We start from the raw sequence: 57,671 nt of genomic DNA on the forward strand, positions 1-57,671 counted from the left end.
GAAGCTTGGAACAGGCTCGTCGATCAGCCGTGGCGCATCATGACAATCGGACGCCGCAAATGGGCATGTGGGTCGTGATCAATGCAGGTTGGTATGACTGGTAACAATCAGGGGAGCACGTCAGCCTTCATACTCGCGCTGAAGGAACGGGTGCGTCGCGCAGGGCGCGGGTCACGCCTGGTTGTGCTATCGGGAGCGCGCTAAGGCCTTTATCGAGCCAGCTTCCGCGCAGCGAAGGCATTTTCGAGCGGCTTGCCGGTCCCGGCGGTGTGACGAGAGGGCGAGGGATCAAGCGGAGCTTTGTTCCACCCTCAGCGGTTCCCAGCTTCCCGATGCGCCGTGGGGAAGTCAGATTGCAGCGGGATCGTCCGACGGGGCAAGATTTGCGACCGCCTCCACCACCGGCGACGAACCGATGAATGCCCATTCCTTGTCGCGCAGCCATTCCCATTCCGGCTCGCCACCCGTAACCAGGGATCGTCGGTCAGCGCATCGATCTCGGTTGCGGTCGCCACCCATGGCGGCTGGGACGACCGCATAAAAGGGCGGACGGAGCGGCCACGCCAGTCCGTCCGAATATAGTGGAAAACTTCAGGAAGATCGCGGTTCAGCCCGCTGCGGGCAGCGAATGGCGATCCGTCCAACAGGAGCTTGTCTCGTTAGACAGCTTCCTTCTTGCGGGAGAAGGCGAGCTGCTCACGGACATCCTTCATGCGAACAGGACCGAGATCGACACTCGGGGGCTCGCCGCCCTTGCCCGCCATATAGCTGACGTCCACGCCCTTCGCCTTGGCGCGGGCGCGCAGCGCGCCAACGGTCGCGTCCTCACGCTTGATTTTGTCGAACGGATTCCAGCTATATTGCCGCATTGCGTTGAGGTGGGTGATCTTGTTGATTTCCTCCTCGGGGATCATGCCCAGTTCCTTCCACAGCTGCTCGGGCGCGTGAGGCCACAGGCAGTCGGCATGCGGATAATCGCTCTCGTAAGTGATGTTGTCGATGCCGATGTCGTGACGCAGCTTGATGCCGGTGCGGTCGGAAATGAAGCAGGTGTAGACATGCTCCTTGAACACCTCGCTCGGCAGCTTGCCGCCGAAATCCTGGCGGGTCCAGGCGCCGTGCTGCTGGCGCACCATGTCCATCCGCTCCATGCAGTGCGGCACCCAGCCAATGCTGCCTTCCGACAGCGCGAAGCGGATGTCAGGGAACTGCCGCAGAATGTGCGAATAGGTGAGATCCGATGCCGTCACATAGAGGCTGACCTGCATGTTGGTGATATAGGCGTCGATCGGTGTGTCCTCCGACGGCGCGGCAGCGCTGGCGTCGGAAATGTGCAGGCAGATGACCACGTTGTTCTCGGCGCAGGCCTTCCAGAGCGGATGCCAATATTCCGAATGCAGGCTTGGCAGGCCGGTCAGCGTCGGATTAGGCGGGAAGCTCACCGCATGACAGCCCTTGGCGACGCAGCGGCGGATTTCCTCTGCCGCCTCAAACGGATTCCAGGTCGGAACAATGCAGCAGGGGATGAAGCGCTCTGGATAGGCTCCACACCATTCGTCGATATGCCAGTCGTTCCAGGCACGAACAATCGCCGTCGCCAATTCCTTGTCAGCCATCTGCTCCAGATTCTGGCCGGCCATACCCACGAAGGAAGGAAAGTTGAGCGAGCCCAAAATGCCGTTGACGTCCATGTCATCGACGCGGGCGTGCACATCGTAGCAGCCCTTGCGCAGTTGATCGAGCGCGGTCGGTTCCATCCCCAACTCTTCGGGCCGGCGTCCCACCACGGCGTTGAGACCGAAACTGCGGATGATACGGTCTTCGATCTTCCAGGCGTCCGCCCCTTCCTCCGTCTTGATCATCTGAGGGAAGCGGCCCTTGAACTTCGCAGGCGTGTGGTTGTCAAAAATCGTCGGCGGCTCGACGAAATGATCGTCGACGCTAACGAGGATCATATCTTCCATTTTCATGTGATGGCCTTTCCTCATCTCACCTCTGTCACGATCCCTATTCTTATAATTCCTGTATATCAATAGAGGAAGCGATTGCATTGGCACTTTTGCCACGCAAATCTTAGAAGCACGTTGCCGCGGCAAAAAAGGCGGACATCGCGCATGCCCGGCCTGTTCCTGACTGACGTCGCAGATCAGCATGAGGAAATGGCCGGCGGGGCGTCCGCTATCCGTCGGCCCGGGCAGGATGTCGAGCGACACCATCTTCGCGCCGGGCACCGGATAGGCGTCGACCGTCGCTTAGCCCGCACTGCTCGCGCCCCGGGGCAACGATGGTGCGCCGCCCTTCCAGATCCGCCCCTCACGGCACGAACGGCGCCGCGCTTGTCTTGTCGAATTTGGGGCGCTTGAAACTCTTCATTGTCGGGAAAATTCTGGTTCGGCCGTGGACGGCGCGATAGAAGTGCCTGGGTTTATGATCAAGCATTGATATAGATATTTAGCGAGAGTCGGATGCGCCGATGACGGGGCAGCCATTTCATGCAATTTACAGCAGGAGAGAGCGCTTGATCGATTTTTACACGGCATCGACGGTTAACGGGTACAAGGTCGCCATCGCTTTGGAGGAACTGGGCCTGCCTTACATGGTCCATGATCTGAACTTAGGCGAGCTGGAGCAAAAGCGCCCCGACTATCTCAAGATCAACCCCAACGGCCGTATCCCTGCCATCGTCGATCGGGAAAGCGGCACAGCGATCTTCGAATCGGGCGCGTGCCTCGTCTACCTCGCCGAAAAGACCGGCAAGCTGACTGGCGCCACCGCGGAGGCGCGCGGCCGGGTCAACAGCTGGGTCTTCCTCCAGACCAGCGGCGTCGGTCCGATGCAGGGACAGGCCAATGTCTTCCTGCATTATTTTGGTGAGGATCTGCCCCGCGTCGCTGCCCGCTACGTCAACGAAACGAAGCGGCTCTACAGCATCGTCAACGACCGGCTGGGGGTGAGCGAATGGCTGGCGGACGATTACAGCATCGCCGACATCGCGATGTTCCCGTGGATGATCATCTCCGACTATGCCGATGTCTCGCTGAGCGACTATCCGAACATCAAGGCGTGGACTGAGCGGATGCATGCGCGCCCAGCGGTGCAGCGCGGCCTCGGCGTGCCACCCAAGCGCGAGATCGCGGATCGCGCGGCGGCCGTGCAGGCGATCCTGCAACGCTGATCCGGGGGGAGGCGCGCCGGCAACTTCGCTTCACCGGCGCCCAGCCTTGTTCAGTCGCCAGCGAAGGCCAGCATGATCGCGTCCTGCGCCTCGCGCACGAGCGGTCCATCACCCGGGTGGGTGGTGATATAGGGCTGTTCCTGCTCCACGCCGCGCACGATCCGCTCACCCGCTTCCTCCGGCGGCATGGGACCGGCGCCGAACACCGCCTTGGGCACTTCCAACTCGATCGAGCCCGGCCGGATCTGCTCTGACTTCTGCTTGATTTGGCTTGCGACCGGGCCGGGGAAGACGACGGACAGGCCTACCGGTCCATCGGCCAGTTCGGTGCGCAGCGCGTTGCAGAAGCCGAGTTGCGCCGCCTTGCTTGCCATATACATGGTCTGGCCGACCATATCCGGCGTGCGCAACGCCGCGAGGGAGCTGGTGACGACGATTCGAGAGGGCGTATCCTGAGCCCGCAGGCCCGGCAGGAAGATTCGCACGCTGCTGACGCAGCCGATCAGGTTGACGCCCATGATCCACTGCCAGTCCTGCACGGTCGTAGCCTCGACAGGCTTCAGGCTGATGACGCCCGCATTGGCGAGGACCAGATCGATACGGCCGCGCTGCGCGCGAATGTCCAATTCCGCGCGCCGGATGGAAGCCTCGTCGGTCACGTCCACCTCATGCGCCGTGGCGTCCGCGCCGGCGGCTTGCAATCCCGCCGCCAACGCCTGAACGCCGCCCAAATCCCGATCGCACAGATGCACCGCAGCCCCCCTTCCGGCTAGCGCGCGGCAGACGCCCGCGCCGATACCCGTTGCCGATCCTATCACGACAGCAACTCTTCCCTTCAGTTCCATGGCCTCTCCACCTTTCGAACATGGTTGTAATTGCGGTATATCAATTCTAGTCTCCTGTCCGCGAACGGGGCGCCACGTCAAGAGTGCGACCGCTACAGAGTCGCCGGAAAAGGAGGAGCAGGCATGCAGGCAAGCGGTTATTGGAGCGAGGCGCGCTTGAGCGCGTGCGGTCTGCTGCCTGCTGCCTCGCCGCTGCTTCCTAACCCGCACGGTCCCCGCGATGTCGCGAGCGTGCTCGACCGGGCACTGGCCGAACGGCCCGACGCAACCGCTCTGATCGGGCGTTTCGGGCGGCTGACCTATGCCGAGCTGGATGAGGCGACCAATGCTGCCGCGGCGGCCTTCAACGCGATCGGCATCAGTGAGGGCGACAGGATCGCTGGCTGCGCGAGCAACCATAACGAATTGGTTATCGCTTTCCTCGCCAGCCAGCGCATCGGCGCGGTGTGGGTCGGCATCAACCGCGCGCTGGCGCTTCCTGAAAAGAAGTATCTGATAGACGATTGCGGCGCTGCCCTGTTCCTGTGTGACACGGACACCGCGGAAACCGCTCGGGCGTGGATCGGCGACGGCTTGCGCCATGTGATGACGCTGGACCCAGGCGATCCCGACAGCGACCTCGCGCGCGCGATCGAAGCGCATCGCGGCGCGCCCCGTCCGGCCGTAACGATCGATCCCTGGGCACCGGCCGGCATCGCCTATACCAGCGGCACCACAGGCTTTCCCAAGGGCGTCGTTCACAGCCAGCACAATATGATGGTCACTGCCACCATCTCTGTCGAATATAGCGGCGACGGCGTCCCGGAAACGGTGCGCGGCACCGCCCTGCCCCTCACCATCCTCAACTGCATGATCCTGGGGCCGCTGGCCGCGCTGTCCACGGGTGCCCCGCACGTGAACCTGGACCGGATCGACGCACAGGGCGTCGCCGAATGGATCGCACAGGAAAAAATCGCCAATATCTCGATAGTCCCGACGCTGATCCAGGACCTGCTGACCCGGCCCGACATCGACCAGGATCAGATCGCCTCGCTCCGCTGGCTGGTCGTCGGCGGATCCACCGTGCCGCAGGCACTGCCGCAACTGTATCGCGAACGGTTCGGCCGGCGCATGACGATCGGCTACGGCCTGACCGAGGGCCCCAACGGCGTCGCCAAGACGCATGAGGCCAGCCCCGAGGGGGCCGGTGTCATCGGCCGCCCCCTGCCGCACCTGCATCTCGCAATCCTCGACGAAACCGGCGCGGAAGTGCCGCGTGGCGAAATCGGGGAGATCGCGATCCGTGCCACCGACAAGGGACCATGGGCAAACGTGTACAAACCAACGCTCGGTTACTGGGGCCGGGCTGAGGCGACGGCCAAGCTGTTGCGCGGCGGCTGGGTACATACCGGCGACGTCGGCCTTCAGGACGAAAGCGGCGAATTCCATATCCGCGACCGGGGTTCCGATCTCATCCTGCGCGGCGGCGCTAACGTCTATCCGGCCGAGGTCGAGCGTGTGCTGCGGATGGACGCGCAGGTGCGCGATTGCGCCGTGCTGGGCAGGCCGCACGAGCGGCTGGGCCAGACCGTCGCCGCCTTCATCGAGACGGATGGCCTGTCCGACGACGAAGAGCAACGACTGCTGGAGCGCCTGCGTGATCTGTGCAAGGCCAACCTCGCCGCATACAAGGCCCCTGCGGACTGGATCGTCGTCCCAGCCATGCCGCGCAACGCCATGGGCAAGATAGTCAAAACCCAACTCGCCGACCAGTTTATGGTCCGCGAAGGGCAGCAGGCGTGAGCATCCAAGCCATGAAGGTGCGCGGGGCCGTGGCTTTCGCCGCCGACCGGGCGCTGGAGATCGTAACCCTAGACCTGCGCGCCCCGCGCGAGGGCGAGGTGATGGTGCGGATGCTCGCGGCTGGCCTGTGCCACAGCGATCTTTCGATGCTGGAAGGCAAGATCGCAAGCTATGGCTTCCCCATCCTGCTCGGTCATGAGGGCGCTGGCGTGGTCGTCGCCTGCGGCCCCGGCGTCACCAGCGTGAAGCCGGGCGACTATGTCGTCCCGACGCCAATCCCTGAATGCCGCGCTTGCACCAACTGCCTGTCCGGGCGGACCAACCTGTGCGAGCGCATGTTCAGCCGGCCGGAGTCCCCGTTCAGCTTCGAAGGACAACCGGTTGCGGCCTTTTCCTCGCTGGGGACCTTCGCAGACCATTCCGTGATCGAGGAGATACGGCTCGCCAGAGTGACGCCTGCTGTGCCGCCGGAAATAGCCTGTTACATCGGCTGCGGCGTTCTGACCGGCGTGGGATCGGCTCTGACGGCGGCCGATCTGTGGCCGGGCTGTTCGGTCGCGATTTTCGGGCTGGGCGGCATTGGCCTGTGTGTGCTGCAAGGTGCCCGGATAGCGGGCGCGGCGCGGATCATCGGGGTCGATATCAATCCAGCGCGTGAGGCGACCGCGCGTGACTATGGTGCGACCGATTTCATCAATCCGCGCGAGACGCCGGACGTTCCAGCCGCGATCCGCGCGCTCACCGGCGCGGGCGTCGATTGCGCCTTCGAATGCGTGGGCCACACCGCCCTGATGGCAGAGGCGTTCGCCTGCACCACGCCCGCGGATGGACAGGCAGTCAGCGTCGGCATCGCGCCATCGGGATCGGAACTGCGCTTCGATCCCGCCGCGTTCATGACCGGGCGGTCCTGGAAAGGCGCGCTACTCGGTGGGGAAAAGCCGCGCAGCGCGATCCCTCGTCTCGCCGACTGGTATGAACGCGGATTTCTGCGCCTCGATGACCTGATAAGCCACCGGCTCACGCTGGACGAGGTCAATCAGGGCTTCGCTCTGATGAAGAGCGGCGACACCCTGCGATCCGTAATTCTTTACTGAGAACAAACTTTACCGCGAAACAACTGAACACAAAGGAGTGGCGGCATGTCCACCTTGTTGGAACGTCCTGATGCGCCCGCATTTCTCGCGGGCACCAAGTTGCTGCTGATTGACGGCAAGCATGTGCCCGCCCGGTCGGGCAAGACATTCGAGGTCGTAAACCCCGCCACCGAGGAAGTGATCGCCACTGTGGCCGAGGGCGATGCGGCGGACATCGACCTGGCTGTCTCCGCCGCGCGCAAGAGCTTCGAGAGCGGCGTATGGCGCAGCCTGCCAGCGTCTGAGCGGGCGCGCATCATGCTGCGCTTCGCCGACTTGGTGGAGGAGAATGGCGATGAACTGTCGCTGCTGGAGACAATGAACAATGGCATGCCGCGTGCCTTTGCGCGGAGCAGCGTCGCGGGCGGCGCCAACTGGCTGCGCTGGTTCGCGGGGTCGGTTACGCGCATCTACGGTCAGACCGCCTCCAGCGCCGTGTCGGCGCCCGGCGAATTCCATGTCTATACGCGCAAGGAGCCGATCGGCGTCGTCGGCCTCATCACGCCCTGGAACGGCCCGATCGGCACCTTCTTCATCAAGGTCTCGCCCGCGCTCGCCGCCGGCTGCTCGATCGTGCAGAAGCCATCGGAGGTGACGCCGCTCACCGCCTTGCGATTGGGCGAGCTGGCGCTGGAGGCGGGCGTGCCCGCCGGCGTGCTGAACGTCGTGCCAGGCTTCGGCGGCGGCGCGGGCGCGGCCATCGCCAATCATCCGGGCATTAACAAGATCAGCTTCACCGGCTCCACCGCGGTCGGCAAGCAATTGGTGCAGGCGTCGGCCGGAAACCTGAAGCGGGTGACGCTGGAACTGGGCGGCAAGTCCCCCTGCGTGGTTTTCGACGACGCCGACATGGACATCGCCATCCCCGGCGCGGCGATGGCGATCGCCGCCAATACCGGCCAGGTCTGCTTTGCGGGATCGCGCCTGTTCGTGCAGCGCAAGTCGTTCGACAAAGTCGTGGCGGGCATCGGCCAAGTGCTCCAAGGCTTGAAGGTCGGCAACGGCCTCGACGAGGACACCATACTCGGCCCCGTCGTCTCCGCTAAGCAGCGCGACCGGGTGCAGGGCTATATCCAGACGGGTCTGTCGGAAGGCGCGGAGATCGTTTCGGGGGGCGCGCCGGTCGATGGCAAGGGCTTCTTCGTCAACCCGACCGTGTTCGCCAACGTCAACGCGAACATGACCATCGTGAAGGAGGAGATTTTTGGCCCCGTGCTGGTCGCCACCCCTTTCGACACGCTGGACGAGATCCCCGCGCTCGCCAATGCATCCAATTATGGCCTGGGCGGCGGCATCTATACCACCAACATCAACACCGCGCATAAGCTGGCGGCGCGGATCGAGACGGGTAATGTCTGGGTCAACTGCTATTCGATGCTGGACGCGTCGATGCCCTTTGGCGGCTACAAGGAATCGGGCTGGGGTAAGGAGCTGAGCGCCGACGGCCTGGACGCGTATCTGGAAACCAAGTCGGTCTGGATGAAACTGTCTTGACATGAGCCGGGCCGGCGAGTGGGCGGACAACAGCCGTTCGTCGCTTCGCCTTCAATGCCCGACTTCGCCCTCGATCCGGACCGGTCGCCGATCTTCGGCAGCGGCATCATCGGGACGATGAATGCGCTGCCTCTGGTCTAGGAGACTTGGCCATAGCCGCCAGCCCGCCGTTGCAATCCTGGCAGATAGAGATAAAAGAATAGAAAATCTGATATTGATGGGATGGACTGATGGGCTTTACTCTTCCGCTTTCGCGTGACGCCTTCTTCATTGACGGGGAATGGGTCACCCCCTCCTCGTCTGAGACGATCGGCATCATCTCGCCCCGGACGGAGGAAGTGGTCGGCACCGTGCCTGCCGGCCAGCCCGCAGACATCGACCGCGCCGTGGCGGCGGCCCGCAAGGCGTTCGACCACGGCCCCTGGCCGCGCATGTCGGTGGAGGAGCGTGGCGCGATCATGCGCAAGGTCGCGGCCTATATGCGCGAGCGGGGGCCGGAGGTCGCCAAACTGGTCTCAACCGAGATGGGCGGCCCTATGAGCATGCTCGGCCGCTTCCCCGACGGCGCAGGCAACCTTATCGACTATTATGCCGATCTTGCGAAGGAAGTCGGCTTTGCCCATCCCCGCATGGGGCAGGTCGGCCCGGCGGTGGTGCGCAACGAGCCGGTGGGTGTCATCGGCGCTATCACGCCGTGGAACGGGCCGCTCACCCTGCTGCTCATGAAGTTCGCGCCTGCGCTGATGGCAGGTTGCACGATGGTGTCCAAGCCCTCGCCCGAAGCGCCGCTCGACGCCTATGTGCTGGCCGACGCCTGCGCAGCCGCCGGCCTGCCCGCCGGCGTGTTCAACCTGGTGCCCGCCGGGCGCGAGGCGGGAGAGCATCTGGTCAGCCACAAGGATGTCGACAAGATCGCTTTCACAGGCAGCACCGCCGCCGGCCGCCGCATTGCCGAGATCTGCGGCCGCGACCTGCGCCGTGTCGCTTTGGAACTGGGGGGCAAGTCGGCGCTGATCGCACTGGACGATGCCGACGCGGCAGCCGTGGCAAAGACCGCCATCCCCTTCGGCCTGGGTTTCAACAGCGGCCAGGCCTGCGCCGCGCTGACCCGCATCCTCGTCCCCGCCCGGCGGCAGGCCGAGTTCGTCGAGGCGCTGTCGGCGCAGATGGAAACGCTGGTCACCGGCGACCCGTTCGACCTTGCCACCACGGTCGGCCCGATGGTCGCCGAGCGGCAGCGCACCCGGATCGAAGGGTTGATCGCCACCGGCAAGCCCGAAGGCGCCACGCTGGTGCGCGGCGGCAGTCGACCCACCGACCTGCCGCGCGGGTGGTACGTTGCCCCGACCCTCTTCTGCGACGTCAAGAACGAGATGACGATCGCGCGGGAGGAGATTTTCGGCCCCGTGGGCGTCGTCATCCCCTATGAGGGCGATGATGAGGAAGCGATCCGCATCGCGAACGACACGCCCTATGGCCTGGCCGGCGCCGTGTTCAGCCCAGACATCGACCGCGCGTACAGCGTGTGCCAGCGTGTGCGCGCGGGAACCTATGGCGTCAACACCTTCTACATCGACCCGCGCCTGCCCTTCGGCGGTTTCAAGGCATCGGGCATTGGGCGGGAGAACGGCAAGGAAGGGCTGCTCGCCTTCACCGAGACGAAGACGGTGCTGGGCCTGCCCGAAGGCATAGTCTGACCGCCTCGCTCGTATTACAGCCGGAGAGGATCATGACGGACGAGCAAGCGATCCGCGAACTGCAACTTGATTATGCGCGCCATTTCGACGCGCGCGATGCGCAGGCTTTCGCGGACCTCTACACCGACGACGCCGTTCTGGTGCAGATCGGCGGCAAGGAAATCCGCACCAGGGAAAAATTCGTCAAGTCGGTGGTCAACATGCCGCCCCCCAATGGCGGCTATCACAAGGTGCTGGAGACCGACACGAAGATCTACGGCGACGAGGCCAGCGCCAGCGTTCGATTCCAGGCGCGCACCACCAGCGGTCAGGACGTCACCGGCCAGTATGAGGACAGTTATCGGCGCACACCCGAAGGCTGGCGGATCACCCGCCGCGCGGTGTTTCTGGACTGAAGCGAACAGGGGAGGATATGGACAGTTTCGATTATGTGATCGTCGGCGCGGGCCCTGGTGGCTGCGTGCTGGCCAATCGCCTGAGCGCAGACCCGGCGATCCGCGTGGCGCTGGTGGAGGCCGGGCCGCCAAACAAGAACTATCTGATCGACATGCCCAAGGGCTTCGGCAAGCTGTTGACCGGATCGCCCTTCGTCACCCATTATCCGACCGAGCCGGACGCCACTGGACAGGCTTATGTCTGGGCGCGGGGCAAGACGCTGGGCGGCTCTACCTCCGTCAACGGCATGGCCTATTCACGCGGTCAGCCGGAGGATTATGACGGATGGGAAGCGATGGGCGCGACCGGCTGGGGCTGGAAGACCATGCTCAAGGCCTTTCGCGAGATCGAGGATCATGAGCTGGGTGCGGACGAGATGCGCGGTGCTGGCGGCCCGCTGCATGTCGGCGTCAACAAGGTCAGGCATCCGGTGAACGACGCCGTGCTGGAGGCGGCGCGCGCCAATGGCCTGCCCGTGCGCCCAGACAATAATCGCGAAGATCAGGCCGGCATCGGCCCGATGGCGCACATGATAAAGAATGCCAAGCGCATGAGCGCGGCCGACGCCTTCCTGACGCCGGTGCGCAGCCGCCGGAACCTGATCGTCATTACCAACGCGCGGGCGAACCGCATCCTCTTCGAAGGGCGGCGCGCGACCGGAGTGGAGCTGGCGATAGCCGGCGGTACGCGGACGCTTTCCGCCACGCGTGAGGTGCTGGTCTGCGCCGGCGCGTTCGAAACGCCCAAGCTGCTGATGCTGTCCGGGATAGGCCCGGCCGAGCATCTGACGGCCCATGGCATCGCCGTGCTTCAGGACAGCCCGTCGGTCGGCACGAACATGGCCGAGCATCGCGGCATCGCGTTGCAATATCAGCTGAAGGACAAGCTCAGCCACAATCCGCAATTTTCCGGCTGGCGGCTGATCCTGAACGGCATCCGCTATTATCTGACCAAGACGGGCGTACTCTCCTACGGCTCGCATGAGTTGATGGGGTTCGCCAAGGTTGTGCCGCAGTCGCGCACCGCCGACACGCAGCTTTTCATCTCGCCCTTCTCCCGCGTGCCGGGCGCGCCCCGCCCGATGTTCGAGAAGGAGCCGGGCGCGCAATGCCTGATCTACCCCACCCGGCCGACCAGCCGCGGCACGGTGACGCTGCGCTCCGCCGACCCCGCCGACCTGCCGGTGATCGCGCCCAATGCGCTCGACACCGACTATGACCGCCATGTCAGCGTGGAGATGGTCCGCTATGTCCGCAAGCTGTTCGACACAGCTCCCCTGTCGGACCTGGTTACGGACGAAACGCTACCAGGCGCGGAGGTCGAGAGCGACGAGGAGATTTTGCAGGCGATCCGCACCAAGGGGACCTGGGGCTTCCATACCTGCGGCACGGCCCGCATGGGCAGCGACCCGGCAAGCGTCATAGACCCGCAACTGCGCGTGCGCGGGGTCGAGGGGCTGCGTGTGGTGGACGCATCGGTCTTCCCGACGATACCATCCTGCAACACCACGGCGCCTGTCGCGGCGCTGGCATGGCGCGCGGCGGAAATCATCCGCGCCGCCTGACTAAAGGCGCTGCGGCTTAGGCCGGGAGGGCAGAACACTGCCGCCCGGCCTGTACAGGGGCCTGAAGACAAAGCGAAGATCGTCCAGAACTGACCGTATGTTCCGCCAGGCAATGAACTGTGAATGTCACAACGTCGATCCGCTGCTGCCCCGCCTCGGCAGCTGGGAGGTGCAGGCGATGACCGGCGCGCTCCCGGGCCCAATCTGGATTGGCCTATGTGCTGCGCGGCGACCCGGCCACGCTGAAGATCCCGCGGGCAAGCGACCTGCCTTCGATCCCGCATCTCGACACGCCCGTTTTTTTTCCGCTGAGCAATGCGACGAGGTATATGCGATCCGTCGCCGCACGCTGGCGCACCATTTCTTCTGGTAAGGACTATGCCGGCGTGGCACGGTTGCCCAAAATGGTCCGCTCGGGGATGTCGGATTTACGTTGTCACGGGGCAACAGCGCGTTACCCATTGAATCCTGTATCTTGTGCTTCATAAGGAATGTCCGCTGGCATACGAAAGAACCATCAGGGAGCGCGAGTTGGATTGCGCAGGACAGAAGGAGAGAAGCAGGCGGATGCAGGCACCCGGCGCTTCAGCGGTCAATCAAGTGGCGGATCGCATCCGGGAAGATGTGTTTCAGCTACCCGACGGTGCCCTCCTGGGGTCTGAGGAAGACCTTATTCTGCGCTACAATGTCAGCCGCCCGACATTGCGGCAGGCCGCGGGCCTCATCATTCAGGAGCAGTTGCTGCTGGCGCGGCGCGGCGTAGGTGGCGGCTTCTTCGTCCGACGACCCGATGCGGATGTCGTGACTCATATTGTCTCGCAATATTTGCGCTCACGCAGCGTCGGCATCAGGCAACTGGCCGATGCAGTCCGGCCGATCCGCGTGGAGATTGCCCGCCTGGCAGCCTTGTCGAAGGATGATGCGCTACGCACCGCAATGGCCGATTTCCTGGCAGAGGATGAACCGCCAGGACAAGATTTGGAGTTTCAAACCTTTCTCCAGCGAGAACGCGCGTTCAACCATCTGCTCGGCGACCTTTCCGGCAGCGCCACCTTGTCGTTGTTTCTCGAAATCCTCCTCGACCTGTCCTCGATGGTGCACCGGGAAAGCGACATGTACCGTGGCCACCCAGAGCGGCTTTCCGCCTACCGGCGTGAACGGCTGCGCTTGGCGCAAGCGGTGATAGATTGTGACGACGAATTGGCGGTGGTGGCAGCGCGGCGCTGCGCGAAGATGAGTCATGACTGGCTGATGGATGGCCTTGCTGAGGTAGAAAAACCTAATAAGTCTCGGCGGAAGACCAAGGAGTAGAAACAATGCGTGCACTGTGACGGTTGTACCTCGGGAACCGGGCGCACCATTGTCGCGCATCTGAGGGAGCGTGGGGCATGCGGTCGCAGCGGGCCGCGACGTCGACACGCTGAACAGCGTGGAACCGATCGCTCATTAAGAAATCGTGGAAGACAAGAACTTGGAGCGGCGCCTGATCCAATCAGATCGCCGCTCTAGGCCATTGGAACGGCACCCTGCCTGCGGCGCTGCAACAGGCCGGTGTAGACGTAAATCCCGGCGATCAGCACGCCCAGCACCGCCGAAACGGCAACCAGCGACCAGCGCAGCGACTGGACGCCTGTATCGCCCTTCATCTCTTCGCTGAGTACTCCCATCACCAGCGGACCGAGCCCATAGCCAACGACATTGTTGAAGATGTTCATGATCGCCAGCGATGTGCCGCGGACATTCGGCCGCACAAGCGATTGGCTGAGCGCGAAACCCGCCGGCGCCCAGCATGTGGAGGCTACGCCCCAGATGGCGGCACAGATAAAGGACAGCACAAGATTGTCCGCCGCCAGCATCAGCGTGCCGGACAAGGCCTGCGCCAGCGATGTCAGCGCCAGCACGAAGAAGGTCCGGTGCATGCGCCCCTCGCCGCCGACCCGGTCCACCAGCCAGCCGCCCAGATACATGCCCGTAAGGCTGGCCACCCCTACAACAGGCCCGAGAATAGCGCCCAGCTGCGCAAGGTCCATGCCATGCGAGCGCTGGTAGAAGCTTGGCAGCCAGTGCGCGATCGCCGTTACCATCGACCCAAGTCCGCCAGCCAGGAACAGCAGCATAATGACCGGCTGGCCGACAACGGCGGCGATCGACGCGAGCAAGGACGTGTCGACCTCTTCCGTCTGCGGCGTGTCATGCGCGCCGCGACGCGGTTCGCGAAAGGTGAAGTAGATGACGAGCGCCAGCAGCAACCCCGGTATGCTGAGGATGTAGAAGGCGGAGCGCCATCCGTGATTCGCCACGAGATAGCCGCCGACCGGCAAGGCAGCGCTCATCCCCAGCGCGCCGGCTATGGGATAGAAGGCCACTGCTCGCGCCCGCTTTTGCGGCTCGTAAAGATCGACGATCATAGATACGGCGGCAGGGCTGACGCCGGCCTCTCCCGCGCCGACGCCGAGCCTTGCGATCATCAATTGCACCGCTGACGCCGCTGCGCCACAGGCGAAGGTCATTGCGCTCCACAAACCGACACAGCCGCACAGGATCAACTTGCGATTTGCGCGATCCACCAACCGGCCCATGGGAATGGAAAACAGACTGTAGGTCAGTCCAAAGCCAAGCCCCGACAGCAGTCCGAGCATGGTGTCGGAGAGCTGGAATTCGCCTTTGAGCGCAGGCATGACCGTGGCAAACACCTGCCGGTCGACACCCGCCACGAAGAAGCTGAAACAGCACAGGAAGAGCAGATATATCCGGTAGCCGCCACTTGCGGGCGCAAGGTGTGCGCCTGACGACGATGGCGCGGATGCCGTGTCGATCGAAGCCATATCAGTCCTCTCCTCAGGCCCGACAGCCCGGACCGTAACCGATCCGGTGCATGTATGGCGCCTCGCTTTTCAGCTTTTCAAAGCGATAAAAGAACTATATCAATATATCAACAGCTTCGAAAACAGGGAGCGAAGGGGAGAGCTAGATCAAGGCTGTGGTTCACGCAGCCGCGTGCATGAAATGCGTGCTCGCGGCAGGTCAACCTATTTGGCCCGAAGCTCAAATTCCAAATTAATCGATGAAAAGGTCGCTCATGTCGCGTTGCCGTATGAGCGCAGCTTTTTTGTGTAGGGGGAGGATGAGAGTAAAAAAAGATATCTGTTTATTGCTACGGCCGCTGTCGCGCTTGGAGTGGCTTACGGAACAGGGGTGGCCGCCGCCGAGGTCGAGCAGTCCCAGACCGGCGTGGCCGACATCATCGTGACTGCGCAGCGGCGGGCTGAGAACATGCTGGACGTGCCCATCGCCATTACTGCCTATTCGGGCGAAGCGCTGGTACAAAAAGGACTGCGAGATTCCCGTGATATCGAGCTGTCGACGCCTAGTCTGAGCATCGGCAACCAGTTTGGCGCGGCAAACTCGGCGGTCGTCAACCTGCGCGGTCAGGTGCAAGCCGACAACGTCATCACCGTCGATCCGTCGGTCGGCGTCTATTTCGACGACGTCTATCTGGGCCGCGCCAACGGACAGATCACAGAATTGTTCGATGTCGAGCGGGTGGAGGTGCTCAAAGGTCCACAGGGCACGCTCTACGGCCGCAACACGACCGGCGGCGCGTGAAGATCATCGCCAAGAAGGCAGATCCTTCCGCCCCCGCAGGCGGCTATGTTTCGCTGAGCTACGGCAATTGCAACTATATCGCCGCTGAAGCGGGCATCAACCTGCCAATCGTGCCAGACCTCCTGGCGATCCGGGTGGCGGGCACGATGCGGTTGCAGGATGGCTGGACCAAGACGATCGTAACCGACGGCGGATCCATCGGCGTCGGCGCCGTCCCCACCTGCACGGTCGTCGACACCAACGACAAGAACTTCAAGTCGGTTCGCGGTAGCCTGGTCGCGAAAGCATCAGAGGCACTGACGATCACCCTGGCGGCCGATTATACGAAGAACAACGCCAACGGCATCCTGACTCGCAACAATCTGGGCGACGTGTTCTCCGGCAACGTCTTCGATCCCACGAACCGGGGCTTCTCCTTCTCCCCAGAGGGCAGGGATTTCCGGGTGGGCCGGTCTCACCTGATTCCGTTCTCCAACCTCTCGCAATGGGGCGCATCGGGCACGGTCGAATGGAACCTAGGGCCGGCGACAGCCAAGCTGATCCTGGCCCATCGCGAGGTCGACGTGAAGGTTCGCTCGGATGTCGACGGCTCAGACGCCTTCCTGCTCGACGCCAGCTACACGATGGACATGAAGCAGGATTCGGCTGAGCTGCAGCTGACCGGCGATGCCATTGATGATCGGCTGCACTGGCTGGTGGGCGGCTTCTGGTTTGACGAGAAAGGCAGCGAGAGCACCGACTCCTTCGCCTTCTACGGTCTCGACTACCGCGTTTCGGCGAGCGACGCGTTCAACAAAAGTAAGTCGGTCTTCAGCCATCTGGTGTTCGACATCTCCGACCGGCTCAGCGCGACGATCGGCGGTCGTTATACCTGGGATGGCAAAAAGATTGAGAATAACAGCCGTTTGAACACCTTCTGCCCGTTTCTGGCCCCACAGGAAGGCCTGGTGGTGCGCAGCGCCACCGATTGCACGCTGACCCGCGACGCCAAAACATCCTTCGAATCCTGGACGCTCGGCCTCGACTACAAAGTCGCGCCCGACGTGCTGCTCTATGCGAAGTCAGGCCGCGCTTCGCGTTCGGGTGGTCAGCAGGCGCGCGGCTATGGACTTGATCCCACGGCGCTCAACCCGTTTACCGGGGAGATTGGCTTCGACTCATCCGCACCGTTCAGCCCGGAAACGCTGACGGACGTGGAGGTGGGCTTGAAATGCCTGCTCTTCGATCGCAAGCTGAAATTCAACATCGACTATTATCACAGCTGGGTGAAAGATCAGCAGCAGGCGACGATCGTTCCATTGACGCTGAGCCCGGGCCTAACCACCACCTTCGTCGCCAACCTGCCGGGCACGACCAAGGTGCAGGGGGTAGAGGTGGAGTCCACTTTGAGACTGGGTAGTCTCACGCTGGATGCTTCGGGCAGCTATACGGACGTGACGGTCTCGGACCCGGCTGTGTTCGTCCCCGTCCTTTCACCGAAATGGAAGGCGTCTTTTACCGCAACCTATGATATCCCGGTATCCTACGGCACCTACGCGCTGAGCGCGACCTATGGTTACACCAGCGAGCAGTTCGCCAACGCGACTACCGCCTTCAGTGCCCTGACACGGCTCGCCCCACGCGAGGTCGTGAATGCGCGGGCAGCGCTTAACCTCAAAAACGGACTGAGCATCGCGCTATGGGGCAAGAACATCTTCGATGAGGAGTATTACAACTCCAATGCGGGGTTCGCTCCGCTTGGACTGAACATCAACCCGTCGTTCGAAGGCGCACCTCGTGAATATGGGCTGACGTTAACCGCCAACTTCTGATGAACTGCAAAGGTGACAGCGCGCTCCGGCTCGCCGTCCCTTTTTTTGACAGTGTTGAGCCCAGAAGACTGCTCAGAGCACCAAGGGGCGAACCAGCCTCACACTGCGGCCATGGCAAGCCTTCCTCAAGCTTGATCTTCCCGGATCATGTCGGCGGCCTTTTCCGCGATCATGATCGTAGGGGCATTGGTGTTGGCGGATGGTAGCGACGGCATGATCGAGGCGTCGACAACCCGCAGACCGGCCAAGCCGTGAACGCGCAAACGGGGATCGACCACAGCCATCGAATCGGTGCCCATGCGGCAACTGCCCGCCACATGATAGGCGCTGAACGCCGAGCGGCGGACATAGGCCTCCAGCGCAGCATCGTCGGTCAGGTCCGGCCCCGGCACAGTCTCGCCCGCCACCACGTCAGCGATGGCGGGCTGTTCCATGATCTTGCGGGTCAGTTTCACCCCTTCCAGGATGACGTGCATGTCTTCTGGGTCGGTCAGGAAGTTGACTAGAAATTCGGGATTAGCCGCCGGATCGGAACTGACGGCATGCGTCCAGCCCCGGCTGCGCGGGCGGCAGGGGCACAGCGCCACGCTCATGCCCGGCTGATCCTCCGGCTTGAAAGTCCGGCTTTTCGGATCGCTGCTGAACGGTCGCGCCATAAATTGCAGGTCGGGCGAGGCGGCGTCACGTCGCACATAGGCGAAGCCCGACACCATGCCCGGCGTCATCGTCAGCACGCCGGAGCGGAACAGGTAGAATTTCGCGATCTCGCGCAGTAGACGCCTGCCCTGCGCATCCTGATTTCCCGATGCGATGTCTCGCAGCCGATACGCCACGGATAGCGCGACATGGTCCTGCAGATTCTCGCCCACACCCGGCAGGTCGTGGACCACGGGGATGGCGAGTTGCCGAATCCGCTCCCCCTGCCCCACGCCCGACAGCTCGAGCAGCTGCGGCGACTTGAGAGCGCCCGCCGCCAGGATCACCTCGCCCGCGCGGCTTTCATGGCGCTTGTCCCCCTGCCGCCAGACGACGCCCACGGCACGCTTGCCCTCGAACAGGACGCGCTCGACAAAGGCATGGGTTTCGAGCCGCAGGTTGGCGCGGCCGAGCGCGGGACGCAGGAACGCCGTCGCCGTGCTGCACCGCTCGCCCCGTCGCATCGTCGAATAGGCGGTCGACAGGCCTTCCGGGTCGGGCAGGGTATAATCGTCGGTCGCGGGTAGCCCCGCCTCGACCGATGCCGCGACAAACCGGTCCAGCGCAGGCGCGCGATAGGGCGATCGCTCGACGCCGAGCGGCCCGCCCTTGGCATGATTGGGACCGGCTGCGCCGCCGAAATCTTCAGACCGCAGATAATAAGGGAAGACCGAGTCCCAGTCCCATCCGGTGCAGCCCGCCTGGGCCCAGCCGTCGAAATCGGCGCGATGCCCGCGCACATAGATGAGGCCGTTGATCGAGCTGGAACCGCCCAGCACCTTGCCCTTGAAGTGCGGCAAGGTCCGACCGCCCAGCCCCGGCTCGGGCTGCGAGACGTGGCCCCAGTCGCTGTCGGGCCGGCCCAACATCTTCACAAAACCGGCGGGGATGTGGAAGAAGCGGTTGCGGTCTTGCCCGCCCGCCTCCAGCAGCAGCACGCGCGATCCGTCCGCCGACAGCCGGTTGGCGAGCACGCAGCCTGCCGACCCCGCACCGACGATGATAAAATCCCAGCCGATCCCGTCAGCCATCCTCGCCCTTCCCTTATTCCTATGCAGGAATTCGCTATCCTTACTCGACCTGGTAGGTCAACTCCTCTTATGATCACAGCCAAGAGGAGAGCGAGGAGAACGCTCGGGCGAGGAGTGTCATGATATACACGCTCGATGACAAGCATGACATGGCAAAGCAGTTCAACGGGTCAGCAATGCCGCCAACTATGCACGGAAACGAACTTCACCGCCTGTGGTTCGCGAAGAACTGCGTCGCCTTTTTTGAAATTTCCCTTTCCTCCCCCGAGCAGCCGAAGGCGTAGACTCTGATCGGGTCAGCGGTTCTTCCAGACCGGCGGGCGCTTCTGGGCGAAGGCGCTCAGCCCCTCCGCCATGTCCTCGCTGATCGACAGGCTGTCGATCGCAGTAGAATGGAGCGTTGCTGCCGTCGCCTTCACGTCGTCGGGCTCCTGATCGCCCTCATGGATGATCTGCATCGTGAGGCGAACCGAGGTGGGGGAAACCGATGCGATCTCGGCGGCGAGCCTGCGTGCCTCTGCAAGCGCCTCGCCCGGTGCGGAGATGCGGTTGACGAGACCCCAGCGTGCGGCTTCATCCGCGGCCATGTGGCGGCCGGTCAGTAGCATTTCCACTGCGATCTTGCGCGGGATCTGGCGCGGGAGACGGATTGCGCCGCCCGCAGCGGCAATGACCCCGACCTTAACCTCGGTGAGGCCGAACTTGGCCGAAGGATCGGCGACGATCATGTCGCAGGAAAGACTGATCTCCAGCCCACCGCCCAAGGCGGCGCCGTTCACCGCCGCGATCAGCGGCTTGGTCCGGCGGCGGCTGGTAAGGCCGGCAAAGCCGCTGAGCGGGATCGCCGCCCCGCCCTTGGCCGCCCCTTTAAGGTCCGCGCCTGCGCAGAAGGCCTTGTCGCCCGCACCGGTCAGGATCGCCACCCACAGGTCCGGATCGGCCTCATAAGCGTTGAAGATTTCGTCCAGATCAAGGTGGCCCTGGGCAGAAATGCTGTTGCGCTGGTCCGGCCGGTTGATCGTGACTTCCAGCACATGGCCGCGCCGTTCAACCAGCGCAGTCTCGTAGGCATCGCGGAAGGCAGGCTTCACGCGTGGATAGACCATCTCCAGCCGCGCCTTGTCGAAGAGGAAGCGGTTCCCCTCCGCGCGGTGCGTGACGTAGATGGAGCGCCCCAGCGGGTCCTTCTCCACCATTTCCTGCAACGTCTCAGCGTCGGCCTCGTTCGCCAGGAAGCGGGTGCCGTCGGCCAGTTCACCGACGACCACGGCCTGCACAGGAACGCCCTTCACATAGTTGATCGTGTAAGAGAGGATTTTAGCCGTGCCTTCCGCCGTCCGCGTGACCTGGGGCTTGGGCTCGGCGTCCAACTCGCGCTGGATATTTTCCTTCTCGCACGCGGTCCATTCCGCCGGGGTCGTCGACAACACGGCCGCGCCATATTTGGAGACAAAACCGCCATTGACCGCGACCAGACCCAGCTTACCCGGACTGGCACGCAGCTTTTCGGCCATGGTGGCGAAGCCGTGCATCGAATAATTATTTCCTGGACCGCCGAAATAGCAGAGCCCGCCGGTCACCGTCAGACCGCGCGGATCATTTGGCGACAGGCCTAGCGCATCGACCGCGCCCGCGAACACGGCGATGGGGAAACAGCTGTAGAAATCGAAAAAGGCGATATCGTCCCTGCCCACGCCGGCGGTGCGCAGTGCACTTTTCAGCGATGCCTTGGCCGCAGGCGACGCGCCCATGTCGGTCCGTTCGATGATATCCCGCTCATTGGCGAGCGCCGAACCGTGAAAATAGACCCACTTCTCTTCCGGGATACCGAGCTCCCGCGCCTTGGCCACGGACATGAGCAGCGCCGCGGCTCCCTGATTCACCTGATCGCGCGAGACCATCTTGAGCGGGTAAGGGTCGGCAATCATGCGGTTGCGCTCGCTGATGGTGGCGAGGTCATTGACGCTCATCGGCTCGGTCGCGGCGCTGGAATAGGGGTTTGCGGCGGCGATCTGCGTGAAGGGCGCGAACAGCTTCGCCATTTCCCGGCGATAGGAGTCCCGGTCCAGCCCCAATCGTGCACGGCGGGCATTTTCGAGGATGCCATAGGCCGGTGCCGCCGCTGCAATGCCATGGCTGACATTATAGCGGTTGACGAGCCCCTCGATACCGAGGCCGTGATCCTCGATCTCAGCCTGATAAGTTTCCGTCCATTCGCGCTTCTCCCCGGCAGACTTGAGGTGACGCACGGTCGAGATGGCTTCCGAGCCGAAGGCGATTGCGGCCTGCGCTTCTCCCTTGGCGATGCGATCCGCCATGTCGGTTATCAGCGCCAGCGGCGATTGGCCGCCCGCCTTCTCGAGAATCGCCACCTTGGGATGAAGCGCCAGACGCGCGGCGATGGCGAGAGGATATTTGTCGGGCTTGCCGAATGCCGCCGGCATCGGCGTCGAATCCTCAAAGGTACGGATGCCGCCGACAATGTCGATCGCGGCCTTGACGGCCTCGCCCACACCGGTGTCATCGATTGCCGCCTGAGCGGCAGCCGCAGCCATATCGGCCGGTGACAGGCCTTGATAATCCGGGCTACCAAGCCGATCGACAGCCTGTCCTACCCCGACGATGACAGGCGTATTTTCCGAGGCGTTCATTCTACCTCTCCCAATCCGATACCGGCTTTACGAATGGCGGGCGGTTATGTCAGATCAAATGTTGGCCTGAACGGCTGTCAAGGGAATTACTCGGTCGGCGCCTCGACCGCGCCCCGGTGACGACCGCGCAGTTTGAAATAGACCGCTCCAAAATGCCCCGCGGCCCAGAGCATGGTCATCATCATGATGAGCAGAGCGTAGCGCAGCGACTCTTCGCCGGCAAAGCCACGCAGCGCGTCGCTCAATATGCCGGTTAGCTGCGAGCCCAGTCCATACCCAATGGCGGTTGCGCCCATCGACATGAGCGCGGCGGTCCGCCCCCGGATACGCGGCCCGGCCAGACCCATGGCCAGACTGTATGCCGGCGTGAACACCAGGAAATAGGCGCACATCTGGAGAAAAAGGCAGATCACGACCACGACGAGGTTGCCAATCGTCAGCGTGAGCAGGCTGAGCGGGAAATAGATGAGCGCGCCGGTGATGGCGATCAGCGCCAGCCGATCCTGTCGGCCATGCGCCACACGTTCCGACAAGGTACCGGCAATGAAATTGCCCAGGATACCGCCAAACCCGGCCGTCCCCGCCATGATCATGCCAACAGTCGTGATCGATACGCCGTGGCTCCGCATCAGGAAGGACGCCCACCAGGCCGAGGAGCTGGACGTGCAGAGCCACAGGATGATCGCACCCAGGACGACATGAAGCAGCGCTTTGTCCTGCCAAATGGTCCGGAAGAAGTCGCCGATCGATATAGCGTCTTCGGTCGCGGTCGGGACATGTTCGCGCGGCGGCTCCCGCAGGGTGAAGAAAACGACCAAGGCCAACAGCAAGCCAGGCGCGCCGACCAGCAGCAGCGCCGGGCGCCAGCCCATATGGCCGGCGATCCACCCGCCGGCAACGAAACCGATCAGTGTGCCGACGGGGCTTCCGATGTGGACGATGGCGACCGCCTTGGCCCGCTTGCGCGCAGGCACCTCATCGGCGACCATCGACAGGGCGGTGGGTTGCAGGCCGGCTTCAGCAGCGCCCACGCCAAAGCGCAGCAGCAGCAGGCTGCCATAGCTCCAGGCAACGCCGCAGAGCAGGGTCATCGCGCTCCAGATCGCAATGCACACGCCCAAGATAGTCTTGCGCGGCCGTCGGTCAGCCAAGGTGCCAAGCGGCAGTGCCGCCATCACCGTGCCCAACGCGAAGATCAAACCGGAAAACAGGCCGAGCTGCGTGTCGCTCAGGCCATATTCATGCTTGATCGGGTCGAGCAGCACCAGAACGATCGTCCGGTCAATCAAATGACAGGCATAGACGAGCATCAGGATGAACAGCATGTAGCGCTGCTTCCCGGTAAAGCGGCTCACATCCTGCATCATTGCCTCTCCTCTCACAATGTCATCCCGCTTAGCCGCGGGTCGCGCGATCATTGGGCGCTACGTTAAGTCAGGTCAATTCCGTAAACTGAATTGACCTTTCACCCTCTTACCGGGGGAACGGTCCAACTGGGTGGGCGCTTTTCACGGAATGCCCGAATTCCCTCCCGCCGCTCCGGGCCTTCCAGCATCGCACGCACTGCGGGCAGTTGCGTCTGGGCTGCAAGTGCGTCCGACAAGGATGCAACGCGCAACCCCGCCTGCACGGCCTGTTTGGATGCCCTGATGGCAGCAGGGCTGAGTGCAGCGATGCGTGTCGCCACGGCCTGCGCCTCGCGCAACGCCTCGCCCGGCCCGACGAGCCGGTAGACGAGGCCAAGGCGATGCGCCTCAGCCGCGTCGATCAGGTCCGCGGTCAGGATGAGGCCCAGAGCCGCCTTTTCCCCAATCAGGCGAGGCAGGCGTTGCAATCCGCCGGCCAACGCTGCCATCCCGACCCGCGGTTCGGGCAGCCCGAACCGCGCCCCTTCGTCGGCGATGATGATGTCGCAGGCTAACGCCAGTTCGAAGCCGCCACCCAGCGTAAGGCCGTTGACGGCCGCGATAATAGGCTTGGTCATGTCGAACCGGCTGGTCATGCCGCCGAAACCAGTGGGAGGCAACACCGCCTCCCGATCTGTGTCGGACAGATCGCCACCCGCGCAGAAAGCCTGATCTCCCGCCCCGGTCACGATCGCAACGCGGGCGGCATCGTCCCGTTCAAAAGCGTCGATCAGCTCCGAAAGCTCGTGGCTTTCGCGGCGGCTGAGCGCATTGCGCCGTTCGGGCTTGTCAAGCGTGATGATGCGGACGGCGCCTATGTCCTCGACCGAAATCATGATGACGCCATCAGCAACGGGCGCGGGCCGGCGACGAAGCACCGGTCCTTGTCCGTCTTGCGCTATATGTGCTCACGCCGGGGGCACGTAGTTTACGGGCGTGTAGACCAGCGGCAGGTTGACGGGGATCGTCTTGCCCTGCCCGCCCACGAAGGTCACCGGATCGGCGCTTTCGTCGATGCGATAGTCAGTGATGACCTTGTGCATTTCGTCCAGCGTCACGCGCAGCTGGAGCGTCGCGAGGTGCGAGCCGATGCAGCGGTGGATGCCCGCACCGAAGGTCAGGTGGCTGTGCGCATCGGGCCGGTGGAAGTCCACCTTGGTCGGATCGGGAAACTTCGCCGCGTCGCGGTTGGCCGCGCCGGTCGACATGACCACGCGATCGCCCGCCTTGATCCTGACGCCCGCGATCTCGAAGTCCTTGGCTGCCTGGCGCGAACTCATGTGGAAACCATGGACCCGCAGCAGCTCTTCCGAGGCCTTCTTGATGTCCGCCTCGCCACGCACCAGCTGGTCGCGCAGCTCGGGATGCTGGGCAAGGTGCAGGAAGGCGTAGGTAATGGCCGCACGGGTCGAGTCCGTGCCCGCGAAGAAGAGCAGCGTGGTCATCGTGATGATGTCTTCGTCCGTCAGCGGCTGGCCGTCGACCCGGCCCTCCAGCAGGAAGGAGACGATATCCTCGCCCGGCTGCTTGCGGCGCTCGGGGATCAGCTTGGCGATGAAGTCGTCGATCTCCGCATTCACCTTCACGCGAAAGGCGCGGGCGTCGTCGGGCGTTCCGCCTTCGCGCAGCACCTTGGCCGGGCCGAAGATGAGGTCATGGGCTAGGCCGGAGAAGCGGGGATAATCCTTTTCCGGCAGGCCCAGCTGGAAGCAGAACATGCGGCCCGGGATGACGTCCGCGAATTCGCTCACCAGTTCGCAGCGGCCCTGCGGCGCAATTTTGGCGAGCTGGGTGCGGGTTAGGTCACGCACGAACTCCTCATAGCGCATCATCTGTCGCGGCGAGAAGATCGGCGTCAGCACGCGGCGCCACGCGATATGCTCGGGCGGGTTCAGATAGAGCGGCTTGTACAGCTTCGAAAAGGGGTTGGCCGGGAAGCCCTGCGACCACTGGATGAAGACATCGGGATTCTGATAGATCGCACGGATGTCCTCATAGCGGGTGAAGACCCAGAAGCCGCCGTAGAAGCTGGAATAGAATACCGGTTTTTCCGCGCCGATGCCGACCGCCGCCGTCGGCGGAAAGCTCATGACCTCCGGACCGTTCAGCTGGTCGAAGGGCACCACCAATTCGGGCGGCACATGTTCGGGCGCATCAATCGTCAAGGTAACCATCATCAACTCCTCTAAATTCTGGTCACATCCGGTCGCAGACAAGCGCCGGACGCCTGTTGAGTAGGGAAGGCCCCGGCCGGCCGGTATCCGCGCTCAGGCTTGCGACGGGTCCATGAGGAGGAAGCCGATGCATAACGCCGCCGATTCCTGTCGCGTCATTGACTGACGCTCCCATGCCGATTGCGTTGAACAGGCTCATTCATCCTCACCTTCGCCGGCCATGATGCTAGCGGAGCGCACTTTGGTCAATAGAGAGCCCTCAATTGCCGCAGCGAATTGTGGCCCAGATGCAAATAAAGTGTGTGGGAGGCCCCGACTCGGGATAGCTGGGCCGATGCTGGGCATGGCCACGGCGGGATCACGCTGGAAACAGCACGATTTGCTGTTAGGGTTCCCGCTATGTCGTTAGCAGAGCAAAAGGTCGGGGAGGGCGCGAAAAAGAGGGCTCCCTATGGTTCATCATCCAATCGGCGCTCCCTCCGCAAGGCGGATACGATGCGACGGCTAATGAACGCAGGCTGCACGCTGTTCACCGAATTCGGCTATGAAGCCACGACGATCGACCAGATCGCCTCGCACGCAGGGGTCAGCCGCGCCGCCTTTTACCTGCATTTCGAGACCAAGGCCGATATCATCCACGCATTGATTGCAAATGTCGGCGAAAGCCTGCGCGGATGTTATGCCGCGCTGGCCCAACTCGGGCCCGCGCCGACCCTGCGCGCCGTCAGGGACTGGGTCGAAGATTTCTTCAAGACCTGTTACAGGAACGGCGCGACCGTGCTGATGCTGCAACGCACGCTTCAGCCCAACGGCAAGCTGTTCGATGAGATCGCCTTTTACGACGATATCATGGCGCTGCTGGGAACCGGCTTTCCCCGCTTCGCCGCCGCCGCGTCGGACCCGGAAATCCACGCCGAAGCCCTGTTGTTCTTCCTCGAACTGCAAGCGTTGATCCGGCTGATGTGCACAAGCGACGCACGGCTCGACTGGGAGTCGATCTTCCGAGCCTCGGCGAAAAGCTTCCTGACCTTTGTGAAGGGAGGGCAGCCCAAATAGGGCCGCCCCGGTCCCAGCAATCAGGACGACTGTAGCAGCACCCCGCCTTCAGGGTGCGGGTCGGCCGGATCGACGAAGATATCGACCGTCAGCTGCTGCGCCGGATCGTAGCGATAGGCGCTGAAATCGGTGACGCCTTCTTCCGCCAAGACCTCGTCGTCAATCGTGAACTGGCCGGTGAAATCGCGCGAGGAGCGGTTGAAGATCGCGTAGGCTGCATCCGCCATGATTTCTGGCCGACGCGAGCTTCGCATCATTGCCTCGCCGCCCAGCGCGAATTCCACCGCAGCGGTCGCCACCGTGGTGCGGGGCCAGAGGCAGTTGCAGGCGATGCCCTCGCTGCGGAACTCCTCCGCCATCCCCAGCATGACCATCGACATGCCATATTTGCTGAGCGTGTAGGGGATATGCTGCGCGAACCAGTCGGCGCGCATGTCGAGCGGCGGTGAGAGCGCCAAAATATGCGGGTTGGCGCTCTTGCGCAGATAGGGGATCGCCACGCGGCTGGTCAGGAAAGTGCCGCGCATGTTGATCGACTGGATGAGGTCGAAGCGCTTCATCTCGATTTCGGTAGACCGCGACAGGTTAATCGCTGAAGCATTGTTGACGACGATGTCGATGCCGCCAAACTTGTCCGCCGTCTGAGCGATCGCCTCCTCCACCCGCTGCTCGTCGCGCACATCGACCAGCAACGGCAGCGCCTTGCCGCCCGCCCTCTCGATCTCCTCGGCGGCAGTGTAGATTGTGCCGGGCAGCTTGGGGTGCGCTTCGGCCGTCTTCGCCGCGATGGCGACATTCGCCCCGTCGCGCGCCGCGCGAACCGCGATGGCAAGGCCGATCCCCCTGCTCCCGCCAGTGATGAAGAGTGTCTTGCCTGCCAGGCTCATGTTGGTCCCCAAAAAATTGCTGCCGCCCTAAACGGCAAATCGTCGCTCAAAATATTGCTCCGCCCGCGTAAGGGCGGCTTCCGTCATTATAGGCCCGTCAGGTCGAGCAAGGAAACGCTGCTTTCACCCGGCCCGCTCGCCACGGCAACGTCCGGTACCAGCAGCGCCGGTTCCCCGCCCAGTGCCTTGGGATAGCAGACATTGATGTCCGCCGGCGAGCGCCACGGCTTCTCACCCTCGATCCGAATCAGCTTATGCACGCCATCCGTCGTGAACATGTGGATCTCGCCAGTACGCGGATTGGTGACGAACAATGTGCCGCGCTTCGTGAAAGTGATGCCGTCGAGCACACCCAGGCCAGTGACGGCCGGGTCGGGCAGCGCGCCGCGCTCGAACTCCGCATCAGTCAAGCGATAGACGGCACCGCCGGCCTCGTCATGCGAGGAGCAACTGACCATCCAGCATTCGCCATCCACCGGCGAAACAGTGAGGCCGTTGACGAAGCCCGGGGTGAAGACGCGGCGCACCTTTGCGACCGCTTCCGGATCGCCGCTGACCACCCCATCAATCGCATCGTGCGGAATGCGGTACACCGCCGAGGGAACCGGTGGCGGCAGCACGCTGACGCTGTTGCCATGCGGGATGTCGCCGAAGAACAGGTCACCTCGCGCATTGATGGCAAGGCCGTTGGGCTGGTTCACCGCGTTGAACTGCCGCGCAAATTCGGTACCCGCCCAGAGCGGGACTGACCCGGCCTGGCGGCGGCCATCGACATCATAGACCAGTATTTGCGAACGGAGTTCCGCCGGGTCCTCAATCAGCGTATCGGCATCTTCCGACGCCATCAGCGGGCAACCGCCGCGCGCCTGAAAAACGAAGCCCGCGGCGAATTTCCCCGTCGCAACCGTCAGCACATCGCAACCGAGCGTGCCGGTAAGGCCCGCGACCATCCTTTCCTCGACCAGGCTGACCTTGCCTTCCGGGTCGATGCGGCCCAGGCTGACATAGGCCTGCCCGTCCAGATAGACCGGGCCGCCACCGTTGCGATAGGGCGCCACGCCCAGCTTCATCGCGCAGTTGCCGAACAGAAAATGTTCGCCATCGGGCAGCATTTCCGCACTTTCGGGATGGGTGCATCCGTCGATCCGACCGATCAGGCGCAGATCGTGAGTGGTGGGATCGGCGCTCGCTGTCCATCGCGGCATGGGTTTTCCCTCTCCCGTTATCATCACCAGCTCGCCAGCGCCGCCGCGCGCTCCCGATGCACGTTGACGCTGCCCAGCAGGCTGCGGTCCGCCATGGCCCGCTTGAGAAACAGATGCGCGGGATGTTCCCAAGTGTAGCCGATGCCGCCATGCGCCTCGATCGCGCCCCGCGCAACCTTCACGGAGATATCGGTAAGGTGCGCCTTGGCCAGCGCCGCCATGCGCGCGGCGTCATCCTGCCCCATGTCCCAGGCATGGGCGGCATACCAGGCGAGCGGACGTGCGGGCTCCAGCTCAACCGACATGTCGGCGAGCTGATGCTTCAGCGCTTGGAAGGAGCCGATGAGCTGACCATATTGCTTGCGCTCCTTGGCATAGTCGATCGCGCGCGCCTGGATGGCGCACGCAGCACCGAGCGCGTCGGCCGCGGCTGTGATGCAAAGCGCATCGAAGAGGCGACCGGCGACTGTGCCATCGGTCGTCAGCATATTGGCTTCAGCTGCCTCGAACGTCACGGTGAAAAGCGGGCGCGTGCGATCCAGCGTGTCGACCGGGGTCACCGTCGCGCTGCCTGCCTCGACAATCGCGAGCGATCCGTCCTTGCCGCCGACGATGAACAGGTCCGCGCTGTCCGCGCGCTCGACGCAGAGCTTCGTCCCCGACAGCGACGCCCCCGTCAGCGTCCAGTCGGCAGGCGCCCAACCGCCATCTTCCGCCAGCGCGAACGCCGCCTGCGCGCCCTCACCCAGCAATTTCGGCAGCCACTTGCCCTTCTGCGCGTCATTGCCCGCTGTCGCGATCAGCCAGGCAGCGAGAATCGAAGGCACTACCGGCGCCGGCACCGCATAATGACCTGTCACCTCGGCGATCACCGTGGCAGTCAAGAGGTCGAGGCCAAGGCCGCCATCCTCTTCAGGCACCATCGCCCCGGCGAGGCCCAGCTCCCCCACGGAGGACCAGAGGCCCGCGTCCAGGGTCGTATGCGCGATCGCCTCCACACCCTGCGCACCTCCGAAGCGCTCACCGAAAAATTCGGTCAGCATGTCGCGCAGCGACTTCTGCTCGTCAGTCAGGTCGAAACGCATGGCTCAGTTCTCCGAACCCGAGCGCGGCAGCCCAAGGCCGCGTTCGGAAATAATGTTACGCTGAATGTTGGACGTGCCCCCGGAAATGGCCTGACCGAGCGACCCCAGCATCTGGTTCACCCAGCGCTCGTCGCCGCCGCGATCACGGCCCTGCTTGGGCGCGAGCAGCGCATCGTCCCCGATGATCTCGGCCGACAGCTGGGCGACGCGGTGGAAGAAATTGGTGGTGGTGAGCTTATTGACGAGGCCGAGCACACCAGGACTTTCATTGTTGGCGGCCAGCGTCTGCTGATAATAGCCGGCCCACAGCTGGCTTTGCAGATAACCCTCGATCTCGATCAATGCGCTGCGGATGCGCGGGTCCTCGATCGCCGGGCGGCCATTGATCTGGCGGCGCTGCGCCAGCTTCACCAGGCTGCGGAACATCGGCATAGTGCGGGTCGAAGAACCGATATGGTTGCGCTCATGCTTCAGAGTCGAGCGCGACACGTTCCAGCCGTCACCGCGGGGCCCGACCAACATCGATGCGGGCGTGCGGACATCGTCCAGGAACACTTCGCAAAATTCGGTGTCGCCGTTGATCTGCGTGATGGGGCGGACGGTGACGCCCGGTGCCTTCATGTCGAGCAGGATGTAGGAAATGCCCTTGTGCTTGGGCGCGTCCGGTTCCGTGCGGAGCAGGGCAAACATGTGCGTGGCGTACTGAGCCAAAGTGGTCCAGATCTTGTGCCCGTTGATGACCCACTCGTCGCCGACCAGTTCCGCGCGCGAGGTGACCGAGGCAAGATCGCTGCCCGACCCCGGCTCCGAATAGCCCTGCGCCCAACGATATTCGCCGGTCAGCGTCTTCTTGATGAACATGTCCTTCTGTTCATCGGTACCCCATTCGATGAGGGTCGGGACAACAAGCGCCACGCCGTTGCCGGGCACTTCCATCGGCGCCCGCACAGCGGCAAATTCTTCACGGATGATCTGCGCGCGGATGACGTCGGGCGCTTGCTCAGATCCGCCATATCGGCGCGGCACGCCACGATAGAGATAACCCTCATCGGTCGCGAGCTGGCGGAAGCGGGTGATGAAGGCGGAGTCCCTCTTGTTCTCCGCAGATGCCCATTGCTCCGCGAGAAACGATCGCACGCGCTGCTGAAACGCGGATTGCTCGTTGGTATATCGTAGGTCCATCGGTCGTTCGCCATTCCCAGCAATGTGGATCGTGCAATTCCTTAAGTGCGCTAAACAGATATCTCAATAGAAAAATCGGTCAGACGCTTGCTGCTTCAGGCGCGCTGCGAGCATGGCATAGAGGAAAAAAGACTGCTCCCCCTCCCTGTAGCCACCGAAATCCTGGCCCCGCTTGGGTGGCCCATGGTCTATTTATTCAGCGCCACCATCAAGCCGCAGATCCGGTCGTCATCAGTTCACGCAATGCACGCTGGTCCACCTTCATCGACGGCGTGCGCGGCAGCGCATCGAAGCGGCGGATCGAAACCGGCACCTGATAGGCGGTCAGCTTTTCCTTGAGGAAAGCCTTGAGTTGCGCCTCCGACGGCACCTCTTGCCCCGATGCCGCGAGGAAGGCGGCAACCGGCACCTGGCCCAACCGGTCGTCGGGCATTGCGATAACCGACGCCTCGCTGACCGCCGGATGGCTTTCGAGAGCGCGCACGACATCGTCGGGCTGGATCTTGAAGCCGCCGCGGATGATGACGTTGTCGGCCCGACCCGTGATCCAGAGAAACCCGTCCTCCGACATTTTCGCCAGGTCCGTGGTCCGCAGCCATTGCGTACCGTCTCCAATCTGGCGCGACTTGAGTTCCAGAATGCCGATCTCGTTTGCCGGCACTTCCGCTCCCGTCTCCGCATCGACGACGCGACCCTGCACATTGGGGTTGAGCCGACCGACTGCGCCGCGCCGATCGACCCGGTGCGCCTCGAAATCGGCGATGGTCCAGCCCGCCACGCCACCAAATTCGGTCGCACCGTAATTCTGGAGCACGGGAATACCGTAGCGCTCGTAGAAAGCGTCGGCGAGATCGGGATCGAGCGGGGCTGTGCCCGTGCGGAAGGCCTTGAGCGATGCAAGATGCTCCCTGGGCACATCGGCGTCATAGACCATCTTGAGCGCGGCCGGCGGAGCGCTAGCCGCCTTGATGCCATGCCGCTTCACCGCGTCGCGGAAGCCCTCCACAGTGAACTTGGGCAACAGCGCGCCGCTGCGCCCCGCCATGACCGCATTCATCAGCGCCAGCAGCCCGCCAATGTGCGAGAAAGGTGCCATCAGCAGTTGCACCCCCTTGCGCAGCACCGGCGCGTCGTCGGCCGAACGCCCCTTCTCGAAACGCGCGGCAGCGAACACCGATTCCTCGAAACCGATGCGCTTCATCGCAATGCGCTTGGGCGCGCCGGTGGTGCCGCTGGTCAGCATCTCCACCGCGACGCCGGGCGCCGTATCGGTCGACGCCGACGCACTGGCGCGTTCCTGCCGCACCTTTACGGGTGTTTCGGCGTCACCGGTCAGTTCCAGTACGAGACAACCGCCCTCGGCCAGCGCCGCCGCCACTTCGGGCGCGTCCAGATCGGCGGAGATGCCGACCACGACAGGCACCTGGGTCGAACGAATGTCATCGGCCAGCTTGCTCGCCTGGAACATGGGATTGAGCGTCACGACGCAACGGTCGCCGATCACAGCCAGCACCGCCGGCACCACGGCGGCATGATTGCGCAACATCAGGCCGATGCGGCTGTCGTTGCCCAGACCATTCGCGTCGAGTATCGTATCAACGGCGCGATAGGCCCGCTCGATTTCTCCCCATGTCGACCATTTTCCGTCGAATTCGATCGCCGGCGCTGCCGCATCAAGCGTGAGGATCGCTTTGATCCGCTCCTTCAACTGGCTCACATCTGCTCTCCAAAAGCCCCTGCGGACGGCCTAGTATCGGCGGGCAAACCTGTCCAGAGATATCTCTATTGGGATCGTCATCACGCCGCCGTTGGAACTTTGATCTTCAGGAGCTGCAAGTTGCGAGATGTAGCAGCTGTCACAAACCCTCTTGTCATGACGATCCAAAGCGCCAATAGGGGTAGTTCTATCATTTATTGGAGAGAGCCATGACCGCTCAGGCGGACGGACTCGTGATCGGCAAGATTACAGACGAAGATATCGAAAAGATGCGCGCCCGGATCGGCTCGACCAATCCCACCCTGCGGAAGGGATGGCTGACGTCGCCGCACAATGCGATTGCCTCGGCGGATTCGATTCGCCGCTGGGCGATCGCCATGGGCGACGACAACCCCCTCTATCTCGACCCGCGCCATGCCGACGCCAGCCGCTGGCGGGGGTCGGTCGCGCCTCCGGGCTTCGAGTGGTCGATGGGCTGGGACCGATCGCCCTTTCCCGACACGGCATTGCAGGAAAAGAGCAAGGGCGCACTGCGCGGCGTGCAGCTATTCCACTCGGGTGCGGAATATCGCTTTTACCGCCCGATCCGGGAAGGGGACGAGGTCTTCAAATCCGAATGGCTGGCCAGCGTCACGCCCAAGGAATCAAGCTTCGGCAAGCGCAGCGTGCTGGTCGACAATGCCAACAGCTTCTGGAACCAGCATGACGAAGTTCTGGTGACCAGCAACCGCTGGTTCGTCCATGTCGAACGTGGCAGCTCCGGCAAGCCGAAGGAGAAGAAGGAGCAGGACGCCGCACCCAACTGGAGCGACGAGGACCTCGCGAAGATCGAGGCGGCCTACGATAACGAATATCGGCGCGGCACCGACACTCTTTATCTCGAGGATGTGAAAGTGGGCGACGAACTGCCCCCGATGGTCAAGGGGCCGCTGACGATCACCGACATCATCAACATGCATATGGGCGGTGGCTGGTTCACCTATGGCAATCCGCCGCTCAAGCTCGCCTATGAGAATCGCAAGCGGCTGCGCGGCTTCTATTCGCGCGACGACTATCGCAATTGGGATACGGTGCAGCGCGTCCACTGGGACAATGATCTGGCCCAGAAGGTCGGGGTGCAGCGCACCTACGACATCGGCCCGATGCGCTATGTCTTCGTCTGCCATTATCTGACGAACTGGATCGGCGACGATGCCTTCGTGCATCGCCTCCGCTACGAGCTGCGCAACTTCAAATATATCGGCGACGTCACATGGATGAGCGGCCGTATCACCGAAGTGCGCGACGACCCGGAACTGGGCCCGTTGATTGAGGTGGAGATCGCCGGCACCAACCAGCGGGGCCAGCAGAATATCTCCGCCACCGCGACCATCCTGGTTGCGAGCCGGACCAAGGGCCTTGCGAAATTGCCCAAGAGCCCCAGCCTGCCCGAATATCGTTCCGAAGGGAATCCCGATGAGCCTCGCCGCCGCTGAACCGCACATTCTGGTTGAAGTCCTGGATAACGGGATCGGCCGTATCAGCTTGAATCGCCCGGAATCGGCCAACGCCGTCTATCCCGAGCTGATGAAGGCACTGTGCGAGGCGCTCGACCAGTGCATCGGCGACGATGCCGTCAAGGCGATTGTCATCACCGGCAAGGGCCGTAATTTCGCGGCCGGCGCCGACTTCTCATTCCTGCGTGATCTGCTGGATTCGCGGACGGAGGGCGTCAACCAGAGCCTCTACACCTGGTTCAAGGGTTCGGTAGAGCGTCTCTGGAAATGCCCAAAGCCGACCGTTGCCGCGGTCAACGGCGCGGCCATCACGGTGGGCTGCGAAGTCGCCCTCGCCTGCGACGCGCGGGTTGCTTCGACCCGCTCGCGTTTTGGCGAGAACTGGCTCCAGCTCGGCCTGATTCCTCCGCTGGGCGGCGCGGTGCTGCTACCGCGCCTCATCGGCCTTACCCATGCCAAGCGCATGATTCTGGAAGCGCAGATGATCGGAGGCGAGGAAGCGCTGCGCATCGGCCTGGTCGATGAACTGGTGGAAGATGACGCAATTCTGGTCCGCGCCGAGGAACGCGCGCTCGCCATGGCCGCCCTGCCGCCGCGCGCCTTCGCCGCGGCCAAGGCAGCGCTCCATCGCGGCTTTGAATCCACGATGGAGACCGAATGGGTCGCCAATGTCCTGAATCAGGCGGTGCTGATCGGCTCCGACGATTTCAAGGCGCAGGTGGCAGCGCGCGATCCCAGGAAGCGCTGATCACGAAGCCAGCTATGTTCAGCGGATCACCTTCTGATCTGCGGCTCAAAGGGCCAGGCGATCCCGTCCGCCGTGAGCGCTGGTCGAAGAAGAGGAAACCGCGCATCTTGCGCCCCGTGGCCGTCCTTCCCGCCCGATGGGCCGACCGGCGTGCCCTCGATATCCGGTATCCCGATCTTGCGCGGCAGGAGGTGGGCGATCGGGGCAGGCAAAGTCGCGCGCGGCGGCCCCGATCATCCCATGCCGTACTCACGGGCGGCTTTCAGCTTTCGATTGAGGCGATCAGCCCTTCGAGCGCGACGGCGAACTCCTCCTTGAACTGCTGCACCACTGATGCATGACCGATGCGCGATTTTCTGTCCGCAGCGCTTATTTCTGCCGGGCTTGCTTCGCCGCCTGTGCCTGATACCGAATATAGTGGCGCAGCGCCTCGATATCCTGCGGCGTAAAGTCGCGGAATTTGGGCATGCCCTGCGGCACGAGCATGCCTTCGGCCACGATCTGGCGGAACGTCCCCTCGTCCAGCGGTACGGCAGAACGGCGCAGATCGGGTGCCGATCCGCCTGCGGTGGCACCCGCGCCGTGGCAGACGGTGCAATGGCTGGAAAAGGCCTCGGCGCCTCGATCCACCAATTGGGGATCGGCCCTGAAGGACGGATCGTCGGTAAAGGGCGGCAACGGCGCGCGCTTCCATGCAGGCAAGGCTGCTTTCCCGCCCAGGGCGAAAGTCAGTACCCGCCGCCGCTGGTCGCGATAGTTCCAGGCCTTGTCGCCCATCAGCGCGCCCATGACACCTGTGGTGGTCCCCAGCCCGGCGATCACCGTGACATATTGGACGCCTTTGACCGTATAGGTGATCGGTTGCCCTGCAAAGCCGTTCTGCGCGTCGAAGCTCCACAGCGTCTTGCCCGTCTTCGCATCATAGGCGACAAACTGGCCATCCAGATTGCCTTCAAACACGAGATTGCCCGCCGTGCTCGCGACGCCGGCATTCAGCGCGCCGGACAGTGGTACCGACCAGACCTTCTTCTGCGCCACCGGGTCCCAGGCAATGAGCGCGGCAACCTTCGCACCGGGGATGGGGGGTGCGCCCTTGGTCGTCAGCGGGCGATAGCCGGCCTCAAGACCCCCGCCCTTGCGCTGCCACCGCGCGGTATCAATGCCGCGCGGATCGTGCACGCCCGGCATGTCCTGGACCGGCATATAGACAAGTCCGGTTTTGGGGTTGAACGACTGCGCATGCCAGTTATGGCCACCCGCCGCGCTCGGCCAGACCAAGATCGGCTTATCGGTGGCGCGCGCCTCCGGATTTTCGATCGGACGGCCGGTCTTGATGTCGACGCCGCTCGCCCATGTCACCTTAACAAAAGGCTTGGCGGAGATCAGTTTGCCGGTGTCGCGATCGACCACGTAGAAGAAGCCGTTTTTGGGCGCATGCAGGATGACGCGCCGCTTCTTGCCGCCGATGTCGAGCGTCGCGAGCGACATGTCCTGAGAGCTGTTATAGTCCCAGCTCTCACCTGGCGTCGTTTGGTAATGCCAGACATATTTGCCCGTCTTGGCATCCAGCGCCACGATCGAGCAGAGGAACAAATTGTCGCCGCCGCCGGGGCTGCGGACATTGCGGTTCCAAGGTGCGCCATTGCCTGTGCCGATGTAGATGCGGTCGAGTTCCGGGTCATAGGTCATGGCGTTCCAGGCGGTGCCGCCGCCGCCATATTTCCACCATTCGCCGGTCCATGTCTTGGTCGCCTGCGCCATCGCATCGTCCGATGCCGCACCGTCCGGTCCCTTTTTGGGATCGCCCGGCACGGTGTAGAAGCGCCAACGCTGCGCGCCAGTCCGCGCATCATAGGCAGTCACATAGCCGCGCACATTGGCGGTGTCGGCCCCGCCATGGCCGATGATGACCATGTCGCGAAATACGCGCGGCGCGCCGGTGATGAAGCGGCCGTCTTCCGGGCCTTCCGTCGTCTGGACCGACCATTTTTCGCTGCCGGACTTGGCATCCACCGCGATCAGCCGGCCGTCCTGCGTGCCGGTATAGATATTGCCGTTGCCATAGGCGATGCCACGAATGCCCCAGGCGGGTTGCAGCTTGTCGCCCGCGACCTCCGTAACCTTGGGGTCGTAGGTCCACAGCGTCTTTCCGGTCGCCGCATCGATGGCGTAGATCTGGCTGTAGCCGATACCGAGATAGAGCACGCCGTCCACCGCCAGCGGCGCGCCAGCGACGCTGGGTACCGTTGGCAGGTCCATCGACCATTTCAGGCCCAGCTTGGCGACATTGCCGTCGTTGATCTGATCGAGCGGGCTGTAATGGGTCTCGTCGAAGGTGCGGCCATAGCCTGCCCAGTTGGTGCCATCGGCCGTGTCGCTCAGCATCTTGATCGTCGGCGCATCAGGCTCGCCGCCCTGCGTGGCTCCGCCCTGGCCGGACGTTCCACTGCATGCTGCCAGCAAGGCAATCCCACCGGTCAACAGCGCCAGGGGAAGGATGCAGCGGACCCGGCGGTCGTTCTGTGTGCGCATACGGCGGATCTCTCCTTTTTTGATTGACGGCCTGTCTATACAGATAGTTCAATCAAGGCAATCGCTGCCTTCTGCCCTGCGCGCGCTCAGGAGGCCGAAACGCGTGAAGGATCGTCCGTCTGCGCCGATGAGGCAGCCGGAGACGAGAGCGTCTCACCGACAATCCGGGTCGAAATTTCCTGAAATATTCTTTTCCCGTCGATTTATACGCAGATCGCCTTAATATTACAGCTATCGGTATTGTTGGTCGCGAGGTCGGCCACGATACGGGTCCGCGGCAGGCGCGATCTAACGGCGCCACATGGGACGAGGATATATGGATAGATGACAACTTCGACCATGGAAGGAGGGACGACCGCTTTTCGCAAGCTGGACTTCGACCTGAGCGGACGCACCGCAGTAGTAACGGGCGGCGGCGGCGCACCGGGACGCGGCATGGGCCGGGAAATTTCACAGATCTTCGCAGCGGCAGGCGCCAATGTCGTGGTGGTGGACATCAATCCCGAAGCGGCGGCGCTGACCGTCAACACCATCCGGGACCATGGCGGCGAGGCGATATCGGTTAGCGCCGATGTCGCTTCGTCGGAAGATATCGAGCGCGTCGCCGCCGTCACGAACGATGCTTTCGGCAGCGTCGATGTTCTGGTCAACCATGTCGGCATCGGCAACAATGCCAGCCTGCTCGACACCAGCGAGGAATGGTGGGACCGGTGCCAGGCGGTCAATCTGAAGGCGCCGTTCCTGACAGCGCGCCAATTCCTTCCCGGCATGCTGATGAAGGGCAAGGGCGTCATCATCAACACGGTTTCGATCTGCGGCCTGACCGGCGGCCGGGCGGGCCCAGCCTATACGGCGGCCAAGCATGGCCTCATCGGCCTGACAAAGAATATCGCCGCATGCTATGGCGACCGGGGCATCCGATGCGTGGGTATCGCGCCAGGGGGCGTTCGTGGCGAGGGTCCCGAATGGAACAGCGCAGAAGGGCGGGTGATGGGCACCGATGAGCAACCCAATCTGTGGCCCTCTCTGCGCCGGGCACTCGACCTCAATCCGCGACGCGGCACACCGGACGAGGTCGCACCAGCGGTGCTCTTCCTCGCGAGCGATCATGCCAGCTTCATCAACGGCGCCATATTGCCTATCGATGCCGGCTGGACCGCCGTCTGAACCGGCCAACACAAGTTTGAGAGGAGAAATCATCGAGATGAACGACAGCCAATTTTGTCCCAACCGGCTCGGCAATGACGTCATATTGATTACCGGTTCGACCGCCGGACTGGGCGCGGCAATGGCAGAACGTTTCGCGCGGGAAGGCGCGAAGGTCGTCATCACCGGCCGTTCGGAAGATCGCGGCAAGGCAATGCGGGAGCGGCTCGAAGCGGTCGGGACGGAGGCTCTGTTCGTCGCTATGGACGTGTCGCAGGAGTCTCAGGTCAAGGCAGCCGTCGGCGCCGCCGTGGAGCGATTTGGCAAGCTGACCGGGCTCGTCAATAATGCCGCCTGGATCCAGAACCGCAATGACGGCCCACTGACGGAAATCTCGGCGGAAACCTGGCGGAAACTTGTGAGTGTCGATCTCGACGGCGTCTTCTATGCCTCGAAATATGGCCTCAAGGCGATTGCGCAGGCCGGGGGAGGCGCGGTTCTCAACATGTCATCGACCGGCGGTATCCGCGGGCAGGTATCCAGTCACTGCTATGGCGCGTGCAAGGGTGCGATCCAGTCGCTCACGCTCCAGATGGCGACCTATTATTCGCGCTACCGCATCCGCACCAATTGTCTGGTCGTCGGCCCCTTCGACACGGGCGAGGGCAGGCTGCGCGCAATCGTCGAGGATCCGGTGAAGGGCCGCAAGCTGCGGCATCAATATATGGGGCGCGTGGGACAGCCGCACGAGGTCGCATCCTCGGCCGCCTTTCTCATGTCGGCTGATGCCTCTTTCATCAACGGCGTCATGCTGCCGGTGGACAATGGCGGAACGATCCGCAGCCACACCGCGCATGGCGCGATCAACATGGCCGACGTCGATCCGCCGTCGAACGACTGGGTTTCATTGATCGACTGACCCGCCCATGGGCGGCAGCGCCATGATCGGCCCATTGATGTTGCTCGAGACCATGACAGGCATAACGGATCCGTCTACGTCGCGCCGGTCTATGCACAACGCAGCGCGACATGAGCACCCGTTCGCGGGAGACAGGGACGGGAAGTCAGCCTATCTCGCCGATCTTCGCGCCTACCTCATAAGTTTCTCCCACCACCCCGATCTGGCGCAGCACGCCGCCGACGGGGGCCTCTATCTCCTGCGTCGACTTGTCGGCCTCGACTGAATAGATGGCCTGCCCTTCCGTGACGGTCGCACCGTCTTCCACCAGCCATTCGGTCAGTTCGCCTTCGGTCATCGACATGGCGAGTTTGGGCATGTTTAGGTCGGTGCTCATCGGGTCCCCTTCATTCAATAGGTCATAAGCGCTTTGACGCGCGCGGTGATGCTGTCGGCACTGGGTATCTGTGCCGTTTCGATATCCTGCGAATAGGCGATGGGCAGATATTCGGCGCCCAGGCGCGAAGCCGGCGCTTTCAGGTCGCGGAACAGTTCCTCGTTGATCGTCGCTGCTATCTCCGATCCCAGCCCGCAAAATTCGGTGGCGAGATGGACGACCAGCGCCCGCCCGGTCTTGCGCACGGAAGTCAGCACGCGGTGATAGTCGATCGGCATCAGCGTGCGCAGGTCGATCACCTCGGCGCTAATGCCCTCCTCGGCCAGCTTCTCCGCGACGGCCAGGCAACGCGAGACGAACATGCCGTAGGTGATCAGAGTGATGTCGGTCCCTTCCCGCTTCACCTTCGCCACGCCCAGCGGGATGCGATAGTCGCCTGCCGGCACCTGCTCCTTGATGCTGTGCATGATCGCCATGGATTCGATCTGCACGCACGGATCATCGTCGAAAATGCAGGACAACAGCAGTCCCTTCGCCTCGACCGGGGTCGACGGATAGACGACCTTCACGCCCGGCGAATGCAGCAGCCAGCTTTCAAGCGACTGCGAATGCTGCGCGCCAAGTCCACCCACGCCGCCTGCACAGATGGTGCGGATGGTGAGCGGCACCGATGTGGCGCTCCCCGACATGAAGCGTTGCTTGCCGGCATGGTTGGTGATCTGGTCCAGGCACACACCGATGAAGTCGTTGAACATGATCTCGGCCACCGGCCGCATGCCCACCAGCGCAGCGCCTGTTCCCGCCCCGATGATCGCCTGTTCCGCGATCGGCGTGTTGCGCACGCGCTCGCTGCCCCAGCGGTCCTCCAGCGTCAGCGTCGTCTTGAACACGCCGCCCACCGGATCGCCGATATCCTCGCCCAGCGCGAACACGCCCTCATCCAGTTCCATCGCGACATGATGGGCGTCGCGAATGGCCTCGGCCATGTTCATCTTTTTCGTCTCGCCCTCGGGTAGCAAAACGTCGGCGCGTTCGGGATAATGACCCCGGCGCGGGACGAAGTCAGCCTCGCCGAACACATCGACATACATGTCGGCTGCGGGCGTCACCCGACTCTCGAGCGCAAAGGCGACCGCCTCCTCCACCTCGGCCTTCGCCGCCGCGTCGATGGCCGCTACCTCCTCCTCGCTCGCGACGCCGCTGTCGATCAGGAGCGCGCGGGTGCGCGGCACCGGCCATTCCACCTTTGCTTTTGCCAGCGCTGGCGCGTCGAGATGGTTAGTCTCGGCGATCCCGGCATGGCTGCCCAGCCGCATCGTCACCGCCTCCACGAAGACAGGACCTTCGCCCGCTCGCACGTCCGCGACGATCCGTTCCATCTCACGGTGGAAGGACACCACGTCATTGCCGTCCAGCTTCACCCCCTTGAAGCCGAGCGCGGCGGCACGACTGAAGAAATCGGGCGCGGCGGTATAATCGGGTATAGCCGTATATTCCCCGATCTGGTTGTTCTGGCACAGGAAGATGACCGGCAGCTTCCACAGGGCGGCCAGGTTCAACGCCTCGTGCACCGCGCCGATGCTGGTCGCGCCGTCGCCGAAATTGACCACCGTCACTCGCCCCTCGCCCCGCATCTTGGCCGCGAGCGCCAGCCCGTTGGCAATCGGCGCACCCGCACCGACAATGCCGGTGGTCAGCATGGCGCCGGACTCCGGATCGGATACGTGCGGCGACCCACCCTTGCCTTTGTTCACACCATCCTCGCGCCCCAGCATCTCGGCGAACAGGCTCTTCAGGGGCACGCCCTTGGCTACCAGATCGTGGATGCCGCGGTAAATGGTCACCATATAGTCGTGGGCATCGACCAGCGTCGACAGCGTCGCCGGGATTGCCTCCTGTCCGGTCATCGGCCAATAGGTGAAGCGGAATTTGCCCGAGGAGAGCCCGGCCTTCACCGCCTTGTCCACCTCATGGATGCGCGAAATCTGCGTATAGATCGCCTTCAGCGTCTCTGGCGCTATGCCCAGATTACCGGACTTCTCCTGCGTCGCGGTGCCCGTTTCCATCCTCGACTCCCGTCTTGTGCCCTACGGCGGCTTATTGAGGAAGCTCTATAATCGACAAAAGGGCGGGTCAAGGAAACTGTGGCTGAAAACGGGCCCGTTCGACAAATAAATATATATGAATTGGCGGATGGGACTCTTCGCAAGGCCAGTGTGTCATCGATACGGGCACCCTGCCCGCGCTCGTGCATTATCTGCCCGAACCGCCCGCCGCCATCGAATGACGGAAAGGGATATTGCGGTCGGTCTCCACCTCGCGCGGCAGGCCCAGCACACGTTCTCCGATGATGTTGCGCTGAATCTGGTCCGTGCCGCCGCCGATCGAATTGATGTAGCTGAAGAGCGCATGATAGTTCAGTTCCTGCGCATCGGGGAAGGCCGGACCGTCGAGCAGCGAGCGAGCCCCTGGTCGGGATCGACCACTCGCATCCTCTTCTCCTAATTGCAGTCGTATGCCGTCTGCAATTCCTCAAGCCATGGGCAACAATAGGAGGCCGAAAGATTCTACCATAGGGATAGGCTTCGATCAGCCGTGGGGCCCCATTGCGCCGTGCAGCACGATGCGCACGATCTCCTCCAGGATGCGGTCACGCTGCGCGATCATTGTCGGTCGCAAGTGGTGCTGAAGCGGCGGATGATGCCCCCGACGATGACATCGATGATGACAGCGGGACTGCCTCCGGCGGGCAGCTCCCCGCGCGCGACCGCGCGGCGGACGATCGCTCGAGTCTGGCGTATGATCGCTTCCGTGTAGGGGCGCGTTGCGGCCTTGACCTCGGGGAAGTTCAGACTGTCGTACCGCATGTGGAGCATTACCTTGCCTCGGTGTTTAGGCCCGAGGTGAGGCGATACGGGTTGATTTTGAATCGGTGTGGGTCTTCTATCCAGATGCGAGCGACATGTTCGTAGGGTGTGAGGCCGCGGAGCATCTTGAGACGTCGGCCATGGCTGTAGGCGTCGATGAACAGCTTGAGGTGCTGCCGCAGCTCGTCATGGCTGGCGTAATGGTAGCGCTTGACGGTGACGTCCTTGATGGTCCGGTTCCCGTTCGACCTAGCCGTTGGTCCAGGGATGGTTCGGCTTGGTGAGGCGGTGTTCGGGGAAATGCGTTCGCGCCGTCCAGATCGACCGTGATCATGCAGTGGCTCCTCTAAAAGCGCACGCGGCGCTCCGGCACTTATGGTGACACGTAGGCAGCCAGGCAAGAAACGACAATCGGCCTGGAGATTGGCGGCGCGATCATGGCAACGCATGGCGGCCGCAGGTCCGGAAGCGAATCAAATCTTGCGCGGGCTGCCACTTGAGGCAATGGTGCGAATGTGGACATGCAGTCTACCCAATTTTTCTCCTTAGCGGCTGGGGTCTGCCCGGATGCCAGTCCCCGGACCGTGACAAACCGGCAGGGAACGTCGCTGTCGGTCTGCGCAGGGATGCGGGCCATGAACCGACGGCAGGAGATCAACCGGAATCACGGACTACACACATGGCTGTTCCCAGCCCCGAATTTGCGGCAAATTTGGCGCAGCGGGCGGATATCCGACCCCATAACGAGAACGACATGCCCGCAGGAGCATGGCGGCCCTTTTCATAATCCTGCGAGGCAGAGGCTCAAGATAGGCGACATGACTCAATCAACTAATGCCGTGAACGTGGAACCCGCTCTGGCCAACTTGCGGGTGCTGGAAATCGCTCCGCTGTCCGCCGGTGCAGTTACCCGTTACCTGGCCGAACTGGGGGCCGACGTCATCCTGGTGCCGCAGGCGGAGATCGTCGATGACGCCGTCGCCGCGCTGGTGAGGAACACAGGCAAGCGGGTCATGCGGCTCGATCTGACGACGACGGCGGGACTGGAGCGCCTGGCCGAACTCGCCGCCGACGCGGATATTCTGCTCAGCACCCGTCTTGATGGCAGGCTGGCCGATCCGATGAATGATGAATGGTTGGCCGCCGTCCGGGCGCGCAATCCCCGACTGGTCGCAGCGCGGCTCTCGCCCTTCGGCACCGGCAGCTCGCTGGAGAACTGGCAGCTCACCACGTCGGTCATGGACGCCTTGTCGGGAGTGTTGTCGCGCTCTGGTATGCCCGGGCGCGAGCCGCTGCTGCCGCCCACCGAGGTTTCCCTCCAATGCGGCTATGTGCAGGCCGCCTGGGCACTGCTTCTCGCCTATTTCAACAGGCTGCGCACCGGGCAAGGCGACGCGCTCGACCTGTCGTTGATGGAGGTGACGGCGCAGTGCATGGATCCCGGCTATGCCATCGGCGGCAGCGCGACGGCCGGCGTGCCGGCCAGCCAGCTGCCGCGCGGCCGCGCCGAATCGCGCCACATGTATCCCTTCCTGCCGTGCAAAGACGGCTTTGTGCGCATCTGCGTGCTGGGGCCGCGCCAGTGGCAGAACATGTTCCGCTGGATGGGCGAGCCGGAAAAATATGCGGGTCCCGAATATAACAAGTTGCAGGTGCGCTTCGCCTCCACGACGCTGATGCCTGACATTGCCGCTCTGTTCCGCGACAAGACCCGCGCCGAGGTGGAGGCCGAAGGCGAACGGCACGGCGTGCCGATCGCGCCGGTGCTGACCGTGCGCGAAGCAATGGATATCGAGCAGTTCGCCGCACGCGGCGCCCTGACGCAGGTAACGGATTCGCAGGGCCGGAGCGTCATAGTCCCGAACGGCGCGCTGGAGATTGATGGCGCGCGCGCTGGTGTCACCGGCGCACCGCGGGAAGTGGGGAACGATGCGGGCTGGATCAAGCCCGAACGCTTCGATCCGCCGCCCGAAGCCATGCCGCCGCATCGCCCGCTGTCGGGCATCACCATCCTCGATTTCGGGGTGATCGTCGCGGGTGCGGAACAATCCCGCCTGCTGGCTGACCAGGGCGCGCTGACACTCAAGATGGAGAACAAGGCGTTTCCGGACGGCGCGCGGCAGTCTCTCGGCATGGACGGCCCCATTTCGATCAACTTCGCGATGGGCCATCGCAATAAAAAGAGCGTCGGCATCAATCTGCGCGACGATCGCGGGAAGGCCATGTTCATCGACATGGTCCGGCAGGCCGACGTCGTTATGTCCAACTTCAAACCTGGCACGCTGACCTCGCTGGGCCTCGACTATGGCGCGCTGTCCCAGGCCAATCCCAATATCATAATGGGCGACAGCTCGGCCTATGGACCGACCGGTCCTTGGTCCGGCCGTCCCGGATACGGACCGCTGGTTCGTGCCAGTTCCGGACTTGCGGCGCAGTGGGTGTACCCCGACGCGCCGAGCGATTTCAGCGACGGCATGACGGTATATCCCGACCATGTGTCCGGCCGCTTCCTTGCCATGGGCACGCTCGCGCTGCTGATCCGCCGGATGCGCACGGGCCGGGGCGGCACCACCAGCCTTGCGCAGGCGGAGGTCATCAATGCACATCTGGCCGACCAGATCGCCGCCTATTCTCTGGGCGAACCGCGCCCGTCCCGTCCGGATGCTCCGTGGAACATCTATCCCTGCGCGGGAGACGACGAATGGGCGGTCATCACCACGCGCAGCGATGCCGACTGGCGCGCGCTGTGCGGTGCGATCGGGCGGGACGACCTGCTGGGCCGGCCCGATCTCCGCACGGCGCAGGGACGCCGGGCGGCGCAGGCAGAACTCGATGGGGCGGTTGCCGCATGGACAGCGAGCCGCGCGCCGGAAGCGGTGATGGAAAGCCTTCAGGCAGCCGGCGTTCCGGCGGGAAAGATGCTGCGCGTCATCGAGATGCCCGACTTCCCCTTTTACCGTAAACGCGGCATGTTGCGTCTGGCGGGGCATCCCCTCATCAAGCATGAATTCTACATGGAAAATGCGCTCGGCCGTTCGGAACACCTGCCCGATCCGGATTTTGCCCCGGCCCCGCTGCCTGGCGAGCAAACCATATGGGCCGCGTCCGAACTGCTGGGCATCGATAAGGACCGGATCGACGAACTCATTGAGACCGGCGTTCTGGAGGCAACGCCCACCTGAGGACGGTGGCGTTGCGAGGCGCGGAGGGCGACATCACCCAGACTGGCCGATATCACAGACGAGTCACCTGCCCACCGTTGCGACGACCTCAGCGCAGCGCTTCGGCTTCTTCCACCAGCGGTCGGCTTTCGCGCGTCCCGCGCATGCGGCTGGCGGCGCTGGCTGGATCGCCACCGATGACGACATAATCCTCACCCACTTCAATCAGCGTACCGACAAACGGGAAATCACTGAGGCTCCCGGTAACTCTATAGCTCACCGTATCGCCTACCTTGAAGGTCGCGGGATCGAAATTGAACTCGAACGGGCAACTCCCGTCTCCCATGCCCATCATGTTTGCCTCCTGTTCGCTTTGCGTGTGCGGTTCAAGATAACTACAGATAACGGAATTGGGAAGGCCGGCGGATCCCGCTAATTGCCCTTCCTCATCAACACGCCCTCCACGCCGCCTTCGGGGGTCAGGTGCCGTTCCATCCAGATCGTCACGCTCAGGCTTGCATCTCTCCCGCGTCCTTCGCGGACTCGGCCAACTGCACCGCTACGGCGCACAATATGTCCGCCAGTTCCCGCGCATGGGTGTAGAAGGGCGAATGGCCGCTTGGAAGGTCGAAGGTCCGCCCGCAAGGCGACTGGCGCTCCATCCGCTGCTGAAAGTCCAGCGGGATGGTGCGGTCCTCATGCGTGAAGACATAATAGCGCGGCACGCTGCCCCATCGCGCATGACTGATCGTTACAGCTTCGGTCATCGCGCGCACAGGTTGCGGGACGACCCGTGCGAAGGCGGCCTTCGCGTCCTCTTCCGAACAGTCCGAATAGAAGCCGGCGCGTGCGGGGCCTTCGTCCAGCATCACACTGGCCCCGTCTTCCACCGGGTAGAAACCGCTCGCGATGATATTGTCCTGCGGCGCGGGCAAGGCAATACCCCCGTCCGGAGAAGGCAGCAACGCGGTCACATAGACGAGCCCGCGCACAAGGTCGGGCCGCTCTTCGGCCGCGGCGGAAATGGAGCGCCCCCCAAGCGAATGACCGACCAATATGGGCTGCTCGCCCGCCCTCTCCACCGCCTCGACGGTCGCAGCGACATAGTCGGCGAAGGTCACATCCGCGCGGGGGCGCTGGCCGTCGGCACCCGGCAGGTCAATCGCCTCGACCGCATGCCCAGCCTCCCGCAACAACGGCACGACCCGCTCCCAGCACCAGCTGCCGTGCAGGCCGCCATGCACAAGTACGAACGCCGCCATATGCCTCTCCCATTGTCACGCGGCCCGATCCGGCGTCACGCGCGGTTCGCAGAAGAAGTCCTCCGGCTTCGCCGCGCGCGTCGCTTCCCAAAAATCGACTGTCGGGAAGGGCCAGTTCTGGCTCACGCGCCCCTGGTCGTTCTTGTACCAGCTCGACACTTGCGGCGCGCCCCAGGCCATCATCGCGTTCGCTTCATCGACACGGCGGTTGTAGTCGTCATAGACGTCCTGCCGCACTTCGATCACCGCTGCTTTCTCAAGCGCGGCGAGCTTCAGGCAATCGATCGCATAGCCGACCGAACATTCCGCGAAGAGGATAATGCTGCCGTTGACTACGAGATTGGTGTTGGGGCCGTAAAAGATGAACATATTCGGGAAATCGGGGACCACCGTACCCAGATAAGCGCGTGCATTGCCCTGCCATTTCTGCTGCAATTCGATGCCACCGCGACCGTAGATCCGATATGAAGACAAGAATTCGCTGGCGCGGAACCCGGTACCATAAATCAGCACATCGGCGGGGCGGAAGTGCCCCCCCTCCGTTACCAAGCCGTTGGGGCGAATTTCCCTAATGCGGTCGGTGATGACGTTGACATTGTCCTGACGCAGCGCCCTGATCCAGGCGCCATTGTCGCGCAGGCCGCGTTTTCCGCCGACGGGATAATCCGGGATGACCTTCCCTTCCAGCTTGGGATCGTCGCCCGCATGCTGCCGTATCCATTGTTCCAACACGGCGCGCATTTGCGCGTTGAGCGCCCCAATCGCCTCCGGCCCGCCCTCATAGTCGGGGTCCGCCTTCACGCCGGCATACATGCCGTCGACCGTCCGCCAATAAAGCCAGAAGCGATACCAGTTGGCATAGAAGGGCATCTGCGCCAGGAGCCATTGCTGCGCAGGCGACACATCCTCGTGATAATGGGGCGTGGGCATCAGCCACGGCGGATTGCGCTGATAGACATCCACGCGCCCGGCCTGCGGCTGGATTTCAGGCACGAACTGGAACGCGCTCGCACCCGTTCCGATGACGGCCACCTTCTTGCCCTTAAGATCTACGTCATGACGCCAACGGGCCGAATGAAAAGCAGGGCCGGCAAAGCATTCTAGCCCTGGAATGTCCGGATATCGTGGCGTGTTGAGTTGGCCGACGGCGCTGAACAGCGCGTCGCCTGAGATGACCTGTAGCGATCCTCGATCGTCGCAATAGCGCACCGTCCAGCGCTGGGCAGCCTCATCATAACGGGCTTCCTCAACCATCGCGTCGAAACGGATATGGCGGCGCAGGTCATATTTTTCGACGATGCGCTGGAAATAGGCAAGCAGCTTGTCGCGGGTAGAAAAATGCTGCGGCCAAAGCGGATTGGGTTCGAACGAATAGGAATAGAGCTGGTTGTCGGAATCGACGCGGCAACCAGGATAGGTATTTTCGTACCAGGTGCCGCCGATTTCGGGATTCTTCTCCAGGATGGTGAAAGCGATCCCCGCCTGTTGCAACCTTATCGCAGCGAGCAGGCCCGACATGCCCGCGCCGATGATGACAACGTGCATGGCGCCGGCCGCGGCCCGCAGGGTGGGGCTGCTCCAGTCGGGCTTGCGGAAGTCGCGGACGCCGATCTCCTCCTCCAGAAAGGGGATATAGCTGCCGTCGACATCGTCGCCGATCAGATAACGGATCATCCGCTCCAGCCCATCCATGCCGATATCCGGCACGGGCGGTCGGCCACCGTCGATCCATGCCGTCAGCTTCTCGTGCGCGAGGCGGCGGATTTCCGCCTGCTCCTCGGCGGGAAGGACCTTTTCCTCGCTGATCGTCGTGGCGACTTCCGGGCGGCGCTCCGGCGTCAGCAGCGATAGATCGCCGGTGAGGTGCACGAGCGCCATGAGCAAAGAGGGGATATGCGCCTCGGCGAGCGCCGCATCTACATCCATGTCCAGCGATGTCATGACCCACCCTTCCTGTTATTTCATACTCATTATCGTGCGGCCAGAATGGCGCTCAGGCGCGTCAGGCCGCACTCAAACGACGGCGCAACCGACGGCAGCTCTGCCGCGCTGTCGCTCAGCCGTGGCGTCCGTGAAAGAAGAGGAACTGTGCATCGCGCTGCAAGGCCACGGGTAAGAATGCCGCCATGATCAGCAGCTGCGCAAAAATCCACGACCCGCGCGACCTCTGCCGTCGGATCGTCCATCGCTCCCACGCTCATCGCCACGATAAGGCGTGCCGTCTGCACAGGAACCTCGGCAAGCGTCGCGCTCCAGACGCGGCGACCATCTCGATCAGACGCCTCGCTCCCTTGTGAAGCATATCCTCTCCTGCTTCCTGAACCGTATTCGGTCTTAATTCCTATGTATCTATTACTCATTATACCCAGCGTCAAGCAAACTTGGTGACTGAAGGTCGGGCGGACGGCGGATTCGCGCGGAAATGCGTTGGCCGGATGAATACAGCCTGCTATTTGCGATGACTCTATAAATCGGCCGACCCGAGCAGGTCGCGGCCCCATGAGGAGATGAGAGTTGCGCTACCGCACCATTGGACAAGGCCTGAAAGTGTCGGCGATCGGCATAGGGTGCATGCCGATGAAGGCAGGGATGGCTTCCTATGGCCCGGCCGATGATGTCGAGTCGATCGCGACCGTCCATGCCGCGATCGACCAAGGCGTCACCTTCTTCGACACGGCCGAAATCTATGGTCCACTCGAAAATGAAGAATTGCTGGGCCGGGCGATCAAGGGCAAGCGCGAAGCACTGATCATCGCCACCAAATGGGGCTTCCGGTTCGATGGCGAGACGCGCGGCACCGGCATAGACGGCTCGCCCGCCAATGTGCGGCGCGCAATCGAGGGATCGCTGCAACGTCTCGGCACCGACCGGATCGACCTCTATTATCAGCACCGGATGGACCCCACCGTGCCCATTGAGGAGACAATGGGCGCGCTCGCCGATCTGGTGCGTGAGGGAAAGGTGCTGCATGTGGGCCTGTCGGAGGCGAGCGCCGCCACTATCCGCCGTGCCCATGCCGTCCATCCGGTCGCGGCGATCCAGAGCGAATATTCGCTGTGGGAACGCGGCGTGGAAGAGGATGTCCTGCCCGTGACGGCAGAGCTGGGAATTGGCTTCGTGCCTTATTCCCCGCTTGGACGCGGCTTCCTCGCCGGCAACGCCATCCCCCGGTCGCAGATGACGCCCAACGACTGGCGGCTCCACGATCCGCGCTACGCGCCCGGCAATTATGAGGCGAACCTGGCTATACTCGACACGATTCGCACCGTCGCCGATGCGAAGGGCGTATCGCTGGCGCAGGTGGCACTCGCCTGGTTGCTCGCCAAGCGGCCGGATATCGTGCCCATTCCCGGCGCCAAGCGCCGGACCACCATGACCGACAGCGTGGCATCGGCCGACATCGCCCTTTCGGTGAACGATATGACGCTGCTCGACGGCATCGGCAAGCCCGCTGGGCTGCGCTATCCCGAGCAGATGCTGGCCGCAGTCAACATCTGATGATCCCCGGACGAAAAAAAGAAGAAGGAGAGGATGCGAGCGATCGCGACCACGTACCTGAACGTAGCGAAAACTTTCGGTTCAATGTGCCGGCCGATTGTCCTGACTGGCAGGCCACATATTAATCATCGACCGTACAAAGAGGTAGGAGACTCGGTGATGGTGCCCAGTGGACCAGGAACAATGCGGACTGTTCCGGTGGTGAATATGTCTTCTTCTGCGGCGGGCGGTAGAAGGAGAATCCGTTCGTCCAGCGTTGCAATACATGCGGGCCGGACTTGGAACCCAAATATGTTGGACTGCATGTTGATACTGGGCATCGGCGCCTGAGATGGCGGGCGGCCCCCTTTCAGGCGTGCGCGTTATCGAGTTTGCGGGGATCGGCCCCGCCCCCTTCGTCGCGATGCAGTTGTCGGACATGGGCGCGGAGGTGCTACGCATCGACCGGATCGGCTCGAAGGCGCCGACTCCGCTCCATTTCGAGCAACGCGGGCGGCGGCACATTCAGCTCGACCTGAAGCGGCCTGAGGCGATCGCCACCCTGCTGGACCTCATTGCGCGCGCCGATGTCGTGATCGAGGGGTTTCGCCCAGGCGTCATGGAGCGGCTGGGCCTTGGCCCGGAAGCCGCGATGGCGCGCAATCCGGCGCTGGTCTATGGCCGTATTACCGGCTGGGGGCAGGACGGCCCCTATGCTCCGATGGCGGGCCACGACCTCAATTATGCGGCGCTGAGCGGCGCCATCGCCGCGATCGGTCCGGCGGAGCGACCGCTGCCCCCGCTCAACCTGCTGGCCGACTTCGGCGGCGGGGCAATGATGTTGAGCATCGGCGTGCTGGCCGCGCTGACTCATGCGCGCACGACCGGTGTGGGACAGGTAGTGGACGCCGCCATGTCCGACGGCGTGTCCTACCTCATGACCTTGATCTATCAGCTGCGCGCCAACGGCATGTGGCGGGACGGGCGCGCCGCGAACTTGATTGACGGCGGCGCGCCCTATTATGCCTGCTATCGCTGCGCCGACGGAGAATGGATATCCATCGCTGCGCTGGAACCGCATTTCTTCGCCCAGCTCGCGAGCCTCATTGCCATGCCGCCGGAACTGGCAGCAAATCGCGACGCACCGGACAATTGGCCGAAGCTCGCAGCCTTTTTCGAAGAGAGTTTCGCACGCGAAAGCCGAGCCCATTGGTGCAGGCTATTCGAAGGGACCGACATCTGCTTTGCTCCCGTACTGGGTATGGGCGAGGCGGCGGCGCATCCGCACAATGTAGCGCGCGGCGCATTCCGCGAGGTGAGCGGCGCGCCTTGTCCAAATCCCGCCCCGCGCTTCTCCGCCACACCGATGCGCGTCACACATGAGGCGGGCGAGGCGCCCGACGCGGACTGGGATTGGCTGGCGCCACTCCGGCGCATGTGAAATCGGTCCAAATCAGCAGCGCGACCGGTGCGGTCGCGCGCAAGTTCGCGACGATCGCCCGATGGTCGAGCGCATAGTCGCGCGAGTGATGATCGAAACAAACCATTTGGTCGACTGCTGTCATGTCCGCTCTTTCGGTGCTCGTCCTCCGTTGCGGGCCGTCTTATTTCCCCTGTAGGCCGCGACCTTTGATCAACCGTAAATCAGAAAAAGTTATCTCTTTGACTCCAGTCAAAATGTCGAGCGGCCACATCCGATATCGCCATCCGCATGAGCAGAGCACGTGGCACAGCGCGTGGCGCTGCTGGACGGAGAGCCCGAATGAACGAGACAGTCATCCTCAATGCCCGCGAAGTGCCGGGCCATATCCCTGAAGAGCTGGTGGTTGACTGGAACCTCGTGCTTGAAGGTTCTGACCGCGATCCCTACGGCTCGCTGTCGATCATGCGCGCGGGGCCGGATATCGTCTATTCGCCCTCCGGACGGCGCGGCCGCGGCACGTGGATCCTCATGCGCTACGACCACGTCTCCGAGGTTCTGCTCGACGCGGAGACCTTCTCGAGCGACCGATATTCCGGCTTCTCGGCCGTGCTCGGCGAAGATTGGCCGATGATCCCGCTGGAGGTCGATCCACCACTGCATAAGCCGTTCCGCCTCATGATGAACAAGGTTTTCGCGGCCAGCCGGATCGCCCAGCTCTCCGAAAAGATCGAAGTCATGGTCCGTGAAATGACAGAGGCGGTTCGTCCGCTGGGTCGTTGCGATTTCCAGGAAGCGCTCGGCCGACGCCTTCCGACGACGGTCATCCTCGAGCTCGTCGGGCTGCCGGTCGAGGACGCGGACACCTTCCTCGAATGGGAAGACATCCAGATGCACAGCGACAGCCTGGAGGCGCGGGCTACCGCCGCCAGAAAGATCGCCGACTACCTCATCGCTGTCCTGGCAGACCGAGAGAAGAGCCCCCGCGACGACCTGCTGACCTATATCGCCCAGGCCGAAGTGGAAGGGCGCCTGCTCAACAATAATGAGAAGCTCGGCATCGCCTACCTGCTCTACAGCGCGGGCCTCGACACGGTCGCTTCGTCGATGGGATTCCTGTTCCGGTTCCTGGCGGAGCATCCGGACATCCAGGAGGACCTGCGCCAGCGGCCCGAAATGCGCCAACGGGCGGTCGAGGAGCTCCTTCGGCTCCATTCGGTCACTGTGCCGGGGCGCATCGTCACCCGCGACGTCGAATTCCACGGCGTGCAGCTGCGCAAAGGCGACTATCTCAGCCTCGCAACGATGCTGGCCGACCGCGACGCCGCGATGTTCGCCGACCCGGATGCCTTCGATATCTCGCGCCCCAACATCAACCGCCATCTCGCGTTCGGCACGGGACCTCACAACTGCATGGGATCACACCTCGCCCGTCGCGAGCTGAAGGTCGCTGTCGACTACTGGCTGGACAATATCTCGCCCTTCCGGATCGACCATCCCGCGGGCGTCAGGACCCACGGCGGCTCCGTGTTCGGGGTGGATGCCCTGCCACTGCGCTGGGACCCACCGCAAATAGAGGCCTCCCCTATACTCAAGTCCAGGGAACATAGCGTGGCGAAATGGAAATGCGGGCACTGTGGCTTCATCTACGACGAGGCGCTCGGCTACGAAGACTTCCTCGTCGGACCCGGAACATGTTGGGAAGATGTACCGGAAGACTGGATCTGCCCAGATTGCGGCGCGATCAAGAGCGAGTTCGAACCTTACGAAGACTGACGGCCCACGCCTCGTAAAGGCCGCCGAGTACTGTTTCCTTTCATACAGGAGTAGCGCGTGACGACCACCTCACCCCAAGTGCCCGAGCATGTTCCGCCCGAACTGGTGGTGCCGTTCGATCAGCTCAACGGCCCGGAAGTCATGCACTTTCCCCCAACGGCGGCGCTAGCCCCCGGCAAGCGCGTGTTCTATTCCAGCTGCCATGGCGGTTTCTGGGTCTTCACCAAGTTCGAAGACATCCGCGCCATCTATCAGGACGCCGAGACCTTCAACCAGTGGCCTTACGGCATCCCGTACAACCCGTTCAGCAAGCTGTTCAAGCCGCTGTACCTCAATCCGCCCGAGCATCGCCCCTGGCGCCAGGTGATCGCCCCACTGTTTGCGCCGCGCCAGCTGATGCGGCTTGAGGACTATGTGCGCGAACGCACGCGGCAGGCGATCGCCGAGATCGCGCCCAAAGGCCGCTGCGAGTTCGTGATGGAGTTCTGCGACGCGGTGCCGCGCGACATGTTCTGCTTCAACCTTGGCCTGAAGCACGAGGACTATCCGCGCTTCGCATATCTCGCACACGAACTGGTCTTCGGACAGGCCGAGGTGATACGCAAGGGCGGTTCGGTCGAGGACGCCCGTGCCTATAGGCAGAAGATCAATGCCGAGATCGACGAGATCGTCACCGCGCTGATCCCCGAGCGGCGCGCCCATCCCGGCGACGACGTGATCTCGACCCTGCTGAACGGCGAAGTCAACGGCGAGAAGCTGACCGACGAGGACGTGACCACGATGGCCACGCTGCTGTTTTTCGCCGGCACGGACTCGACGCGGGCGGCGACCGCCTACGCCTTCACCTATCTCGCCCGCAATCCGCACCACAGAGACATGCTGGTGCGGGGTGAGATTCCCTGGAAGCGCGCCGCCGACGAGCTGATCCGGTTCCACGGCTTCCACATGAGCGCGCGGGTGGCGACCCGCGATGTCGAGGTGGCCGGCGTGCAGATCAAGAAGGGCGACGTCGTCACGCTTTCGACCGGCGCGGCCAACCGCGACCCGGACCGCTTCCCCAACCCGGACGTGGTCGACTTCGCCCGCGCCGATGCCCACAGCCATCTGACCTTCGGCGCGGGCGAGCATCGCTGCGCCGGGTCGCACCTTGCGACGATGCAGGTGCGCATCGCGCTGGAGGAGGTCCACAAGGTCATCACGGACTACCGGATCGACCCGGAGGCACCGGCACCGGGTTATGTCGGCGGCCAGGGCAAGGTCATCCCGACCAACCTGACCCTCGTCTACACGCCCGTGCCCATGCAATCGATCCCGGCGGCAAACCGCATGGCGGCCCATTAGATCCGCCTCCGGCGATCCGGCCCGAGAGACCCGGAGGAGCGCCTGCTCCTCCGGGGCGGTGATTTATATGGGCTAACCAAGCGCCTTTTCCGCCCCAGCATACACCTACTCGAACCTCGACTTCCGCCGCTTTTCCGGGTGGATGGCGACAATGTGCGTGATGGCTTCAACAGGAATCTGGCCTTAACCGATGCCGACCGCACTATCCTTTCAATACGCCTTTCGAGTACGAAGGGTTCAATTGGGATAACGCAAGTCGCCTCCGTCCGGGTGCTGGAGCACAGCATTGCCTCGCTGTTCCGATTTTATCGGCTAATGATACAATCAATTATGATCGATACTGTTAAGTATATATCAATATTATGATAATTTTATTAAATATATTATCTCTGTTTTAGCCGAAATTTAACGAATATATCTATCTGATCGATGCTATAATGATCATTACGTCCAAATTTAAAATATAATAATCGCGTGTTATTTTATATAAAACTCCAAATGCATTTTGAGGTATTTGAATATTAACTCCCGTTAGCTGTGTCATTACACGCACTTACTCTCCATGAATAAATTTTACATGGATCGCTTTTATTGTGGTTGAAAGTTGGGCACAGATCGGTAAAGAGCTTCCTCAATTATATGGGGAGGAACGTGATGAAGTTTCGCGACCGGAATGCTTATCTGACGGCTATCGCCTGCACCTCGATCCTCGCAGGCACCGCCAACGCCCAGACTGCACCTCAGGAAGCTGCAGCAGCAGTTTCTTCGGACGATATCGTCGTGACCGCTCGCCGCACCGCCGAACGTCTTCAGGACGTGCCCGTTGCAGTGACCGCTGTCACCGGGCAGCAGCTTGAATCGCTCCAGATCCGCAACCTGACTGACGTTCAGCGCTTGTCGCCTAGCCTCAGCATTACCCCGCTGAACGGTGCCAGCAACTCGGCTTCGATTCAGATCCGCGGCCAGGTGCAGACCACGGCAGGCATCGGCGTCGATCCGTCCACTGGCGCCTATCTGAACGAGATCTACATGGCCCGCCCGGCCGGGCTGGACGCCGCGATCTTCGACATCAATTCGGTTCAGGTGCTCAAGGGCCCGCAAGGCACGCTCTTCGGCCGCAGCTCCGTCGGTGGCGCGGTGCTGATCGAAACCAGGCGCCCGACCGACAGCTTTGGCGGCTATGTCAGCGCCGCGCTGGAGGATCCGTGGGGCTACAGCCTGGAAGGGGCGCTCAACGTGCCGATAGGCGAAGGCATCGGGCTGCGCGTCGCAGGGTTGCGTCAATATATTGACGGCTACACCAAGGTCCTGAACGGCGATTACCGCCTCGACGACCGCGACCGCTGGGCCGGCCGCGCCACACTCCAGGCGCAGTTGACCGACACGCTGACAACCACCTTCATCGGCGACTATTATCGCTCGTCCACGAACGGGCCGGCTTTCTTCGCCAAGACCTATAACCCGGCACTGGTAAACGCGACGACTGCGGTCGGCGCCGCCTATCTCGCCGCCTTTGCCAAGCAGCAGACGCTCGGTTTCCACGAAAAGGAAAGCCAGTTCAAACCGTTCAACTATGCGCGTGTCGTGGGCATCGCGAACATCACCACCTGGGATGCGAGCGAGGGGCTCACTTTCAAGAACATCACCGGCGGCCGTTGGGTGAAAGCGGATGATGTCGCCGATCATGATGGCACGACGGCGACGATCCTCAGCACCCGCGTCACCTCCAACACCAAGCAGTTTTCTGAGGAGCTCCAGCTTCAGGCCAAGCCGATGGAGGGCCTGGACCTAATCGTTGGAGGCTATTATTTCTGGGAAACTGGCTACGACCATTCGAACAGCTATGTTCGTCGTGCCGAAACCTCGGTTGCACGAACGCAGAACCGCTTCACCGGCACCAACACCTCTGCCTCGCTCTTCGGCCAGGCCAACTATTCTCTGCCGATCGATATCCCCGCTCATATTTTCGCCGGCATCCGTCGGACGCGGGACAAGCGAGAAATCACCTTTGAAAACCGCAACGTGACCGCCGACGGCAGCTTAAGCTGCGTAGTGGCGGGTGCACCGGCCAATTGCATCAAGCCGGCAGAGAAGAGCTTCAACGCGACGACCTGGACGTTCGGCTTCGACATCAAGCCGGTGGAAGAGGCGATGCTCTACGGCACCGTGGGTCGCGGCTATCGCTCGGGCGGCTTCAACGGTCGCGCCACCAGCCTGCCACAGCAGGCTCCCTTCTCGCCCGAATTCGTGACCTCCTACGAACTCGGAATCAAGAGCAACTGGGACCTGGGGGGTTCGACCCGCCTGATGTTCAACGCGGCCGCCTACTCGATGGATTATACGAACATCCAGCGTGCGCTCGTGGTCATCTCCGCCGGCGCGCCGGTCTCCGTGGTGATCAATACGCCGTCCGCTCGCATCCGCGGCTTCGAACTGGAATCGACTCTCCGCTTCGGTAGAGACGTCAGCCTTGGCGGCTTCATCGGCTACACCAAGCCGCAATATAAGAAGTTCATCG

At 63.0% G+C, this 57,671-nt stretch carries 43 protein-coding genes and 1 pseudogene (1 of these 44 running past the window's edge); 23 read left to right on the top strand and 21 right to left on the bottom strand.

Annotated elements, in window-relative coordinates; all coding sequences use genetic code 11:
• Positions 1-659 precede the first annotated feature (659 nt).
• Positions 660-2,216, bottom strand: a complete 1,557-nt coding sequence (locus J3E64_RS19575) for an amidohydrolase family protein (RefSeq protein WP_253344860.1) — start codon at positions 2,214-2,216, stop codon at positions 660-662.
• Positions 2,217-2,518: 302 nt separating this feature from the next.
• Here J3E64_RS19575 and J3E64_RS19580 point away from each other — a divergent pair, with 302 nt between their 5' ends.
• Positions 2,519-3,175 (top strand): glutathione S-transferase family protein, encoded by a 657-nt coding sequence (locus tag J3E64_RS19580; protein ID WP_253344862.1) that lies wholly within the window; start codon positions 2,519-2,521, stop codon positions 3,173-3,175.
• A gap of 50 nt (positions 3,176-3,225) precedes the next feature.
• On the opposite strand, the gene J3E64_RS19585 is transcribed toward J3E64_RS19580, so the two are convergent.
• On the bottom strand, positions 3,226-4,020 hold the full coding sequence (locus J3E64_RS19585; RefSeq protein ID WP_253344864.1) for an SDR family oxidoreductase: 795 nt from the start codon (positions 4,018-4,020) through the stop codon (positions 3,226-3,228).
• 123 nt (positions 4,021-4,143) lie between these two features.
• Here J3E64_RS19585 and J3E64_RS19590 point away from each other — a divergent pair, with 123 nt between their 5' ends.
• The 7 genes from J3E64_RS19590 to J3E64_RS19620 all read left to right on the top strand — a co-directional run bounded on the left by J3E64_RS19590 (position 4,144) and on the right by J3E64_RS19620 (position 13,436).
• Complete coding sequence (locus J3E64_RS19590) at positions 4,144-5,802, top strand: class I adenylate-forming enzyme family protein (RefSeq protein WP_253344866.1); 1,659 nt, start codon at positions 4,144-4,146, stop codon at positions 5,800-5,802.
• Positions 5,799-6,896, top strand: coding sequence for a zinc-binding dehydrogenase (locus tag J3E64_RS19595; protein WP_253344868.1), 1,098 nt, complete (start codon positions 5,799-5,801; stop codon positions 6,894-6,896). Before J3E64_RS19590 ends, J3E64_RS19595 begins: the two co-directional genes overlap by 4 nt.
• 45 nt (positions 6,897-6,941) lie before the next feature.
• A complete protein-coding gene (locus tag J3E64_RS19600) occupies positions 6,942-8,429 on the top strand; it encodes an aldehyde dehydrogenase (RefSeq protein WP_253344870.1) in 1,488 nt (495 codons plus the stop codon).
• 230 nt (positions 8,430-8,659) lie between these two features.
• Positions 8,660-10,126, top strand: coding sequence for an aldehyde dehydrogenase (locus J3E64_RS19605; RefSeq protein WP_253344872.1), 1,467 nt, complete (start codon positions 8,660-8,662; stop codon positions 10,124-10,126).
• Between the two features lie 32 nt (positions 10,127-10,158).
• Positions 10,159-10,521 carry a nuclear transport factor 2 family protein gene (locus tag J3E64_RS19610; RefSeq protein WP_253344874.1) on the top strand — a complete coding sequence of 121 codons (363 nt, stop codon included), beginning with the start codon at positions 10,159-10,161 and terminating at the stop codon, positions 10,519-10,521.
• Between the two features lie 17 nt (positions 10,522-10,538).
• Positions 10,539-12,125, top strand: coding sequence for a GMC family oxidoreductase (locus J3E64_RS19615; RefSeq protein ID WP_253344876.1), 1,587 nt, complete (start codon positions 10,539-10,541; stop codon positions 12,123-12,125).
• A 567-nt stretch (positions 12,126-12,692) separates the two neighbouring features.
• Positions 12,693-13,436 carry a FadR/GntR family transcriptional regulator gene (locus J3E64_RS19620; protein WP_253344877.1) on the top strand — a complete coding sequence of 248 codons (744 nt, stop codon included), beginning with the start codon at positions 12,693-12,695 and terminating at the stop codon, positions 13,434-13,436.
• A 194-nt stretch (positions 13,437-13,630) separates the two neighbouring features.
• Here the strand turns inward: J3E64_RS19620 and J3E64_RS19625 are convergent, their stop codons facing one another.
• Positions 13,631-14,950: an MFS transporter gene (locus tag J3E64_RS19625; protein WP_253344878.1), complete on the bottom strand. Its 1,320-nt coding sequence runs from the start codon at positions 14,948-14,950 to the stop codon at positions 13,631-13,633.
• A 370-nt stretch (positions 14,951-15,320) separates the two neighbouring features.
• Between J3E64_RS19625 and J3E64_RS19630 the strand changes: the two genes are divergently transcribed.
• Together J3E64_RS19630 and J3E64_RS19635 are read left to right on the top strand one after the other, a co-directional pair.
• Complete coding sequence (locus J3E64_RS19630; protein WP_253344879.1) at positions 15,321-15,731, top strand: Plug domain-containing protein; 411 nt, start codon at positions 15,321-15,323, stop codon at positions 15,729-15,731.
• Positions 15,728-17,542 carry a TonB-dependent receptor gene (locus J3E64_RS19635; protein ID WP_253344880.1) on the top strand — a complete coding sequence of 605 codons (1,815 nt, stop codon included), beginning with the start codon at positions 15,728-15,730 and terminating at the stop codon, positions 17,540-17,542. The genes J3E64_RS19630 and J3E64_RS19635 overlap by 4 nt, the downstream gene beginning before the upstream one ends.
• 125 nt (positions 17,543-17,667) lie before the next feature.
• On the opposite strand, the gene J3E64_RS19640 is transcribed toward J3E64_RS19635, so the two are convergent.
• The gene (locus tag J3E64_RS19640; RefSeq protein ID WP_253344881.1) at positions 17,668-19,269 is read right to left on the bottom strand and encodes a GMC family oxidoreductase; all 1,602 of its coding nucleotides are present in this window, start codon (positions 19,267-19,269) and stop codon (positions 17,668-17,670) included.
• A 119-nt stretch (positions 19,270-19,388) separates the two neighbouring features.
• Here J3E64_RS19640 and J3E64_RS19645 point away from each other — a divergent pair, with 119 nt between their 5' ends.
• Positions 19,389-19,553 carry a hypothetical protein gene (locus J3E64_RS19645; RefSeq protein WP_253344883.1) on the top strand — a complete coding sequence of 55 codons (165 nt, stop codon included), beginning with the start codon at positions 19,389-19,391 and terminating at the stop codon, positions 19,551-19,553.
• A 12-nt stretch (positions 19,554-19,565) separates the two neighbouring features.
• On the opposite strand, the gene J3E64_RS19650 is transcribed toward J3E64_RS19645, so the two are convergent.
• The 4 genes from J3E64_RS19650 to J3E64_RS19665 form a co-directional block, all read right to left on the bottom strand.
• Positions 19,566-21,920, bottom strand: a complete 2,355-nt coding sequence (locus J3E64_RS19650; protein ID WP_253344885.1) for an acetyl-CoA acetyltransferase — start codon at positions 21,918-21,920, stop codon at positions 19,566-19,568.
• A gap of 86 nt (positions 21,921-22,006) precedes the next feature.
• Positions 22,007-23,287, bottom strand: coding sequence for an MFS transporter (locus J3E64_RS19655; RefSeq protein WP_253344886.1), 1,281 nt, complete (start codon positions 23,285-23,287; stop codon positions 22,007-22,009).
• A 98-nt stretch (positions 23,288-23,385) separates the two neighbouring features.
• Positions 23,386-24,204 carry an enoyl-CoA hydratase-related protein gene (locus tag J3E64_RS19660; protein ID WP_253344887.1) on the bottom strand — a complete coding sequence of 273 codons (819 nt, stop codon included), beginning with the start codon at positions 24,202-24,204 and terminating at the stop codon, positions 23,386-23,388.
• A 30-nt stretch (positions 24,205-24,234) separates the two neighbouring features.
• On the bottom strand, positions 24,235-25,503 hold the full coding sequence (locus tag J3E64_RS19665) for a cytochrome P450 (RefSeq protein WP_253344888.1): 1,269 nt from the start codon (positions 25,501-25,503) through the stop codon (positions 24,235-24,237).
• 504 nt (positions 25,504-26,007) lie between these two features.
• On the opposite strand from J3E64_RS19665, the gene J3E64_RS19670 reads away from it, so the two are divergent.
• Positions 26,008-26,556, top strand: a complete 549-nt coding sequence (locus J3E64_RS19670) for a TetR/AcrR family transcriptional regulator (RefSeq protein ID WP_253344889.1) — start codon at positions 26,008-26,010, stop codon at positions 26,554-26,556.
• A 20-nt stretch (positions 26,557-26,576) separates the two neighbouring features.
• On the opposite strand, the gene J3E64_RS19675 is transcribed toward J3E64_RS19670, so the two are convergent.
• The 5 genes from J3E64_RS19675 to J3E64_RS19695 form a co-directional block, all read right to left on the bottom strand.
• Entirely contained in the window at positions 26,577-27,443 is an 867-nt protein-coding gene (locus J3E64_RS19675) for an NAD(P)-dependent oxidoreductase (RefSeq protein WP_253344891.1), read from the bottom strand.
• Between the two features lie 86 nt (positions 27,444-27,529).
• Complete coding sequence (locus J3E64_RS19680) at positions 27,530-28,648, bottom strand: hypothetical protein (RefSeq protein WP_253344893.1); 1,119 nt, start codon at positions 28,646-28,648, stop codon at positions 27,530-27,532.
• Positions 28,649-28,671: 23 nt separating this feature from the next.
• Positions 28,672-29,733 (bottom strand): acyl-CoA dehydrogenase family protein, encoded by a 1,062-nt coding sequence (locus tag J3E64_RS19685; protein ID WP_253344895.1) that lies wholly within the window; start codon positions 29,731-29,733, stop codon positions 28,672-28,674.
• Between the two features lie 3 nt (positions 29,734-29,736).
• Positions 29,737-30,915 carry an acyl-CoA dehydrogenase family protein gene (locus J3E64_RS19690; protein ID WP_253344897.1) on the bottom strand — a complete coding sequence of 393 codons (1,179 nt, stop codon included), beginning with the start codon at positions 30,913-30,915 and terminating at the stop codon, positions 29,737-29,739.
• A 208-nt stretch (positions 30,916-31,123) separates the two neighbouring features.
• Positions 31,124-32,632 (bottom strand): fatty acid--CoA ligase family protein, encoded by a 1,509-nt coding sequence (locus J3E64_RS19695; RefSeq protein WP_253344899.1) that lies wholly within the window; start codon positions 32,630-32,632, stop codon positions 31,124-31,126.
• Between the two features lie 209 nt (positions 32,633-32,841).
• Between J3E64_RS19695 and J3E64_RS19700 the strand changes: the two genes are divergently transcribed.
• Together J3E64_RS19700 and J3E64_RS19705 are read left to right on the top strand one after the other, a co-directional pair.
• A complete protein-coding gene (locus J3E64_RS19700) occupies positions 32,842-34,107 on the top strand; it encodes a MaoC family dehydratase N-terminal domain-containing protein (protein ID WP_253344901.1) in 1,266 nt (421 codons plus the stop codon).
• Entirely contained in the window at positions 34,088-34,876 is a 789-nt protein-coding gene (locus J3E64_RS19705; RefSeq protein ID WP_253344903.1) for an enoyl-CoA hydratase/isomerase family protein, read from the top strand. Before J3E64_RS19700 ends, J3E64_RS19705 begins: the two co-directional genes overlap by 20 nt.
• A 369-nt stretch (positions 34,877-35,245) precedes the next feature.
• Here J3E64_RS19705 and J3E64_RS19710 read toward each other — a convergent pair whose 3' ends face one another.
• Positions 35,246-37,408, bottom strand: coding sequence for a PQQ-dependent dehydrogenase, methanol/ethanol family (locus J3E64_RS19710; protein WP_253344905.1), 2,163 nt, complete (start codon positions 37,406-37,408; stop codon positions 35,246-35,248).
• A gap of 324 nt (positions 37,409-37,732) precedes the next feature.
• Between J3E64_RS19710 and J3E64_RS19715 the strand changes: the two genes are divergently transcribed.
• Entirely contained in the window at positions 37,733-38,575 is an 843-nt protein-coding gene (locus J3E64_RS19715; protein WP_253344906.1) for an SDR family oxidoreductase, read from the top strand.
• Positions 38,576-38,612: 37 nt separating this feature from the next.
• Complete coding sequence (locus J3E64_RS19720; RefSeq protein WP_253344907.1) at positions 38,613-39,473, top strand: SDR family NAD(P)-dependent oxidoreductase; 861 nt, start codon at positions 38,613-38,615, stop codon at positions 39,471-39,473.
• A 145-nt stretch (positions 39,474-39,618) separates the two neighbouring features.
• Here J3E64_RS19720 and J3E64_RS19725 read toward each other — a convergent pair whose 3' ends face one another.
• From J3E64_RS19725 to J3E64_RS19740, 4 genes and pseudogenes are all read right to left on the bottom strand, one after another.
• On the bottom strand, positions 39,619-39,849 hold the full coding sequence (locus tag J3E64_RS19725) for a biotin/lipoyl-containing protein (RefSeq protein WP_192668132.1): 231 nt from the start codon (positions 39,847-39,849) through the stop codon (positions 39,619-39,621).
• A 14-nt stretch (positions 39,850-39,863) separates the two neighbouring features.
• Complete coding sequence (locus J3E64_RS19730; protein ID WP_253344909.1) at positions 39,864-41,915, bottom strand: thiamine pyrophosphate-dependent enzyme; 2,052 nt, start codon at positions 41,913-41,915, stop codon at positions 39,864-39,866.
• A gap of 597 nt (positions 41,916-42,512) precedes the next feature.
• Positions 42,513-42,725, bottom strand: coding sequence for a TetR/AcrR family transcriptional regulator C-terminal ligand-binding domain-containing protein (locus tag J3E64_RS19735; protein WP_253344911.1), 213 nt, complete (start codon positions 42,723-42,725; stop codon positions 42,513-42,515).
• Positions 42,725-43,010: pseudogene (locus tag J3E64_RS19740) on the bottom strand (integrase core domain-containing protein); the annotation flags it as partial. The gene J3E64_RS19735 and the pseudogene J3E64_RS19740, both read right to left, overlap by 1 nt.
• A gap of 524 nt (positions 43,011-43,534) precedes the next feature.
• Between J3E64_RS19740 and J3E64_RS19745 the strand changes: the two are divergent.
• Positions 43,535-45,898, top strand: coding sequence for a CoA transferase (locus J3E64_RS19745; RefSeq protein WP_253344913.1), 2,364 nt, complete (start codon positions 43,535-43,537; stop codon positions 45,896-45,898).
• Positions 45,899-45,986: 88 nt separating this feature from the next.
• Here the strand turns inward: J3E64_RS19745 and J3E64_RS19750 are convergent, their stop codons facing one another.
• The 3 genes from J3E64_RS19750 to J3E64_RS19760 all read right to left on the bottom strand — a co-directional run bounded on the left by J3E64_RS19750 (position 45,987) and on the right by J3E64_RS19760 (position 49,080).
• Entirely contained in the window at positions 45,987-46,232 is a 246-nt protein-coding gene (locus J3E64_RS19750) for a hypothetical protein (RefSeq protein ID WP_253344915.1), read from the bottom strand.
• A gap of 154 nt (positions 46,233-46,386) precedes the next feature.
• Positions 46,387-47,139 carry an alpha/beta fold hydrolase gene (locus tag J3E64_RS19755; protein WP_253344917.1) on the bottom strand — a complete coding sequence of 251 codons (753 nt, stop codon included), beginning with the start codon at positions 47,137-47,139 and terminating at the stop codon, positions 46,387-46,389.
• 15 nt (positions 47,140-47,154) lie between these two features.
• Positions 47,155-49,080 (bottom strand): FAD-dependent oxidoreductase, encoded by a 1,926-nt coding sequence (locus J3E64_RS19760; RefSeq protein ID WP_253344919.1) that lies wholly within the window; start codon positions 49,078-49,080, stop codon positions 47,155-47,157.
• Between the two features lie 573 nt (positions 49,081-49,653).
• On the opposite strand from J3E64_RS19760, the gene J3E64_RS19765 reads away from it, so the two are divergent.
• The 6 genes from J3E64_RS19765 to J3E64_RS19790 form a co-directional block, all read left to right on the top strand.
• Positions 49,654-50,637, top strand: coding sequence for an aldo/keto reductase (locus tag J3E64_RS19765; protein WP_253344921.1), 984 nt, complete (start codon positions 49,654-49,656; stop codon positions 50,635-50,637).
• Positions 50,638-50,968: 331 nt separating this feature from the next.
• Positions 50,969-52,057 carry a CaiB/BaiF CoA-transferase family protein gene (locus J3E64_RS19770; protein WP_253344923.1) on the top strand — a complete coding sequence of 363 codons (1,089 nt, stop codon included), beginning with the start codon at positions 50,969-50,971 and terminating at the stop codon, positions 52,055-52,057.
• A gap of 321 nt (positions 52,058-52,378) precedes the next feature.
• Positions 52,379-53,812: a cytochrome P450 gene (locus J3E64_RS20765; protein ID WP_301287392.1), complete on the top strand. Its 1,434-nt coding sequence runs from the start codon at positions 52,379-52,381 to the stop codon at positions 53,810-53,812.
• A 57-nt stretch (positions 53,813-53,869) separates the two neighbouring features.
• Positions 53,870-55,153: a cytochrome P450 gene (locus J3E64_RS19785; protein WP_253344925.1), complete on the top strand. Its 1,284-nt coding sequence runs from the start codon at positions 53,870-53,872 to the stop codon at positions 55,151-55,153.
• Positions 55,154-55,291: 138 nt separating this feature from the next.
• The gene (locus J3E64_RS20895; protein ID WP_367398655.1) at positions 55,292-55,519 is read left to right on the top strand and encodes an adenylyl-sulfate kinase; all 228 of its coding nucleotides are present in this window, start codon (positions 55,292-55,294) and stop codon (positions 55,517-55,519) included.
• A 288-nt stretch (positions 55,520-55,807) separates the two neighbouring features.
• Positions 55,808-57,671, top strand: the 5' portion of a protein-coding gene (locus J3E64_RS19790) for a TonB-dependent receptor (protein ID WP_253344927.1). It continues 389 nt past the right edge of the window; 1,864 of the gene's 2,253 nt are visible here — the first part of the coding sequence; its start codon is at positions 55,808-55,810; its stop codon lies beyond the right edge, outside the window.

The sequence above is a fragment of the Sphingobium sp. OAS761 genome (assembly GCF_024168485.1).
GTDB lineage: Bacteria > Pseudomonadota > Alphaproteobacteria > Sphingomonadales > Sphingomonadaceae > Sphingobium.

Excerpts from the sequence above, each read along its gene's own strand:
- J3E64_RS19575 (WP_253344860.1), bottom strand. The coding sequence starts at position 2,216 with ATGGTGTCGCTCGACATCCTGCCCGGGCCGACGGATAGCGGACGCCCC.
- J3E64_RS19585 (WP_253344864.1), bottom strand. The coding sequence starts at position 4,020 with ATGGAACTGAAGGGAAGAGTTGCTGTCGTGATAGGATCGGCAACGGGT.
- J3E64_RS19590 (WP_253344866.1), top strand. The coding sequence starts at position 4,144 with ATGCAGGCAAGCGGTTATTGGAGCGAGGCGCGCTTGAGCGCGTGCGGT.
- J3E64_RS19600 (WP_253344870.1), top strand. The coding sequence starts at position 6,942 with ATGTCCACCTTGTTGGAACGTCCTGATGCGCCCGCATTTCTCGCGGGC.
- J3E64_RS19605 (WP_253344872.1), top strand. The coding sequence starts at position 8,660 with ATGGGCTTTACTCTTCCGCTTTCGCGTGACGCCTTCTTCATTGACGGG.
- J3E64_RS19610 (WP_253344874.1), top strand. The coding sequence starts at position 10,159 with ATGACGGACGAGCAAGCGATCCGCGAACTGCAACTTGATTATGCGCGC.
- J3E64_RS19615 (WP_253344876.1), top strand. The coding sequence starts at position 10,539 with ATGGACAGTTTCGATTATGTGATCGTCGGCGCGGGCCCTGGTGGCTGC.
- J3E64_RS19620 (WP_253344877.1), top strand. The coding sequence starts at position 12,693 with ATGCAGGCACCCGGCGCTTCAGCGGTCAATCAAGTGGCGGATCGCATC.
- J3E64_RS19625 (WP_253344878.1), bottom strand. The coding sequence starts at position 14,950 with ATGGCTTCGATCGACACGGCATCCGCGCCATCGTCGTCAGGCGCACAC.
- J3E64_RS19640 (WP_253344881.1), bottom strand. The coding sequence starts at position 19,269 with ATGGCTGACGGGATCGGCTGGGATTTTATCATCGTCGGTGCGGGGTCG.
- J3E64_RS19645 (WP_253344883.1), top strand. The coding sequence starts at position 19,389 with ATGATATACACGCTCGATGACAAGCATGACATGGCAAAGCAGTTCAAC.
- J3E64_RS19650 (WP_253344885.1), bottom strand. The coding sequence starts at position 21,920 with ATGAACGCCTCGGAAAATACGCCTGTCATCGTCGGGGTAGGACAGGCT.
- J3E64_RS19655 (WP_253344886.1), bottom strand. The coding sequence starts at position 23,287 with ATGATGCAGGATGTGAGCCGCTTTACCGGGAAGCAGCGCTACATGCTG.
- J3E64_RS19665 (WP_253344888.1), bottom strand. The coding sequence starts at position 25,503 with ATGATGGTTACCTTGACGATTGATGCGCCCGAACATGTGCCGCCCGAA.
- J3E64_RS19670 (WP_253344889.1), top strand. The coding sequence starts at position 26,008 with ATGAACGCAGGCTGCACGCTGTTCACCGAATTCGGCTATGAAGCCACG.
- J3E64_RS19675 (WP_253344891.1), bottom strand. The coding sequence starts at position 27,443 with ATGAGCCTGGCAGGCAAGACACTCTTCATCACTGGCGGGAGCAGGGGG.
- J3E64_RS19680 (WP_253344893.1), bottom strand. The coding sequence starts at position 28,648 with ATGCCGCGATGGACAGCGAGCGCCGATCCCACCACTCACGATCTGCGC.
- J3E64_RS19685 (WP_253344895.1), bottom strand. The coding sequence starts at position 29,733 with ATGCGTTTCGACCTGACTGACGAGCAGAAGTCGCTGCGCGACATGCTG.
- J3E64_RS19690 (WP_253344897.1), bottom strand. The coding sequence starts at position 30,915 with ATGGACCTACGATATACCAACGAGCAATCCGCGTTTCAGCAGCGCGTG.
- J3E64_RS19700 (WP_253344901.1), top strand. The coding sequence starts at position 32,842 with ATGACCGCTCAGGCGGACGGACTCGTGATCGGCAAGATTACAGACGAA.
- J3E64_RS19705 (WP_253344903.1), top strand. The coding sequence starts at position 34,088 with ATGAGCCTCGCCGCCGCTGAACCGCACATTCTGGTTGAAGTCCTGGAT.
- J3E64_RS19710 (WP_253344905.1), bottom strand. The coding sequence starts at position 37,408 with ATGCGCACACAGAACGACCGCCGGGTCCGCTGCATCCTTCCCCTGGCG.
- J3E64_RS19715 (WP_253344906.1), top strand. The coding sequence starts at position 37,733 with ATGACAACTTCGACCATGGAAGGAGGGACGACCGCTTTTCGCAAGCTG.
- J3E64_RS19720 (WP_253344907.1), top strand. The coding sequence starts at position 38,613 with ATGAACGACAGCCAATTTTGTCCCAACCGGCTCGGCAATGACGTCATA.
- J3E64_RS19725 (WP_192668132.1), bottom strand. The coding sequence starts at position 39,849 with ATGAGCACCGACCTAAACATGCCCAAACTCGCCATGTCGATGACCGAA.
- J3E64_RS19730 (WP_253344909.1), bottom strand. The coding sequence starts at position 41,915 with ATGGAAACGGGCACCGCGACGCAGGAGAAGTCCGGTAATCTGGGCATA.
- J3E64_RS19735 (WP_253344911.1), bottom strand. The coding sequence starts at position 42,725 with ATGCTCCACATGCGGTACGACAGTCTGAACTTCCCCGAGGTCAAGGCC.
- J3E64_RS19745 (WP_253344913.1), top strand. The coding sequence starts at position 43,535 with ATGACTCAATCAACTAATGCCGTGAACGTGGAACCCGCTCTGGCCAAC.
- J3E64_RS19750 (WP_253344915.1), bottom strand. The coding sequence starts at position 46,232 with ATGATGGGCATGGGAGACGGGAGTTGCCCGTTCGAGTTCAATTTCGAT.
- J3E64_RS19755 (WP_253344917.1), bottom strand. The coding sequence starts at position 47,139 with ATGGCGGCGTTCGTACTTGTGCATGGCGGCCTGCACGGCAGCTGGTGC.
- J3E64_RS19760 (WP_253344919.1), bottom strand. The coding sequence starts at position 49,080 with ATGACATCGCTGGACATGGATGTAGATGCGGCGCTCGCCGAGGCGCAT.
- J3E64_RS19770 (WP_253344923.1), top strand. The coding sequence starts at position 50,969 with ATGGCGGGCGGCCCCCTTTCAGGCGTGCGCGTTATCGAGTTTGCGGGG.
- J3E64_RS20765 (WP_301287392.1), top strand. The coding sequence starts at position 52,379 with ATGAACGAGACAGTCATCCTCAATGCCCGCGAAGTGCCGGGCCATATC.